Raw genomic sequence first — 57,671 nt, 5'->3', positions numbered from 1 at the left:
CCGCTGCCGCTGTTCCTTGGAGGGTCCGGCTCCGAAAGCCGGATACTGCAGCACCAAATATACAATAACCACACATAAAGCGATAATACCGATTGTTATTAGCATTCTGTTCGACCTCTTCCATCCTAGCTTATAGACGCAGAAAAAACCGCTATTGAAGTATACGTTACTACTTCAACAACGGTTTTATCAAGTTTTGGCAAAATCATACTTACGCTCTTCTTGCGCCGCGCATAATCGCACTTAGAATCAACACGACTACAATCGCTCCGATAATGGCTGGAATCAATGCGAATCCGCCAACCGAAGGACCCCAACCGCCCAGCAGGAGCGTACCTAGCCAAGCTCCGACAAGTCCAGCTACGATATTCCCGATGATGCCACCTGGAACGTCACGCCCTACGATCAAGCCACCTAACCAACCAATAACGCCGCCTACAATCAATGTCCATAATAAACCCATATTTATCTTCCCCTCTCTGTGCTTGCGATATAGCTAAGATTAACCTCAATCGCGTACTTTGAAACAAATGAGAGGGAACTAAAATATGGATATTGAAAATCATGTTTCTCGGGGGCACCTCATTCAACGCGGCTCTCCCTTTATGGAAGAGGAAGCGTCACCTCAAAGGTGGAGCCCTTATTCAGCTGGCTATCCACCTTTATTGCCCCGTGATGAAGCTCAACGATTTTGTGGACAATCGACAAGCCGAGCCCGCTTCCGTCTGCCGTTCTCGTCCGCTGCTTATCCCCTTTATAGAAGCGTTCGAATATCCGAAGCTGATCTTCCTTGGATATACCGATGCCGCTATCGGCAATCATAACTTTAACTTCACTCGGAGAATGGCGAATTGCGATCTTTATGCTCCCGCCGTCTTGCGTGAATTTAATGGCATTATGGAGCAGGTTTACAAAAACCTGGCTTATCATTTCTTCGTTCGCTTCGACCGTCGTTTCTTCAAGCTCCAGCTCCAGCTCAAGCTCCTTCTCCAGCCACTGCGGCTCGCAAGCGAGGACAATGTTCTCAAGCTGTGTGTCAAGGCGGTAACGCTTCAGATCGAGCTGCTGATGCTCCGATTCAAGCGTAGTCAGCTTGAGCAGGTTATCGCTAATTTTGGAGAGTCGCGTCGTTTCCTTCTCAATGATGGACAAATAATGCCGCTGCTCCTCCGGGCTGAGTCCTTCCCGCTGCAGCGTGCTGGCGAAGCCCCGAATCGAAGTCAAAGGAGACTGTATCTCATGGGATACATTCGATATAAATTCCTGACGCAGCAGCTCGACCTGCTTCAGCTCATGCGCCATGTCATTAATGGATTGTACGAACTCGCCGAACTGGCCATGGTATTTCTTTTCGCGGTCAATCATAATGTTGAAATTGCCTTTTGCCATCAGCTTGAGCGCATCCATCATCTCAGTCCATACTTTCCTTTGCCTCGGTACCGTCACCAAATTCACCATGCCTGCAAGCAGAACGAGAATGAGGATCCCAAGCGCCCAGTTGATGAGCTGGAGAAGATATTCAGGAAGAGCGACCTCATGATGCGAGTAAAACCATCTCGTCAACCAATACGCGAGCGAAAAAGCTAGGCCGCTGAGTAAGAAGAGCATGGTAATTGCTCCCGCGAAACGGAGCACAATGCCGGCTATGGAATGGCGCCGCTTCATTTCAGAGCCTCCAGCCGGTAGCCTAATCCGCGAATCGTACTGATCTTGATGGATATGTTCCATGAAACAAACCGTTCCCGCAGACGGTTGATATGAACGTCAAGCGTACGCTCGTTGCCATCAAAGTCATAACCCCAAATGCCCTCAATAAGCTGATTGCGCGTCAGCGTTCTGCCCAGATGACTGACCAGCATGAACAGCAGCTCAAACTCCTTCGGTGGGAGCGTGAAGTAATCAGCGCCAACTCGGACCTCATATGTTTGCCGGTCCAGCATCAGCTCAGCTACGGATACCTGCTGCGACACGGCAATCCGGTAGCGCTTCAGGAGCGCCTTAACCCGGACCGTCAGCTCCGCTGGATCAAACGGCTTCACCAAGTAGTCGTCCGTTCCCAGATTGAAGCCTTTTACCTTATCGCCCATCTCCCCTTTGGCTGTAAGCATAAGCAGCGGAATATCATAATGCTTGCGCAGCTCTCTGCACAGCTCCCAGCCGTCCATATTCGGCATCATAATATCCAGAATGACCATGTCTGCGGGCGCTTGCTCCATCTGCGCAAGCGCTGCTTGCCCGTCCGGAGCTTCCTGCACGAGCAGTCCCTCCTTCTGAAGAATGACGCGAATAAGCTCCCGTATGTGCGGATCATCGTCTACTACAAGCAAATACCCCATTTCAATCCCTCACCTCTCCCTTAGGAAGCCGTTTTGTTCATGCGCAGCTGGCCGTTCGCGAATTCGCGGTACATCGCGTGGCTCGCATAGAGCTGCTCATGTGTTCCGACACCGGTAATGGCGCCTTTCTCCAGGAACACGATCGAATCTGCATCGACAACCGTCGACAATCGATGCGCGATGACAACCGTTGTCCTGCCAATCATCAGGTTTTTGAGCGCATCCTGCACGACTTCCTCTGATTTGCTATCCAGATTCGAGGTCGCCTCATCAAGCATAAGGATGCGTGGATCGCGAAGCAGTGCTCTAGCTATTGCTATCCGCTGACGCTGGCCGCCCGACAGCTTGATGCCCCGTTCTCCAACCTCTGTATCATAGCCGCCTGGCAATGCTTCGATAAAACCGTCTGCATAGGCCATTCGTGCTGCCTGCTCGATCTCCTCCTGCGTAACGTCCCGTGAGAGTCCGTAGCATAGGTTATCCTTTATGGTGCCTGCTATAATCGGGCTTTCCTGAGATACGTAGCCGATCTGACTGCGCCATGATCGCAGGGATGCATCCCGAATGTCCTTCCCGCCAAGCCGAATCGAACCTGAGGTCGGATCATAGAACCGCTCCAATAGTGAGAAAAGCGTTGTCTTGCCGCTGCCGCTTGGTCCCACGAGCGCCGTCACCTTGCCCGCTTCAATCGTCAGGCTCACATCCCGCAGGATCGGCTCCTCTGGCTTATAGGCAAAAGAAACATGATCGACCTGAAGCGTTTGATTCATTTCTGTAACCGCTTTGCCGCTCTCTTGATCTTCCTCTTCTGATTCAATAATACCAATAATGCTCTCCGTCGCGCCCATTGCCTTCTGGAACTGCGTGAAAAACTGTGAAATCTGCGTAATCGGCAGCATGATTTGGAACAAATACATAATGAATGCGACCAGCTCCCCGGCAGTCATAGCACCGGAGGAAACCTGCACGCCGCCAAAGCCAATCAAGCATACGAGCAGCAGCAGGATGATGAATGAGACCATCGGTGAGATAAGCGCCTGCATACGGGCTTCCTTCAAGCCGAAGCCAAAAAGGTTCTGAATGCCGCTGCGCCCCTGTTCGTACTCTGCAGGCTCGGACCCCGATGCCTTTACTAGACGAATCTCCGACACAACGCGGTTCACAACCGAAGTGAATTTTGCGTTCTCGGCTTGCGTCGCTTTCGAGATCGTGTACATTTTGCGGCCGATCGGTACCATGATGAGTGCCGCTACCGGGAAAACGGTAAGCATGATGAGTGTCATCTGCCAGTTCATGTAGAATAGGATCGACAAGGCGCCGATAATGGATAGAATACCGGTGAAAAAGCCGGTCACATGATCGGTTATAAGGCCTTTTAGCAGCGCCGTATCGTTGGTTAGACGGCTAATGGTATCACCCGAGGCTTTGTTATCATAATACTGAACAGGCAGGCGAAGCATCTTGCTCCACAGCCGCTCGCGGATGGACGATACGATCTTGTTGCCGCTATAATGCAGCAAATATACCGACAAGCCGCCCGATACGACCTGCGCAATAAATGCGGCCGCCATCAAGACGATTTGTGTCGTGCTCAAGGAGCCGAGCGAGAAGCCATTGACCATGTTTTTCGTGAACAAGGGAATCGTCAAACTTACAAGCGTCGTGATCACGCTTAATATAACCGCTATGGACAGCATCATTTTCGGAGGATTCGTCTCCATGATTAGTCCAATAAACCGCCTAACATTGCTCTTTTTATCTTTCATAACTACCACTCCTCTATATCTCTTCTCTCTGCTACGCTATTTACTTTACCTTGCCTGTTTAAACGGAATATAAACACGCGGCATGAAACCGATAGATGATGAATACCTCTTAATACCGTTTTCTGAAAAAAGGGTTGCACCTGTTGTTGCATGAGGAATGATAGCCTAATAAGCGGCCCTTGCAACAGGAGCAGTCAAGCAGCCACAGAACATTCACTGGCTTCTGGCCCAATCGCATATCTGGTCTGTGCATGAAAAAAGCTGTCTCCTCCGCAAAGGAACAGCTTCTTTTTTATGGAAAACGGAGGTAAACTAACAAAGCGGCTCGCACTTATCCGGGCTGATCTGAGCCAGGCAAATTCAACGAAAAAGATGGAGGCATCCTTTGGACAACAACCAAGTAGTTATCGGTATAGATGGCGGCGGAACGAATACCCGTGTAATGGTAAGCGACAAGCATGGGCATGTATTGGCTTATTTGGAACGAGGCTCAGCTTCCATTTATAAGGACAAGCAAGCTGCGTCAAACGTGCGAGGAGCCATTGGGGAAGCGCTGCAGCAAGCAGGCCGAACAGCCGCTGACGTGCAAGCACTGGTTGCCGGGATCGCAGGTTATGATGCACCCTCCGATCTCGAATGGATAACGCCATTAACGGAATTAGATGGCCTTATCTGCCCGAGAATTCATGTAAATGACGCTGTATCCGCCCATTCTGGTGCATTAATGGGCAAACCCGGCATTGTTGTGATTGCCGGAACCGGCTCCATTATTGTAGGCGTGACGGAGGACGGACAATTCATTCGCAATTATGATTTTCATCATTACGCCGCAACGGCTGCCCGCTCCATCGCTTACGATGCCGTATATGAAGTGCTTGCTGGCGAATACGACGAATCGGACCAAGAGTTTCTGAAGGTGATGCTCGCCCACTGGGGCGTTGCTGCCTTAAGTGAGCTTGCCGAAACAGCCAAACAGGGCTTCACTGCGGATCGCCGTGAACGCGATAAGCAGTTTGGCGACTTTGCCCCTGTGGTCACAAATTCAGCTGAGCAAGGAAGCTCTGTCGCTATCCGTGTATGCGAGCGAGCGATTGGTCAAATCAAGATCGGCATCGAACTCATTGCCGCCTCCTTCGCAAGCGAAGAAGTCGCAGTCACCTTCATTGGAAGCGTCGCGAACAGTAGATATTTCTTGCATGCACTAAGAAGCAAGCTTGCTCAAGGAAATCATAAACGTTATCTCATCACACATCCGCAGTTCCCGCCCGCCATCGGATCCGTTTTACTAGCGCTCAAGAAGGCAGGCATCGCTATTGATGACAGCGTGATTCATCAGCTGCAAAGATTTGAGTTTAGCAATAAATAGACTTCTCTGTAGGATCTGCGTCAGCATGTGCGCTCTACTCATTTCCCTGTATCTCCTCACGAAAACCGAGCCTCTGAGCTCTCCATAATCTAAAAAACAGCCATGCTGCAACGATGGAGCATAGCTGCTCCATCTTCTTTTTCCACATTCAGTGATTGACTTTAACGTTACGTATACCTTTATTCTTGGGAAGTGAGTTATTCATACCATAGAAGGAGGAGTTGCCGATGCCTGATCATGAGGCAATCTACGCGCAGCAAGCGGAGCGCTATCACGAGTTAATCGCAAAGCAGCCAAGCTTAAAATCAATCATAGAGGAAATTCGGCCCGTGGCAGGGCTCGACGTAGTCGATCTTGGGGCTGGCTCAGGCAGGCTGGCTGCCGTATTGGCAGGCCAAGCGAGGTCGATTATCGCGCTTGACGCACAGGCAGCGATGCTGGAACTAGCAGCGAAGAGGCTGTCGCAAGGGGGATATACGAATTGGAGTACAAGCGTGGCTGATCACCGAAGCCTCCCCTTGGAGAATGACAGCGCAGATCTAGTCGTGTCCGGCTGGAGCATTGGGTATCTAGGCAGCGACACACTTCCGGACTGGGAAGACAATATCAGGCTGGTCATCAGCGAGATCAAGCGGGTGCTCCGCCCTGGCGGGACGGCAATCATAGTGGAGACGATGGGAACCGGGTTCGAGAAGCCGAATCCCCCTCGTTTCTTAGAGCCTTATTTCAACGCACTGGAAAATCTTTATGGCTTCTCGTCCCGATGGGTGCGAATGGATTACGCTTTCGACAGCGTGGATCAAGCCGAACAGCTGGCCCGCTTCTTCTTCAGTGACGAGCTTGCCGACCGAATAGCCGAGCAGCAGCTTATTCATCTGCCGGAATGCGCGGGCATTTGGTGGCTGCAGCTTTAAAGCTGCGTTAGTTGCGGCTGTGCCGGCTTTTGGACGCACAAGGTCGTCATGCAGCGCTTGCCCGCTACGATGACGGTTTTGAGCGGCTCAAACAGCAGCCCGCCTGTTCTCTCCGCAAGCCCCTGAAGTCGCGCTTCATTCACAAGATAACGCCTGCTTCCATCAGGAAGCAGGTATTGTCCGTTTCCAAGGGGCTGCATGCTGGATTCCATCCCAATCGAGGAAGCCAGCCGTGCGAATAGCTTGCCTCCAGGCGCAAGCACCCGCCAAAGCTCATCCCACATTTGATCGAAATGAGCTTCATTGTCTGCGAAATGCAGCACTGCGCTGCTAATAATGAAGTCAAAGCTATGATCCTTGAAGCTCAGCCGCTCGACAGTCTCCACGCGGGCTTGCTGCTCCGACCAATTAGACGAGCATGCCGCTCCCAGCCTTTGAACATCCTCGATTGCCGCTTCCGAACGATCAACTGCCATGACCGAATAGCCGTTTCTAAGCAAATACACAAGATTACGCCCCGAGCCGCAGCCCGCATCAAGTATGCGCATATCCTTTGTTATTCGCCCCTTCAACAGCTGGTCGAATAAATAAATATCGATATCGCCAAAAAGCGACTTCAGGTCCGTTTCCATGCAATCGACCCGCTTCCTTATGTGTGATTAAATCTCATAAAGATATATCTTCGTGCGGTACAAGTCTTTGCATTGGATGATACGCTCCGGCTTCCGATACGGCAAAGCGAAGCAAATGCTGATGACATACGTGCCTGGTTTTAGCTGCTCGCCAAATATCGCATCAAGCCGCCGCATCGCCCCCGGATACAAGTAACACACAACCCTATCCACATCCCTGTACGAATATGTGTATAAATCCTGCTTTATAAACGAAACATTCGTCCGATTCTCAAGCTTTGCTGTCAAAAAAGATATCCACATGGGGATAACTGAATTCTCAATCCCGATAATGCGCCAGCGCCTGTCGCTTCTTGCGAGCTGAAGCGCCAGCGTTCCCCAGCCAGACCCGGCATCCACCATAACGCCCTGCCCAGGCAGGCTTCTCAGCAATTGCAACACCTCTCGCCGTACCACGGCCGAGGAAGGCATCGGCGATATGCCATTGCGCCAACTGACGAACACAATGGACAGCAAGGCAAGCAGCATCGCTGCTGCCACCGTCAGCATAACAACCTGGTATACAAAGCTTTCCATCCGATTCTCCTGAACTTTAATCTGCCTTTTAACCGTGTTCCGATGCGCAAGCAGGCAAGGCAACCTTCAGCTTACTTCCTGCTAGGACTTATTGCCTCTGCGAACCTTCAGCTGCTTGCCTTTGACCGTCGTGTTTCTCATTACCTCCAGCACGAGCGAGCCCTTGCCGTTCAGAATTTCCACGTCCGTTACATTGTCCAGAATCGTAATAATCCCGATATCGTCGGCGGAAACGCCTTCGATCTTCGCAATCGTTCCCACGAAATCCACCGCGCGCAGCTTCTTTTTCTTGCCGCCGTTGAAATTGAGCTTCATAATCTGCTTGTTCAACTGCTCCCGCTTGTCCTTCTTCAGCTCAGGTCCGATATTAAGCTTCTCTTCAAAGGCTTCCCTGCGAAGATCGACGGATTCCTCAGACGGCGCCTTTGCTTTATGAATAGCGAACCCGATATAGCTCTCGATTTCCGCAAGGCGCCTTGCATCCTTGGAAGCAGCGAAGGTGATGGCTTTGCCCGTCTTGCCAGCCCGACCTGTTCTGCCCGTCCGATGCACGTAGCTCTCCTTTTCAAGCGGAATATCAAAGTTGATGACATGTGTAATATTGGTAATATCAATACCTCTCGCAGCCACATCAGTTGCAATTAAATAGCGGAATTGTCCTCTGCGGAACGCGTTCATAACCTCAAAGCGCTCATCCTGCTCCATGCCTCCGTGAATGCGGTCACAAGGGTAATCAAGCTCAGCCATCTGCCGGAATACTTGATCAACGTTTTCCTGCGTGCGGCAAAAAATAATGCAGCTGTCCGGATTTTCGACGATCATGACATCCTTTAACAGATCAAACTTATCCGATTCCTTCACCTCGATGACCGAATGCTCAATCGTAGCGGTTGTTAGACCTGCTGCTTTGATCTCAACCTGCGCAGGCTCATTCATGTATTTGTGCGACAGCTTTGCAATGTCTGCCGGGAACGTCGCCGAGAACAGCATCGTCACCCGATCATTCGGCAGCTGTTCAATGATCGCTTGCACCTGCTCGATAAAGCCCATATTCAGCATCTCATCTGCTTCATCGATGACCAAATATTGAATGCGCTCAATCGGGAGAGTGCCCCGCTCGATATGATCATGCACACGTCCGGGCGTTCCTACAACCATATGTGTCCGCTGCTTCAGCTCCGCTCTCTGAATGTGAAAAGGAGCCTTTCCGTAAACGGCCATGGATTTAATCCGCTTGAAGCGGCCAATGTTCGTTATGTCTTCATTTACTTGAAGAGCTAACTCTCTGGTTGGCGTCAGCACAAGCACCTGCGGTTTATTTTCGTTCCAATCCACAAGCTCGCATAACGGGATGCCGTATGCCGCAGTTTTGCCGCTGCCCGTTTGGGACTTGACGACCAAATCCTGCTTGCCGAGTGCTACCGGTATAACCTCGCGCTGCACCTCTGTAGGCGTCTCATAGCCTAGGCTCCCGAGCGCCCGTACAATTTCTTCACTTAACGCGTAATCCGCAAATTTCATTTCACTCATCTATATACCTCTTCCGCACATTTTTAGTTATTTCGTAACTTCAAGCATAGCATATTAACTGTTCTTTTGATCCATAAACCTTCCTTATCTCATTCGGCATGCTGAATAAGACTTATTTTACAGGACTTATGGCTCATCTGCGATTAAGCCCTTCGTCTTATTATTGGTCCAATATTGGAAATAAAACACAAAAGAATAGTAAACTAAGGCAGATACCTACCAGCATTCGTGTAATTTGGTTACTACTTACTTAAGGGAGAGTGTCTGATGAGCGAACAACAGGAATATCGGTTTCAAGTTAATTTAAGCGGAATGATTAATATATTATCCAATCACTTATATAGCAGTCCAAAGGTGTTTTTGCGGGAGCTGCTGCAGAATGCGACCGATGCCATTACGGCGCGAAGCGGCATGGACCCTGCCTACAAAGGAAAGGTGTCCGTTGAAATCGCCGGAAGCGGCGAGCATGTCACGATGACCGTGGAGGATACGGGCATCGGCCTTACCGAGGAGGATATCCATCAATTTCTGGCGATGATCGGCCATTCCTCAAAGGTGGGCAAAGATTTTCTCGCCAATGAAACCTCCTTCATCGGCCGCTTTGGCATCGGCCTCTTATCCTGCTTTATGGTCAGCGACGAGATTGTCGTACTAACCCAGTCGGCCAAAGGCGGACCTTCCATGGAATGGCGCGGCAAGCCGGACGGCACCTACACGATCCGCAAGCTCGATACGCAGCTTGCAATCGGTACGAAAGTGTATCTTCGCTGCAAAGCCGATAGCGCTGACTACTTCGAGCCTGCCGCTGTTGAAGAGCTCCTCTTCTATTACGGCGCCTTGCTGCCGTATCCGGTCACGCTGGTCGCAGGCGGACAACAGAAGTCCATCAATGCTGCTCAGCCTGCCTGGTTCGCTGAGCCTGAGCTTGCCCGCGGCAAACGACGGGAGGTGCTCGAATTCGGAAGCCGGCTTCTCGCGGAGCCCTTCGAGGATTTCATTCCGCTGCGCACGGCGAACGGACGTACCGGCGGCATTGCCTATATTCTGCCGCATTCCGTCAATCTAAACGCGAGGCGCTCGCACAAGGTTTATTTGAAACAGATGCTGGTATCGGACAAAGCGGAAAATATTTTGCCGGAATGGGCGTTTTTCGTCAAATGCCTGATCTGGACAGATGAGCTGCAACCAACCGCCTCGCGAGAGCATTTCTATGAGGATGACCGGCTGCAATCCGTGCGCGATGAGCTGGGAGAAGCCATTCGGGACGAGCTGGTTCGCATGGGGAGCCATGAGCCGGAACGTCTTCAACGCATCATTGCCCTGCATGCTCTGCCTATGAAGGCGCTGGCTGCGGAGGATGCCGCATTCCTGAATACCATATACAAGTGGCTTACGTTCGAGAGCACTTACGGTGAGCGCACCCTTGGCGAGCTGATGAATGAGAAGCAAAAGATATACTATACCGCTACCGTAGATGAATACCGCCAAATCACGCATGTGGCGGCTGCACAATCGCTGCTCGTGCTGAACGGCGGCTATATTTACAACAATCAGCTTCTTGACGGCATCGCTTATTTGAACCCGGAGCTGGAGCTGGAGCGGCTGATGCCCGAGGATGTTTCCCTCTCCTTCACCGATCTTACGATGGAGGAAAAGAACAGTTATTACGATATGATAAGGCTTGCCGATGTTACGCTGCAGCGGTTCCGCTGCCATATTCAGCTGAAACGGTTCAAGCCCGCTGAGCTTCCGGCGCTTTACACGCTATCGAAGGAGTCATCTGCACTCCGTTCTTTGGAGAAAGCGAAGGAATCGAGTACCGATCTGCTGTCGTCCGTGCTGGGCAATCTAGGAGCCAGCTTCGGCGAGTCTGCCTATTCAACCTTATACTTCAACCTAAACAACCCGCTGATCAGCCGACTGTTCGCTGCAAGCAGCAAAGAAATGCTGCCGGCCGCAGTTGAGATGCTTTATACAAATGCGCTGATGATGGGGCATTACCCGATGAGCCGGCAAGAGCTGGCTGTGCTGAATCAGGGCATCGTACGATTTATTGACTGGGGCTTGTCCGCGAATGCGGGGAATGGAGGGACATCCATATGAATTACGATTTCGAAACATTGATGGACGAGGCTTACGATTTGCCGGATGGCCTTGCAAAGCTGGAGGTTCTGGAAGCAGCTGCGCGTTACGCCGATGCTGAAGGGAATATCGAGCAGGGCTATGAGGCTCGGGGCGAGATCGTTCAAACGGCTATTTTCCATGGCTACCCGCTCAAAGCGCTTATCGCGTTCTCCTGGCAGCTCGGCCAATACGACCGCAATCCTGAAGCGTTCGCAAGCTTTAACCTCATGTGGTCCTACAAATGGATTGTCGGGCAAATCTCGCATTTCCCGGAAATCCCGCTTCATAAGATCGAAGAGCTTGTCGATGATCTGGGCAAGCGATATAAGGAGCATGGCTACAACGACCGGACTTATTTGTACTATCGTTTCCGCACCGCCATGGACTTAGGCCATATGGAGAAGGCACAAGACTACATGGAGAATTTCCAGAAGGCCGACCGCGATCACATGAGTGACTGCGAGGCTTGTGAGCAAAACCAGATCGTGCAATTCTACTCTCTGATCGGTGAGCATGAGAAGGCGCTTGATGCCGCGAAGCCGATTCTGTCCGGCGACATGAGCTGTGCGGAGGTACCGCATATTACGCTCGCCTACCTGCTCCTTCCGATGCTTCATCAACAATCTGAGCAGGATGCGCGCAAGGCGCACATCAGGGGCTATCGTCTGATCAAGGGCAAACGAGACTTCATCGAGACGATTGGCAGGCATATCGCTTTTCTATCGTCAACGGATCTTAAGAAGGGCATCGAATTATTCGAGCATCACTTGGCGATGGCCTACGACCACGAGGATCCGTTTCACAAAATGGTCTTCCATCTATACAGCGCTCAGCTGCTGCAGAAGCTTGCGGCAAGCGGCTCGAAATATCGGCCGCGGCTGCCTGTCTCCTTCATTGGAACGGAAGAGGACACAAGCCTGGAACGGCTAGCTGACCACTTTGCCCAGCTGGCTTTGTCGTCTGCGCAGCAATACGACACTCGCAACGGCAATTCGTATTATATGGAATGGGCGGAGGAAGCTCTTCGTCCTTAAGCATCAAGGCTTTTCCCTAGGGTCTGTCATAGACCGCGGGGAGAAGCCTTTTTTTGACTCGCACATAAAAAGCTGGAACAGCCGCCTAGTTCTTGTCCCCCCTATCTTCCTCTTTGATTACAGCCTTGTTCCATGCGCAAACTCAGCTCCAAAAAACTTTTTTCGCAAATGGTGATCCAACTCTTCCATCTCAGCGTGAGCCTTAGTAAGAAAGTAAAACAACCACATACGAGGAGAGTGAATGTACCATGAAAATGAAAAAATGGCTTGCCCCCGTACTTAGCTTGTCTCTGCTGCTTCCCGCACTGGCAGGTACGCAAAGTGTTCAAGCAGAATCAATGAAGCCGAGCGTAGATACGCCTGCAGTTGAGCTTCGAGCAGGACTCGATTACTTGCTATCCGAGCATTTCACGCTGGCGGTCGTCTCCATGACCAAAGCATATGATGGCGCATCGGACGCAGCCTCGGCTCAGGCTGCGCTGAATCAAAACGCGAAAGACATGGTGCCCGCAATCGCGTCCATCTATGGCGATGCTGGTGCCAAGGAATTTGACCGCATCTTCGCAGCTCATAATGGCTACACCGACAAGTATGTGACCGCCGTGAAAAGCAAGGACATGACGGGCCAAACGGCAGCACGGAACGAGCTGGAAGCCTTCGCGAAGGAATTCGGAAGCTTCCTTGGCTCCGCGACGGAAGGCAACCTGCCAGCTGCTGCCGCTCAAGATGTCGTCCGAACGCATGAGAAGCAGGTGCTCGAAGTATTCGATTTCTATGCCGCAGGCAATTACAAAGCAGCATATACCGAGTTTCGCGAAGGCTTAGGCTTCATGTTCGGTGTCAGCGATGCATTAGCAGGCGCGATCACTGCGCAGCTGCCGGCCAAATTCAATCAAACCCGCTCCGATACGCCTGCCGGAGATTTGCGATCCGCACTGAACCACTTGGCGGCTGAGCATTACGCATTAGCCGTGCTCAGCATGCAGAAGGGTTTTGACAAATCCCCAGCCTATGCCGCTCTCTTGGAGGCCCAAGATGGCAACACCAATGATTTCACGGCTGCCATTGCATCGATCTATGGGGCTGAGGGCGGTGCGGCATTCAAGAAAGTATGGACAGGCGATCATATCTTCGCACAGGATGAAATCATCACAGCCGTGCTTGCGGGCGATACCGCTGCCATTGGCAAAGCGAGAGCCAAGCTGGTTGCTTTCTCCGTAGCGTTCGGCAAATTCCTTGGCAGCGCAACAGGCGAGAACCTGCCAACCGCAGGCGCTACTGCTGCAATTGCGGAGCATGAGAAGCTTGTGCTTGCTGCCTTTGATATTTATCAATCGGGCAATAAAACGGGTCTGTACGACAGCTTCCGCAAAGGCTACAGCTTCATGTTCGGCGTAGGCAAGGCGCTTGGCGGTGCCATCGTTACCCAAAAACCGGAGCTCTTTCAAGTAAAACCGCCGGTTACACAGCCGGAGAATCCGAATAATGTTACAACGATTTGGTTCCAGCTTGGTAACAAAAATGCGCAAATTAATGGCAAAAACGCCATGATGGATGTTGCTCCTTACGTCAAGAACGGTACGACCTTCGTCTCTCTTCGCACATTGACGGATACGCTTGGCGCAAACGTTCAATATGTACCGGCAAACAAAACGGTTGAGCTTAGAGTTGGCGAGGATAAGGTCGTATTCTGGCTAGGCAAAAATGTCATTCAAGTCAACGGTGCTAAAGTGACCCTTGATGCCGTCGTTCATATCAAAGACGGACGTACGCAAGTTCCTCTTCGTTTCATTGCAGAATGGCTAGGCTGGAACGTCAATTGGAAACAGTCGAATCAATCCGCAACGTTGACGAAAGCCATGTAATCGGCAGTTAGAAACAAGTAGAAAACTCCTGATAGCTGCTGTCAGGAGTTTTTTGCTTGCCATAGAATTGAAGCTGGCAGTTGGCATCATTTAAGCCTAACGTAGTCGTCCATTTATCCATGCCCAAAAGGATTCGAGCGATTAACAGGTGGATAACGAGGGTAATCATATTGCAGCGAGACGAATGGCAACTTGGAATAGTACTACAAAAAGTGAGTACTATCTCGCCAAGGATTGGGTCATTATAATACAAGACATACCACCAAGAAAGGCATGTGAGTACAATGCTGCGATTGAATGTTACCCGCGTCGGTTTCCTGATGGGCGTGTCCCTGCTGCTTGCTGCCATCATCTACTTTTTCGCTGCCAACTGGGGCGGCTTAGACCGTGCCGATAAAATTCTTGCCTCCGCTGGCATCATGGTGCTGTTCTACGGAGCATCTGTCTTTTTTGCCAAAATGAAAATCATGCTCGGACATCACTCTTTCCTGTCCGCTCTATTCCTAGTGGGCGGCTGTATTTCATTCGGCGCCGCCGTTGCGCTGCTCAACCAAATTTACAATTCCCATGCGGACACGTACGAGCTGTTTCTGGTATGGTCGATTCCCGCACTGCTGTTCTCTTTTATTACGCGCTTCAACCCGTTTTATTTGTTGTCCTATGTCCTTATACATTTGACGCTGTGGCAATATTTTTTCCCAAGCTCCATGTACATGGAACGCACAGATAACGAGCTTTGGCTGATCGGCTGCATGTTTGCGCTCATCAACCTTATTCTGCTCCTGCTCACACAGTCCAAGCTTCTGCCTTCAGCTCCGCTGAAATTCGTTAGCTTTATCGTCTTCCATATTGCCTTGCTTTTTCTAAGCAATTCGACGCAGTTCGAGCATTTTGGCTTTTGGATGAACATCGCTTGCATCGCTGCAATAGCGACCGGGTTCTACTACTTCATCCGGGTTCGCCTGGACAAGGTGATGCTTACGCTTAATGCGCTAGCCGCGTCCGCATTTGCCGTATTTAAATTTCTAGAGCTGCTCTCAGAGCATGCTTCTACAACATTTTTTGTTTTCGGCTTGCTGTTCGTCGCCTTGCTGCTGACCGCAAATTTCTTTTTCTTCCGCTTCCTCAACAAGCTCGGAGCTGACGAAGCAACTGATGAACCGCATGCGGAGCCCAAGCTGAAGGAAGAGCATCAAAGCGTCCTTGTTGGCAAAATCGTATCCACAATCGTGACGGTAATCGGTGTGTTGATCGGGAGCATCTCACTGGTGGGATTAGTCTTGCTTGCATCGAACAATGCGGATCCGGAGCAGGTTTTACTCATCCTCTCCTTCCTGTTCGTGCTTCCTATGCTGCTGCTTCGGCGCCTTAATCCGGTCATCCGGTACACGGTTCTCACGATTGGATACGCGGCAGGGATCGTCGCCATCATATGGATTGACGCCGCAGCCTTAACGCTTCTGTATCTTGCTCTAACGGCTGCTGGCTGGTTTAGACTTCACGGAAGGACGCAGCACTTATTCAGCTATTCGCTCATTAACCTGAACATCGCCATTCTGCTGTTCCAGCTGTTTGAATACATTCAGCATGCTTCATCCTTTATTGTACTCATTATGGCTGCGCTGAACGCCGTCGTCTTTGCGAGCCACTATCTTCTAAGCGAAGGGGCCATGCGACAGCATGTAAGGGAATGCGGACTGCTATTTACGCTGCTGCTGATGTTTTGGCTCACGTTTATGCCTGATATTTTCCCGTATTCCTATGAGCTTTTTAATGTAATCAACTTCCTTGTCGTGACCGTTCTTTCATTCCTATTCGTTCGCCGGAAGCAGACGCTCGAAGCAGCGGCGAGCTTAGTGTTTTGGTTCATCTTTGTTGGCTTCAAATACTATGACTTGTTCTGGACGCTGCTTCATAAATCAATAACCCTTGCTCTCCTAGGCATGATCGCCATCGCCGTTACTTATTTATTTGCCTATCGATCACGCGCTGGCGTTCCTGAGGATTCGGATGCTTACAGCCGAATTCTGCATAAGAGTCCTGTTCTAATGGCCATAGTCATTGTGCTTCAGCTTGGCTATGTCGGGTATCACGCTGCGACGAGCGAGATCCTGCTCTCTGGCGGGACTCCCGTAAAGCTTGCCATTGAACCGCTTGATCCGAGATCGCTGCTGCAAGGAGATTACGTTACGCTCAATTACAGCATTTCCACTCCGCCGTCCATCGTAAATAAGGAACTTGAGGCCCGCGGAGGCTCGCGCCGCATCAAGGCCGTACTCCAGGAAGATGCGAATGGCATCTATCAATTTAGCCGGTTATATTCGCAAGGAGAGCCGTTAAGCGCCAAAGAAATCGTCATTAATGGCGTCTATAATGGCTGGGACGGCATCTACTATGGCATTGAAACCTACTTTGTTCCGGAAGGCACCGGAATGGAGACTGAGCGGCAAGCGAAGTTTGCGCATATTGTGGTTGGAAAAAACGGAGACTCTCTTCTGAAACGATTAAGCAAAGAATAAGCATATGCTTCTGCGATTGAAAAAAGCAGGACGTACGCGGCACATTTGGCCGGATACGTCCTGCTTTTTCTTATGAAGTCAGCCTGCTCAGCTCCGGAAACTCCTCCAGGTAGCCATTGCGTTCGAGCTCCATCAGCGCTTTCCGAATGCTTTGCTCGTCTTCCCCAGACTGATCCGAGAGCGTCAGCAGCTCCGATAACGTAATTTCCTTATGCTCTTTACAATACGTAAGCAGGCCTTTGGCCGCCCAAGACAAACGGTCATCCTGGAATTCCCCGATCATTTTACGGAACAATTTATGTGGTATTAACTGCTCATCTACTAAGGACTGCATCGCTTTAATGGCTAGTTTTGTCGTCATGCGTCCCTTTTTGGCAACCTCATCTAAGGTGAGCGACGCCGTATCCGCCGTGCTTGAACTCAATACGATATAAATCATTTGCGAATAAATATCCAAGCTCGGATTGTAAAAGATTTCGGTCGAAACAGTGAAGTTTCGTACATTTCCAGGTGTTATTTCAGTAGTCATATTCTTTCTCTCCCTTCCGATTGGTCTATACCATAATAAAGGTTCGGATACGGGGTTTCAAATCAGCCTTTATTAGAAAATGTTAATTATAGTCATACCTGTATTTTTCTAAATCGATTCGTCCCTCTGCACTTACTTCAATGCCTTCCTCTCCAAGAAATCGAATCTGCGAATAACGCGCCTCCTCGTCGGTTATGGCAATTTCTCCTTTTGCATTAATGACTCTGTGCCAGGGAAGGTTATGAATACCGCTAAGCGAATGCAGAATGCGAACGACCTGCCTTGCGCCTCTTCGGCTGCCGGCTTGCTCTGCTATTTGACCATAAGTCATGACAGCACCCGCCGGTATCGACTGGATAATCAAGATTACCTTCTGAGTAAATGGCTTCATGTCAATCGTTCTCCTTCTCTTCAATAGGCCTGTTAAGGGCGAATATTACCCGTTTCTTAGCCTAAAGCGACAAATCGCAATATTTTTTTACAGAAAGTAATAAATTTCTTTTTAACTTTTGGCAAAAACGATGTAGAATAGAATCAAAGGGTTCAATCCGATTACGTCATACTCGCTAATGCTTCCTTGTCCGATAGCCGGGATAAGGCTGTTACTAACGCACACACATTTTTTTGCGAAACTATGTGAAAAGTGTAACAAACTTCAAGGATGTTAAGCTTCACTTAGCGACTGGCACAATTGAGACCACAACTTACTTTCAAATTTACGCAAAGGAGGACATTCTATTATGTCACAACCAACTGCTGGACAAGAGGTCGCAGCAAGCCTCGTGGAAGAAAAGCAAACTTTGGATGTACTTGATCAGTTATTGAAGCCGGAGGTTCAACAGTCTCTGACTGTACTTGTAGACAACCTTCCTAAACTAGCTGAAATGGTTACACTGATGACTAAAGCTTATGACTTCGCGCAAGGCATTGCAACAGACAAAGTGTTGATCAACGATTTCGCTCAAGGTATCGGTGAATTCGTCAAACCGGTTCAAGAAAAAGCAAAAGGTATCGCTACTGCAGCTATGGAAGCTGGCGAGCGCTCGCAAGAGGCTGCTGGATCATCCGTTGGCCTATTCGCTATGCTGAAAATGCTGAAGGATCCAGAAGTTCAAAAAACGCTTCGCTTTGCACAAGCATTCCTTAGCGTATTGTCGGAACGGAAAAACGAAAAAGCATAATACACTGATTACGTATAGAACGAACGGAGGATGAACATGTCGAAGCAAATTCTAATTCTTGGTGGCGGTTACGGCGGTCTTCTAACTGCGCTAACAGCTCGCAAGCACCTAAGCGCAGCAGAAGCAAGCATCACAATCGTAAACCGTTTCCCTACTCACCAAATCATCACTGAGCTGCACAGACTTGCCGGCGATACGACTGCTGAGCAAGCCGTTGCTCTGCCGCTAAGCAAGCTTCTTGGCGACAAACAAGTCAATATCGTTGTTGACACTGTAAAAGAAATTAAACCGAACGAGAAGCAAGTGGTTCTCTCTAGCGGCCAAGTGCAAAAGTACGACACGCTTGTCGTTGCCCTAGGCAGCGAAACGAACTACTTCGGAATTCCTGGACTCGAAGAGAACAGCCTTGTTCTTAAGTCCGTTTCCGATGCTAACAAAATTCGCAAGCATGTGGAAGACCGTCTTGACGCTTACAAAAAATCAGGCAACAAAGCTGACGCAACAATCGTTGTTGGCGGCGGCGGCTTGACAGGCGTTGAGCTTGTTGGCGAATTCGCAGACAGACTTCCTGAAGTATGCCGCAGCAAAGGCATCGACTTCAATGATATTTCCCTATATTGCGTAGAAGCCGGCCCTGCCGTTCTGCCAATCTTCCCTAAAGTATTGATCGATCGTGCAGTGACAAGCCTAGAGAAGCGCGGCGTGAACTTCATTACGAGCGTAGCGATTACCGAAGCAACCAAAAGCTCCGTATCTTTGAAAGACGGACGCACAATCGAATCCAGCACAATCATCTGGACTGGCGGCGTTAAAGGCAACCCTGTTGTCGGCAGCAGCGGCCTTGCAGAGGACCGTGGCCGTTCGACGGTTACACCAACGCTTCAATCGACTTCGCACGCTGACGTATTCCTAGCAGGCGACTGCGCGGTAGTATTCCCTGAGGGCGGCGACCGTCCTTACCCTCCTACAGCTCAGCTTGCTTGGCAAATGGGCGAAACGGTAGGCTACAACCTAGCGGTTCAAATCAAGGGCGGCGTTATGGATAAGTTCGTTCCGGTATTCTCTGGTACGCTTGGCAGCCTTGGCCGCAAAGACGGCGTGGGCACAATCGGCGGAAATGCAACGCAGCTGAAAGGCTTGCCTGCATCGTTGATGAAGGAAGCGAGCAACATTCGTTATCTTTCGCACATCCACGGCCTATTCGCACTTGCACACTAATACACAAAAAAGAAGGAGAGCATCGCGCTCTCCTTCTTTTTTGTCCACATTTCCCATTGAATAGCTCATTTCTGCTGCTAGGCCAACACTGTCTGGATTTTCCCCTTGAATGAAAACCTCGTTATTCAGCCCTTTTACCTTCAAGCAAAAACCGCGCATGAGTCGCTTAGTGATATTAAATTATATTAAGTAATCCTAAGTAATACTAAGTATCTCTAAGAAACACCTCGGACTGGCTTATCCAATAAAATAAAGGCATTCTAAGTAATACAAAACATTACTTGGTATGCCTTTATGCTTAATTATCATTACCTAATGTTGCTTTCAGTTAGCTCCAAGCTTCAATATCATCGTCATCGAACTCTTCTTCAGCAGCAGGCTCAGGCGGCTTTGGAGGTGTAATAACCTCTTCTACTGCCGCTGCGAACTGTCCAAGTCCAGCAGCCAAATGCGCGCGAAGATCCATTTCTTGCGTTGCAGGCTCACCCGCTTGCAGGGTGCTTCGCTCCATCGGAACGAATGCTTGCAAATTGCGCACACCATTGCTAGCGATTTCTTTCTCGACCAAATAACGCAGCGAATCCATAAGATTCGATTGAGTATTCAACCACTGCATAACCAGCGGGTCCTCTGTTTTTTTGGTTTTCAAGCTAATATTGTCACCGGGCAGTTTTGTTTTCTTCATATCAATCACCTACCAGAATCCGTTAGAATATGCCGATGTTTGCGTGATGCTCCTTATACGGGCTGAACCGCTTTGCTTTTGAGCGCTTCATAGATTTTCCCGCGTACGAAGGCATCAAGTCCCATTGCGTTAAGCTGTACGGCATATTCAGCCGGAATATAAAGCAGCTGCATTTCCCGTTCCTCACACAGCTCCTTCAGCTGTGCGTACAGGACGGAGCGCATAAGAATACTGCCCCCGCCGTAAACGCAGATCAAGTCAATTTCATTGCGCGCTTTGGTCAGCTGCTTCTTCACATGCTGAACGATTTGTCTAACTTGGCTCTCAAGCGGACGCTTCAATGTCTTAAGTGCACGTGCATGATATTTATGCCCGGGGTTTTTAATGACATCGCTGAAAAATTGGCGAGGGCTGTCCGGCAAATGGATGAGGCGATTAAATTCCTGCAGCGCTTCTTCGATGGCATAACCAGCGCCATGATGGCTGCCATGAACGAACTGACGCAGAAACTTATTGCCCTCCGTAATCGGATACTCTGTCGAGCCATCGCCAATATCTACGTGAAGGATACGCTTGTCCTTGAAATAGCTGCCGTTGAATTTCTTCTCGATACCGTAGGATTCCAGGAAATCGCCGAATATTTCTCCTTCTCTCCAGCTGCCCGCGGCGTCCTTCTGCAAAGTGAATATTACCGGTGTTGCTTCCGGCACGACCTTAGCGAATGGGAATACGATCTTCACGGCCACACGCTGCATACCCAGATGCACCGTTACGTGATGCGTGCCCGAGGTGAAACGCTTCTCGAATTTTGTCGAAGTTTCATCCGTGTGCTGAGTTACCGGCAGTGCAGTTGCCATATCCGCCTCCACGTCGATTTGCGCTGGGATCTTCTTTTCTTCCTCGTAAGCCTTCTGTACAGCCATTGCTGCGATTTGGGCAAGCGTATTAATGACCGGAAGGTCCATATCACTTTTCAAATCAATTCCGATCTGAAGGTTATCTAGAATTTCTCCGCTTTCAAGCGCGAATTTGCCGACATAATACATCCCCGGCCTTGCCGCTGGCGAATCAATCGTAACGACGAGCTGATCCTGCAAGTTTTTAATAAAGCTTTCCGGCGTTTGCTCCTCACTCCACGGCAGCTCGTCCACCGTACAATTCACATTGGGCTGCTGGACCAATTTTCCGTCGATGATCAAATCATGCTCACTGTTTCCGTTATCGTTGCCTACAAAGAAATGATAGTTCATAAATGCTTTCCTCCTTGAAAAGTTTTGGGGAAACATATCTAGCTTCCAAAAGGTAATAGTCAGTGTATTGCATTCCTAAGTATTACTTTGCCATACTAAGTGTTAGTTTACATCATGCTAGAGTCCCATAGCTCATTAATCTTTTCTCATCTGATTTTGTCGATCCTTGTTTTTTACGCTCAATAGACGAGTAATGCTGTCGTTTCCGCAAGTTTTCGCTAATATACTTTCCTATATTTTGAAAAAAGCTAATTCGACAATGTCGAATTAGCCGGCCGCGCTGCGCTATTACTTATAAAGAACACTCAAAGTGGTTGGCATGCCATCAATGCTCTTCATGTTTTTTTCTTTCCGGTATTGTATCAGCTCGTCTTCACCCTTCTGAGCCGCCCAGCGCTGGAGCGTATCCCGCTCGCCTGTGTAAGACATAAACGGAATCGAATACCCGCAAGAGGTTTGCACCTTGTGCACCTCAATATCCATGATCTGTCTAGCGCCCGGCAGCGGCGTAAACAACGGATAGAGCGTATCCCATTCCGGTGAATCAGGAAGCACGACCTTCCCAGTGCCGTAAAGCCTAAGGATATTGGGTGCTCCGTCAAACGCGCAGAACATCACCGTAATCCTTCCGTTCTCTTCCAGATGCGCGCTCGTTTCATTGCCGCTGCCTGTTAAGTCCAAGTAGGCGACGCGGCTCGCAGACAGAATCCGCAAGGAATCATGTCCTTTAGGTGATACACTGACATGCCCTTCCTCCGATAACGGAGCCGATCCGATAAAATAGATATGCTGCTGCCGAATAAACGCTTCATGCTGAGGTAACATGGCATCGAATTGCTTTCCCATTTTCGCCCCATCCTTTGCTTTAGGAATGAATGATTAGGTCGATTTGATTTCAAGAAGCTCGTATTGAATAACTCCCATTGGTGCGTTAACGCTAATAATGCTGCCTACGGTCTTCCCTAGCAGCTCCTTGCCCAGCGGGCTTTCGTAAGAAATTTTATTTTCCGCTACGTCCGCTTCCTCCGTGCCTACGATCTTATAAGAGATTTTCTCGGAAAATTCGATATCGTTAAGAATAACGGTCAACCCGATATTGACCTTGGAGAGATCGAGGGAATCGGCTTCGATTACGCGTGCTTTTTTGAGCATCTTAGTTAATATTATGATTCTCGTTTCCATAAATGACTGATCGTTCTTAGCGGAATGGTATTCGCTGTTTTCCTTCAAATCGCCGTAGCTGATCGCCAGCTTAATCCGAGCGGCCAGTTCCTTTCGCTTAACGTACTTCAGATCGTCCAACTCGGCTTGCAATTGCTCTAAGCCCTCTTGGGTTAATATCACTTCTTCGTTCGACATTTGAACAGCTCCCATTTGCATTCTTCCTCTAATCTTACCCTATATTGCAAAAATAAGCGAAAAGCGATGACTTCCAGCTGACGGTATAGCGCTATAATGAGTGAAATGCAAAGAATACAGCATATACAAATCCTTTTCTCCTGTGATAGATCTGCCGTTCCGGCTTCGTATTACCTAATAGGAACACTAATTAACGGCAAGGAGGGCTGAACACTTGAAGATCACTGAACACAATGTCGTCGAACAGCTGCTGAATAAAAATGAAAAAGCGATCGCCTTTATGATCAATCAATATGGCGGCTTGCTTGCCGCTATTATTAAACGCCATTTAAATGACCAGCAGCAGGATTATGAGGAGTGTCTCGATGATGTGTTGCTGTCGGTATGGCACCATATCCATTCCTTTGATCCGGCCAAAAACTCGTTTAAGCAATGGGTCGCAGCGATAGCCAAATACAAAGCGATCGATTATCAAAGGAAACAAATCACGATGCGAAGCCGGCAATTCTCCGTTCCGGACATAAAAGAGAGCATGATTCATTCGGTCACGGTGCCGGAGAGCATAATCGACGAAGCGCTTGAGCAGCTGACACCGAGCGAAAGGCATATTTTCGAAAAATATTATTTGGAGGGTACGCCATCAAGCGAAATCGCCCAAGCGTTTCAAGCAAAGGAATCGTGGGTGCATAACAAGCTCTCCAGAGGACGAAAGAAGCTAAAGCGTATTTTGATCAAAAGCACTGAAATTTAAGGGGTGAGAGTATGTCAATCTATACGGAGCTCAATGATGTAACAATAGATGTAAGCGAGTATGAGGAAATGCAGCTAACCGATTACCAGAAGAAGAAATGGAGAAATCGTGTCATTAAGAAGATAAGAAGCCGTCAACTGAAATTAAGGAAATACGCAGGAATTGCAGCGCTTTTTATCCTTGCAGCGGGAATCTCTTTGAGTATGGGCAGGGTAACCTTTGCTGATATCCCCTTTGTCGGCGCGAAAATTGAAGGATTCCTAGCAAGGAATGAGCATACAGATTATACGCCGTTCAAAACACAGGTCGGCCAGGCTGCCGAGAATGCTTTTGGCAAATGGACGTTAAACGAGGTGCTGGTGGATAACGGCCAATTACTAATCAGCTCAACGTTCGAGCCTGCTAGAGGAGTTAAGTTTCATTATAAAATGCATCCTCAGCCCACCATTCTCATGAATGGGCATGCATTGAAGCATGGCAGCCTGCAGCAATCCATCAAAGTAAACGAAGCGATGTTTACCATTTATAATAAACTGGAGCTGCAAGAACTCCCGGTAGGAGAAACGATTCAATTCCATATTACGTTCGATAATCTGGACAATAATATCATTTCGGAAGGCGTACCGGTTGATCAGCCATGGGTGTTTGACATTCAAGTACCAACGGAACAGCTGGCAGCAACGAGAGAAACCATTTACCTCAATCAAGAGCTTTCTCTTGGGAATAGCAACTTCGTAAGGTTAACGCAAATGGAGCTGTCCCCTATTTCGACGATCCTTTATTATGACTGGCCTGAGCAAGCGAATCATATCGCCTTCAAGCTTGTAACCGAGTCGGGTACGGAGATCCTTCCAAGCGAAGCGACCATCTCTCCTGACGGTTCCTATAACCGCTATTCGCCTATTGATCTCAAGAAAGAGCGCTATTATTTGGTTCCGTTCGAGAGCTCGGATAACCCTCATGCTAAGAATCCGGGCAAGATCCCGGAACAGCGCATCAAGGTTAATCCATAAAGCGCTGTCTGCTTACGCAAAAGAGTTCATCAAGGTAGCCTATGACAATGTTTGAGCTGTGGCTGTGACCCATAAGAAGGACACTTTGAAAAAAAGTGACCCTCTCGTGGGTCACAGTTCAGTTCCAAGTCATGGGCTGCCTTTATGATTTATTTCGAAATATCAATAAAGCCTTCCCCGAACACATCGCGTACGTCATGAATCGTAATAAACGCGTTTTTGTCAGCGGCCTTCACGATTTTTTTGAGTATGCTCAGCTCTTGCTTGCTGATGACGATATAAAGGATCTCCTGCGGCGTTTTCGTGTAATAACCGCGGCCGTACATAACCGTAACCCCTCGGTCCATCACCACATTGACTTGTTCGGCGATCTTGTCCTGCTCCTTCGAAATAATCGTAACGGCTTTCTTCGGATTGACGCCCTCAATGATGAAGTCCATCACCTTCGTCCCAATATAAAGCATGACTATCGTCAGCATAAGCGCCTCTGCACCGATAATGAAATAAGACGAGAAGGCGACTATTAAATCGAAAAACAGCAGCGCGTAGCTGATATTCCAGTCCAAATACTTATTGGCGATGCGGGCGAGAATAGTCGTCCCAGCAGTTGTGCCGCCAACTCGAATGATGAGGCCAATTCCGATCCCGCCAAACAAACCGCCGAATACCGCATTAACGGTAATCTCATCCGAAGCAATACTCCAATTTTCCGTCAGATGCAGGAAAAGCGAGTGGAACAACACCGCTGCGATCGTATAGATGACCGTTCTCCGGTCAAGAAAGCGGTAGCCGACAACCAACAGAAAGGAGTTGAATAGTAAACTGATTAAGCTTGGCGACCATTCGAACAAATAATATAAAATAATCGTTATTCCCGTAACTCCGCCCTCTCCGAGCTCATTCGGAATAACGAATAAATTGATGGCTAATGCGAATATAAACGCTCCCGCCATAATGATAAGCAAATCCATTGCTTTTTTCTTCATGTTTTTACACCCTTCTTAGCCAATATCATGCTGTGCAGCAAATTCATCTTAACAGATAAAGGATGGAAGCAGAAGACTGTCACGTTAACGCAAAAAAGAACATTCCCTGGAATGGAAATGCCCTATGCAAACGGCAGTTATTTAGCCAAGCTGAAGCTCCTTGGATTTCTTGATTTGCTTGCTTCTAAGCTGTCCGCAGGCTGCATCGATATCGGTACCGTGCTCCAGACGAACGCTGACGCTAACTCCTTGCTTCTTCAAGGTATCATAGAAGGCGCGTATGGTCTCTCTATCCGTCCGCTGATACTGGCTATGCTCATCGACCGGGTTATAGGGAATGAGATTCACATTCGCCAAGCTTCGGCGATTGCCGATCAGCTCCGCAAGCTCGAGCGCATGCTCCTTCTGATCATTCACATCCTTGAGCAATATATACTCCAGCGTAATTCTGCGATTGGTCTTCTCCAAATAATAATCGATGGACTCCATCAGCTTCTCGATTGGAATCGCTTTGTTAATCTTCATAATCCGTGTCCGCAGCTCATTGTTTGGCGCATGAAGGGATACGGCAAGATTAACCTGCAGATCGGAATCAGCGAACTCCACGATTTTGCCTGCGAGGCCGCTTGTTGATACAGTAATGTGCCTAGCTGCGATCGCAAGCCCCTTCTGACTCTTAATGACGCCGATAAAATCAGTCATGTTAGTGAAATTGTCGAACGGCTCGCCGATACCCATAACGACGACATGGCTCACATGCTCATCCTGCTGCATCCGATCCAGGTGAAGCTGGGCTTGCACAATTTGCTCAACAATCTCAGCGCTGGACAGGTCGCGGCTCTTGGCTAGCAGTCCGCTCGCGCAGAAGCTGCAGCCGATGTTGCAGCCTACCTGCGTCGTTACGCATACCGACAAACCGAATTTATGCCGCATTAATACCGTCTCGATCAGGTTCCCGTCATGCAGCTTAAACAGAAACTTGTTCGTTCCGTCCGCCGACTCCTGCCGCGTATGCTCCGTAAGGGTCAGAAGGACAAAGTGCTCAGAGAGCAGCTTGATGCATTCCTCCTTGACGTCAATCATATCGGTGAAAGCCGTAACCCGTTTCCGGTACAGCCATTCCCATACCTGCGCTGCCCGGAACTTCGTATAGCCATGCTCCTTAAAAAAGTCCGTGAGCTGCTCAAAAGTTAATCCATATATGGATGGTTTATTCATCTATAATCCTCTTTTCAAAACTGCAAGTTCCAGTCTATTCCCGCCTATATAACCGAAGCGCGTATTCTGCTTATTATTGTCCCAAAATTAGCTCCTGAAAACAAGGGGGCTTTCGCGTCTGTTCACGAATATATTCGCACCGCTGAAAGGCACATGCGGCCTCGACCTGCTCCAAGCTCATTTCCAATTATATTCAGTCGCTGTTCATCCAGCTTCCATGCGGCAGCTCTGTTGCTGCAGCAGAAAATAAATAAACGGAAAAACTCTCTAAAACACCTTACAAATTAACAAATACGAATGACACATTAAACCATCCTTCTTACTGCCAATATTGCCTATAATAATGAGTAAGAAGGAGCTGAATCGATGAAAAAACCAAATATTCTATTGATTACGAGTGACCAGCAGCATTGGAATACGATAGGGGCATTTAATAAAGAAATCCATACACCAAATCTGGACCGGCTGGTTCGCGAAGGAACAACGTACAATCGTGCTTACTGTCCCAATCCTACGTGTACACCAAGCCGCGCATCCATAATTACCGGCATGTATCCAAGCCAACATGGAGCTTGGACGCTTGGAACGAAGCTGCTTGAGGACCGACATACCGTTGGCGAGGACTTTCAGAAGGCAGGTTATCAAACGGCATTGGTTGGCAAAGCACATTTTCAGCCTTTGCGGTCAACAGAACAATATCCATCGCTTGAGTCATACCCTTTGCTTCAGGATTTGGATTACTGGAGAACGAATAAAGACTCTTTTTACGGCTTCTCTCATGTTGAGTTAGCACGAAATCACACCAATGAAGCGCATGTTGGACAGCATTATGCCGCATGGCTGGAGGATAACGGATGTACCAATTGGAGAGATTATTTCTTGCCTCCGACAGGCACTATGGATCCAAATCAGACTTACAAATGGCCAATACCTGAGAAATACCACTATAATACCTGGATCGCCGAACGAACCAATAGCTTATTGGAACAATATAAACAGAATGATGACAGCTTTTTCTTATGGTCCAGTTTCTTCGACCCGCATCCTGAATATTTAGCGCCAGAACCATGGGATATGATGTACAACCCCGATAAGCTTACCATCCCCAGCATGGTTCCGGGTGAACACGATAATAACCCGCCTCATTTTCGGATGACTCAGGAAGAGGCACCTGACTTCTCGTCCTTACGAGAGAGTGGATTTGACATTCACGGTTACCGCTCGCACCATTACTACGAGTACGGCAGCAAATTCAGACTAACGGAAAAGGACAAGAAAAAGCTCGTCGCTGTATATTATGGCATGATCAGTATGATGGATAAGTATATCGGTACTATTCTGGATAAATTAGACCAGCTCGGCTTGACAGAAAATACCCTGCTTGTCTTCACGACGGACCACGGCCATTTCTTTGGACAGCACGGCTTGCAAGCTAAAGGCGGCTTCCACTATGAGGATTTGATAAAGCTGCCGTTCATCGTAAGATACCCGGGGCACGTCGCAGCCGGCAAAACCTCTGCGTCATTTCAATCACTCGTCGATCTTGCGCCTACCTTCCTGTCTTTCTCAGATCTGCCTATCCCACATGCAATGACAGGAGTAGACCAGAAGGAAGTATGGCTTGGCATGTCAGATCAAGCAAGAGACCATGCTATTTGTGAATTCCGGCATGAGGCAACCACCATTCATCAGAAAACGTACGTGGATGAACGCTATAAAATTACGGTTTATTATAACCAGACATACGGTGAGATTTTTGATCTGCAGGAGGATCCGGACGAAGTTCATAACTTGTGGAATAACCCTGATTTCTCTAGGTTAAAAACGGAACTCCTACTGAAATATGCATGGGCTGAACTTGGTAAAGAACCTATGCCCATGCCTAGAGTTTGTCACGCTTAACCTGTCCAATTCAAAGCCTGAAGTCTGTAGCGAAGCTGCTGGCATTGGAATCATGCCGCACGTTGCAGGCTTGAGGGCCTTTTGCCCGAATGACGTGTAACTATCCACCTGTCCCTGACGATGTTAAAATAATAGTGACATTCATCAACCTTTAACATCGGAAGAGGTCATTTGCATGATAGAATTTACCCATGAATATGCGGAACATTTTTATCACACGCCAAATGCATTGGAAAAGCATAGCGGTGCAATACCCATTCGCATAGGTTATAACGAGGCAAAGCCTAATTATCATATTGGACCGCGTTTTATTGCTTATTATAGCTTGCATTTTGTTCATGCTGGCCAGGTTACATTGCGTATAGATCAAGAAGAGATCGTACTTAAGCAAGGCGGTCTGTTCGCTCTATTCCCTAATAGCATTCATGAATATTACATTACACCTTGTGAAAAGCCCGCTCTTCGGATGTTTTGGATTGCTGCCGAAGGAAAACAAATGCCATCCATTACAAGCCGTCTTGGACTTACGCTCAAGCACCCCTATATCGAGAACTTTTTTAATCAAGATCTTGAACAGTCGTTTTTTCAGTTTGCGCATGAATGGAAGCACCTCGTGAAACAGGATGACCTCTCCTTAACTCAAGCGTTTTACTCTTTATTGAATCAAATCGTTCGTTTATCTAAGCCGATTAAAGCTTCCTCTCAAACCGATGATTGGCTAACTACAAGCCTCGACTATATTCATTTATATTATAAAGAGGGCATAACTATAACAGACATTGCAGATCATGTCGGGATTCATCGCTCGCATTTTTCAAACGTTTTTCATCAGAAAGTCGGCATCCGTCCACATCGATATCTGACGAATCTGATCATGCAGGAGGCTTTGAGAATAGTAAATACGACCTTACTGCCGATTTCCCATATTGCCCTTTCTCTCGGGTATTCCGACATATACTCATTTACTCATGCTTTTAAAAGCTACCATGGACAGCCACCTAGCTCTTATCGAAAATCTTAGAACATCATCGTTCTTGAAAATTTCCTATCAATAAAACAAACATTTTTTGCAGCTGCACAAATATCCAACTCCAGCAGCAGTGAAATCAGAATAATAAATGAAAGATGCAGCCGCTTCGGCTGCATCTTGTTCATTGATGACGTTCAAAAGAGGCCTCCAGGTATCCGGAAGCCTCAGAATTTGCGTATGTGTGATAGCTGCAGCCTGCTTGCTATCATAAATGTATATCTTCCCATGCCCTTCGCCTTTCGGATACCAAAACTTGTTCCAATGTTCCGCTTCCGCTTGCCGAATATCAAATGAATGAAATCATCTCTTATGATGGCATGAGAATCTATGAAAGCTCTTTCAAGCTAAATTAATGGCTTTAATCAAATCCAAAGGTATTTTCGGCTTGCGTTCCTCAGTCAGAAGGCCATTGATTTCCTGCTGGACGTCGGTAAGCTGCGTGTAGCAGTATCCACTAATATACTCGACGTCCTTAATGGCTTGGGTGATGCTGCGGAACCTGTTAATGAATTCCTCTTCTGAAACAACTTGATCGCCATAGCCCCAGCCTTGGTCAGACTGGAACGCGATACCGCCGAATTCACTAATAATAACCGGCTGTCCCCGGTATGCGTATCCTTCGGCAAACGCGTACTTCCATTGATTACAAGTCTTTTCGTTCGTCACGATCGCTTCCTTGTTCGCGTAACGCTTCAGGAAATCGTCGCCGGAAGCGACATAGTTATGCAGCGTTAGAATATCGGACACAGTATGCTCCCAGCCGTCGTTCGCAATGACCGGACGGTAAGGGTCGATTGATTTGGTTAGATGATAAATGCCCTCGGTAAACTTCTGCTGTCGTGTATCGCGCAGAATAGAAGGGACGCCCCATGATTCGTTAAATGGCACCCAAGTAATAATACTTGGATGGTTATATTGCTGCCTCACAATCTCCAGCCATTCCTTTGTAAACGCATTAACCGCACGATCATGAAACTCAAAGGTGGCTGCCATCTCGGACCAAACAAGCAGACCTTTCACGTCGCACCAGTAGAGAAACCGCGCATCCTCGATCTTCATATGCTTACGCACGCCGTTGTAGCCCATCGCTAGGATGTGATCGATATCTTCGATTAAAGCTTCCTCGCTTGGCGGAGTTAGATGGCTTTCTGTCCAATATCCCTGATCCAAAATTAATCGCTGATAGATAGGCACATTGTTCAGCAGAACCTCGCCGTTCTTAATGGAAATCTTCCGCATGCCAAAATAAGAGAACACCTTGTCCACAACCTTATCTTTTGCATACAGCACAAATTCCACGTCGTATAAGTTAGGATTCTGAGGAGACCAGAAGCTTCTTTTCCATGGTCCGTTCGCTTCATGCAGCAGATCAACCTCAACGGAGAGGCACGAGCGGTCGATTGCTAGACTAACCCTTTTCACAAATTTGCCTTTGAGCGTAACGATTGCCTCCAGCGTTAAGTCGCCGGCTCCGGCTTGCTCCACCCCGTGCACCTCGTAATCGAATCGGACGATTGAACGGTCGAAATCCGGCGTGATCTTGACGGCGTCAAGACGCTGTTCCTCCACGTATTCCATCCAAACCGTCTGCCATATCCCGGTGGTCTGAACATAGAAGCATTCGAAATTGTCTTCTACCCAGCGCTGTTTGCCTCGTGGCTGATAGCAGCTATTGCTATCTTCCACCTTCACTGTGATTTGATTGTCGGCTCCAAATACGAGATAAGGAGTAATGTCGAACGAGAACGCCGCGTAGCCCCCCTGGTGTCCACCTGCCAACGTTCCATTCACCCATACTTTAGCTTCATAATCCACCGCTTGGAAATGAAGAATAACCCGTTTCCCTTCCGCCTCTTTCGCGATATGAACAGCTTTGCTGTACCATATTTGCGGATGGAATTCTTCGATGCCAATTCCGCTTGCTTTGGTTTCGTAAGTAAAGGGCACGTTTATTTTGTGGGTTTCTTCGAATTTCTCATGCCATTTCTCTTTCTCTCCCATGCCTCGGTCATCGAAGCGGAAGCTCCATTCGCCATTCAAGCATTTCCAATTGTCGCGTACAAATTGTGGTCTGGGATAGTCCTTGCTATATGCCTTTGTTGTCATTCTGTGCCTCCTAGTTCATGTGCTTTGCCAAAATCTCCAGTACATATACGGATGTAGGGCGCAGCGAATACCCAAGCTTCCATTCTTCCGCAGGTACGACTGCTTTCTTGCTTATCAGCCGTTCTGGCTCAAACACGGAATTGATATCGTCGTAGGAATCTCCCGTAATTTCATATAAAATCGTTTCTTCCGAAGCCTCGAAGTGTTGAAGGTCAAGCGTAGCTTTCACCTCATTCAAGCTGCGGTTTACGATAAATGCGGTGACGGAGTTGCGAGCACTGTTCGTGCCTGCCACAACATCAAGATCAGGCAGCGCGTCCAGCGAGATAGGCGTTTCCCTAAGCGACGGAACAGCAAACTTTCCGCATTCAGCTGTGACGGGAAGAAGATGCCGAACATCCCGATTCGCGTACAGCTTCATCACTTCATAAGTTGGCGTCCCGTATACGGTAAGGGGTAAGCCGCTCCAGCCTGGTTCCTTGCCGCAATATTGATCAGCATAATAATCGCCTACGCGAATGCATCCGCCGAGCCAGCCGTTCACCAGATCGGAGAAGCTGCCGATATGAACCATATCGCTGCAGCGTATCATTTCGTTCAGGTTGGCAGCATTGGCTACTGCCGCGCCTAAGGTATGCTCGTTCGGCAGCCCTTTTCGAATCGTGTTCGGATAATACATCGTGTTGTATTCGGTAATCGCCAGCTTCACATGGCTATGCTTCGCATTCGCAAGAATATGCTCTTTCGTTTGTGCAATGTGGTGACGGGTAAACTCAGGAAAAGCAGCAATCGCTTTGTACCGATCCTCAGACGGCGTATTCTGGTTCATGCCGAACGGTCCGTAGCCGTGATACAGATGCAAGGTAAGATAATCAAAATACTCACCAGCTAGATCGAGGACGGTCTTGTTCCACTCCTGCTCGAAGTGCCCGCAAACCAGAAGTACGATAGAGGGATCAGCCGCTTTCATGGCTTCGGCGAAGGAGAGCGTACGCCTAGCGAACTGATCCGCAGAACACGTACCTACCTGCCACTGTCCCCACACCTCGTTGCCAATCTCCCAATAGCGGACATTGTAAGGCTCGGGATTTCCGTTTGCTGCACGCCTCGCACCCATTGGCGTATCGATATCGCCATTACAGTATTCAATCCACTGAGCCGCTTCTTCGGGCGTGCCAGAGCCGTCATTTATGCAGATGAGCGGCTCCACTTGAAGTTCTCGGCAGAACCGAATAAATTCATCCGTGCCAAAATATTTGCTGGTCCAGCCACCCCACGCTTCGTTGTACATGACTGGTCTTTCAAGAACAGGACCAATTCCGTGCTCCCAATGGTAGGCGCTGATATAATTCCCGGCAAGCCTCATCATACCCGCGTTCAGATCCCGCGTCATGTCGATGACTTCACGCTTCACCATAGCGATGGAATCTACCGGTAATACAGACAAATGATCGATCCACAGCATGCCTGTGGACACGTGATCGACCCATCTAGGATGACCGGCCGGCACGTATGCACGAAGCTCAGCGTCAACGCATGCGGAGGAAATAGACAGCAAAGCCTCATACTCACGCCAGTTATGGCTTTCTAGCTCAATCCGAACTTGTCCGAGGAGCTCTTGCGAGCGCCGATTCACCGCTTCGACGATAATAAACTTCAACTCGACGGAAGATCGGGCGACTAGCTTGACCCCGAAATCCGCTGGCCCCTTGAGCACAATTTTTTGCGCAATTCCCGCGTAGGCCTCGTCATCACTCCGAAGACGGACGCGCTGGGCGCGACCCGAATGCTTCGGTGCAGACGCCTCCAGCGCGTATGCGGTGTTCCGCCCGTTCGTATAGGCGTACCAGCTTCCGGAAATTTCCTTCTTCGTCTCGGCTTCACTTTCGAAATCCATATCCTTAAGCGGGAACGCGAGCATCGCATCCATGTGATCCCGGATATCTTCAACGAAATGGCCGAACAAGTAAGGATTAACCGTATGCTGGCTCGCTTGGCTGCAATCAATCGTAATTTTCGCGTTAGTTTTCAATAGGAACCTCCAACTGATTTGTCATAAGCGTTGCGGAGCTAACCTTTAATCGATCCGATCATGACGCCCTTGACGAAATGCCGCTGCACGAATGGATACATGATCAATACCGGCAAAGTCGAGACGATAATGACTGCGAACTTAATGCTCTCAGCAAGCAGAATCTGATCTTCCAGCCCTACGCTGCCGCCCTCAATGCCTGCCGATTGACTAATCATGAGAATTTCGCGCAATACAAGCTGAAGTGGATGCAGAGCCTCGTCTCGAATATAGATCAGCGCAGAGAAGAACGAATTCCAATGGCCAACCGCGTAAAATAAAACCATGACAGCCAGTATTGGTTTGGAAAGCGGCAAAATAATGCTAATCAGCAGCCTCCAATTGGAGCAGCCGTCCATATGGGCGGCCTCCTGCAGCTCCCATGGTATGCTTGACTGGAAGTACGTGCGCATCACGATTAGATTGTACGTGGCGATCGCCCCGGGAACAATCAGTGCCCACATGGTGTTGACCATCCCCAGTTCTTTGACAAGCAAATAGGTTGGAATCAATCCTCCGCCTAAAAACATAGTTAGCGTAATCAGGACCATGATGGCCCCCCGCCCGGGAAGATCCGGGCGAGATAATGGATAAGCTGCAAGTATTGTCATAATGATATTTATGATTGTTCCGACCACGGTATAGACGATGGTATTGCGGTACCCTATCCAGATTTTATCGTTGTGCAAAATGTTTGTGTATGCGTCCAATGATACGCCTTTCGGCAGCAGCCACACTTCTCCATTCAACACCCTAGCCGGATCACTGAACGAAGCGCTTATGATAAAGAGCAGCGGATACAACACAACAATGATGATAACAGCTGCAACAGCGTATACAATGGCGTCAAATAACCGATCATCCGACGTTTTTTTTATGGTCATCTGCCTCGACATGCCTGTGTTCCCTCCTTTACCATAAGCTCGTCTCTGACGTCTTGCGCGCAAACCGGTTTACCAACAGCAGCAAGATGAGATTAATGACTGAATTAAATAGCCCAATAGCCGCAGTGTAGCTGTATTCTCCCTTCAATATGCCTGTCGTATAGACAAACGTGGAGATGACATCACTGGACTCCAAGTTTAAGTTATTTTGCATGAGCAAAATTTTCTCAAAACCGACGTTCATGAAATGGCCGACATCCAAAATAAGCAGGATAACGATGACCGGGGCTATGCCAGGCAAAGAGACATGCCATATGCGCCTCAGCCTTGACGCACCATCCATCTTGGCCGCTTCGTATAGCTGCGGATTTACGCCGCTGAGCGCCGCAATGTAAATAATAGATTGCCAGCCCATGTTCTGCCATACGTTTGAACTGATGAATATCGTCTTGAACCAGCCTGCTGCCTCCAGAAAGCGGATCGAAGTACCGCCAAATGCCTCGATTAACATGTTGATCGGTCCTGTCGGCGAGAGGAATACGTTTAATATGCCTACGATAACAACAACCGAAATGAAATGGGGAACATACGTAATATTTTGCAGCCATTTGCTAAAGGTTTTGCTTTGGATTTCGTTAACAAGCAGAGCCAGCATAATCGGGACTGGGAATGCAATGAGCAGCGAAAATAGGTTAATGGACACCGTGTTCCATAACAGCCTCCAAAAATAATATGAATTGAAAAACCGTTCGAAATGTTCGAAGCCCTCCCAAGGACTACCGAAAATGCCTTTGGCCGGATTGAAATTTTTAAATGCAATTTGCAGCCCGTACAGTGGACCGTAGTGAAAGATCAAGTACCAGGCTATCGGCAGGAGCAGCATGAGATACAGATCATACCGTTTAGCCATACTCCTGAGTAGGCTGGAGCCGCGCTTGGGTTGGATAGAGGACAGAGCGGCTGCACCTTCTTGCGCGCTCTTCATGAGCATTCACTCCTTGTCTATGCTGTCTCGGTATTATTTCTCCATCTTGTCATACGCTTCTTGGTAGATCTTCTCCAGCTCTTCGATATTCATTTTTTTCAAAGTATCCTGGAATGCGTCCCACTTATCGAAGCTGAGCGCGCCGACGATAAACTTCGTGCTTTGCTCGTCAATATATTTGTCGATGTCGTTGCGCAGAATGTTAACTTTCTGAGCGGTTTCTTCATCGAACATCGGAGCAGCATAACGAATCTTCGGCATGTACGGCTCCAGCTTTGCGTATGCCTCTTGAACCTGCGGCGGATTAATGAAAGATGCTACTTTGTCGCTGATCAAGTGAGGGGCGCCGCCGCCTGCGTACGGTGTCATTTTTCCTTGTGCGCCTGTTATTGCCAGGAAATCCTCCTTGTAATACGGCATGCCGTCCTTCAGTTCGTAATGTTCGCCTTCTCTGCCAAAGCGCAGTAGAGTAGAGCCTTCGTCACTGTAGAAATAGTCTATCCAACGCATCGTTGCTTCCGGAAATTTGTTCACGGATGTAATAGCGAAAGCTCCGAAGTCGCGTGGCACCGGCGCTACCGGGCTTTGCATTTGGTCGCCATTCGGGCCGACTGGAGGAGCGGTGCCGACATATTGATCCTGAATCGGCAAGAAATTGTTGTTCGTCTGGTCGAAGAATAGACCCGTATTGCCCGATCCTTGCTTAGCAAGATATTGTGCTTCCGTATGTGTGAAGATTTCCGGGTCCAGAAGCTTCTCCTTATACAGCTTGTTCAAGTACATCAGAAGCTCTTTGTGCTTCTCATCGCTGCTCCAAATATTTATCTTGCCGTCTTCAATGTTAATGTTATAGCCGAGCTGCAAATCCAGGCCAAACGATCCGGCCATCATGTTTAAGATCGGTATCCCCGCAGCCGCCTTACGCGCGGTCATAGGAATTTCATCCGGTTTGCCGTTGCCGTTCGGATCTCCATCCCGGAAAGCGAGGAGCACTTTATATAGCTCATCCGTCGTCTTAGGCTCTTCCAGGTTCAGCTTCTCGAGCCACGCTTTGTTGATCCAGCGTTTATCTGTACGCGCCGAGCCTGTCGTTACGATGCCGGGGATCGAATAAATATGTCCTTCCGGAGTCGTAATGCCTGAGCGGATCTCCGGATATTGCTCCATTAGGGCTTTTAGATTAGGCGCATACTGCTCAATTAAACTCTCCAGCGGAATCAGTTGGCCGGCCGTCCCGTATCGAATAGTCTCAAGCGGATTGAGCTCCGATCGGTACAACGCATCAGGAAGCTCATTGGACGCGAACAATAGATTTTTTTTCTCCGTGAAGCCGTCTGTCGGAGCCTCTGTAAATGCAACCTGAATGTTACTTAATTTCTCATAATCTTGGAATACCGGCATATCTTTGAACGGCCCGTTAGCGGGCGCGATTCGCGTGAACATCTTGAGCTTGATCGGTTGTTCCACAATCGGGAATCCTTCCACTTTTACAGCGCTTTCAGATGCAGGCGAAGGCTGGTCCTCTGTCTTTGAGCCTCCGTTACTGTTGTTGCTGCAGCCGGTCAGGATTAGACCGGAAACGATCATCGTAGTAATTGCGTTTCTTCCCCAGTGTCTACGCATGAATCTGTGACCTCCAATGTTCTATTCACCGAATTTTGTAACCGTTTTCCAGCGGTGTCCACTCATTATAATTCACCCGTTTCGCCATAAAGTTATAATAATATGACTATTTACTCCACATATTTTACAACTTCGCTTCCGCTCCCCCCGCCTCCTAATCCGTACATATACGTTTGGGGCGTCATGCCGGTCATTTCCTTGAACACTCTAAAAAAATAGTTATAGGAAGAAAAACCCGCTTGGCTGCTAATTTGCTTGAGCGAGTATTGACCGTTCTCCAGCAGCTTGCGCGCCGCATCGATGCGGATTCTGTTCAAATATTCCGAGAATGTCGACTTTGTCTCCACTTTAAATATTCTACTCAAGTATGATGGATTCAGGCCTATGGCGCCTGCTGCCAGCTCAAGCGTAACGCTGCCCGCATATCTCTCCAGAATAAATCCTATCGCTTGCGACACATGCCGAGAATAAGGTCCCACCGCATGCCTCTCCTTAAGTAGGCTCAACAAGGCGGCATAGAAGGCTTGCAGCCATTGCTCCATTTCACCGACGCTTCCTAGCCTGCCTAGCTCGCTACGCGGAGGAAGCCTGTCCATCGCAGAGTCGAGCTGAGGCAGCCATTTCTTCAGCACTTTATCCGCAATATGCAGCAGCTCGCTGATGATCATTTGCACGGAATGAGAGTGAACGGGCTGCCCCTTGATCGAATCGAATACGGATAAAATCAAACCCTGCATGCCGTCCTTATCGAGCGTTTCTATTGTGAGCAGCAGCTGTTTCTGCTCCTCGATGGTTAAGGATACGCGCTGGCCGTATAAGCTGCTTCCCCTTCTCGCCGGATTGGCCGATTCTGCAGCGGGAGATGAGTCGAGAGACCGCTCTGCTGAACCATAGCTCGCTCCAAGTTGTAATAGACTGCTGCATAAATGTCCGAGCGCATACTCGCACTTTAAATTCAGGAATAGCTCCAGCGCATGGCGAAGCTTGTCCATCATCCGACCTGCCTCGCTTGCAGCGGCATGCTCGCTTCGTTCCTTGAACGCAAATACGACAACTAATCGTCCGTTCTCAAGGTAAGCGGCCGTTCGTTCTTGAATATCGCCCAAACTCTGCTGCATAATCTCAACGGCCTGCTGAACGAGCCGATTCATCTGTACGTCGCTGCAGGATTGCGTAAGCAGCAGGAAAGGGACAATCTGAAGCGATGCTGCAGCGTAGCTTACCGTTTGAGGATATAAGTCATGCTTTCGTATAAAAGCTTCGACATCTTGGGCGGACTGCGGTTTACCGCTTACCAGATCGGCAATATAACTGCGAATAAGAGCAGGATTCATGCGTTCACTCATCGCCTTTTGGTCGTTCCGGTCCTCCAGAATTTGATCCTCCTGGCGCAGTTCCCAGACCGCTTTGTTCAGCATACTGATAAGGGTTGCGCTATCGAGCCGGTGCTTCAGCAAATAATCGATGGAGCCGTTCTTCAAGCAATCACGCACGTAATCGTAATCATCAAAGCTGCTAAGCATGATCGTCTTAATGGAGGGATACCGTTCTTTGATCGTTCGATTAAGCTCCACGCCATTCATTTCGGGCATATTTACGTCAATAATGGCAATATGTGGCGGAGATTGCTCGATCATCGCCAAAGCCATAACCCCGTTGTGTGCTTCACCACATATTTCAAAGCCGTGTTTTCGGAAATCTAACAGCGTCGATAAGTTGTTACGGACTAGCGGCTCGTCATCAACCAGCAGCACTTGAAACATAACCTATATCACCTCATGATCTAATTTTCCCGTGTCCCGCAGAACGGGCAATGTAATTACGACCTTCGTATACAGTCCCAGCTCACTGTACAGCTTTACACCGTAAGGTTCTCCACTCATGCGAACAATTCGTTCATGCACATTGCGCACCCCCATACCACTAAATCGTGAAGGAGCCTCTCCTTTGCTTTTCTCGCCTAGCAATACGTCCATCTTCTCCTGAGTCATGCCTTTGCCGTTGTCCGTCACTTCGATTCTGAGGTTATGTTTCTCTCCGCAAACGCGAATGATGACCGCCCCCCCTTCCTCCAGCGAACCGATCCCGTGCATGATGGCATTCTCTACGATAGGCTGCAACATGAGTTTGGGTACCCGGCATTCCAGCAAGGATTCATCCTCAATCTCCTCATACACCGGAATCGGCTGCATGTACTTATATTTCACGATGGAGATATAACTTTGGACGTAGTCCAGCTCCTCTCGAACCGAAAGATATTCGCTCGAATTTCCTAAAACCCCACGCATCAGCTCAATTAACGAGCCGGATACCTCCTCAATATTGGGAACTCCATTCAACTTGGCCAAATACTTGATCGTATTCAGAGAGTTATATAGGAAATGAGGACGTATTTGCGCCTGAAGCGCAGTCAACTCCGCCTCGCGCTTCTCCTTCTCGCTGATTCGAATCCCTTCGAGAAGCCGCTTCAATTCATCTACCATGCTAATAAAGACGTAGTACAGCTCACCTACCTCGTCTTTTGTTTTGATTTCCTTCATTGGAAATGTCAAATTCCCGTCCTTCACCCGCATCATCATCGACTTTAGACGGCGAATATTAATGGTGATCCGAGAAGACACCTGCAGTGAGCAGATTAACACAACGACCAAGACAAACACCGAAACTTCAACCATTAGCTTGCGGAGATTCGCAGACTCGCTAAGCAGTGAATCCATAGGAATAAGTGCTAGCGTTGTCCAGCCCGTATAATCGGATGAGCGGCTGACGACGGTATAGGATCTTCCGTCGATGATCATCTCCGCCGCATCTCCGGGTCCCGTGAATCCTTGCTTGATGCTTACGATCTTCTCGATGGAAGGTGCGAAGGACGGCGCTGATTCAGACTGATAAACGAACCCTCCTTCCTTATCGAGCACATACAGCATGCTATCGGCGGTCGGTTTCACTCCATACGTTTTCTTAATAAAATCATAGTTTAAATCCACCATAACTACGCCAATCGTCTCGCGGTTAAACCGAATTTCTCTACCTACTGTAATAGCATCCGACACACCCGTCTGCTTCAAATAGGCATGGCGCGATCCATTTGCCAGTATGTAATCCATCATCTGTGATCCAAGGATCGTCCTGTCTAGCCAAGGACCACCGGAGAAAAACACCTTTCCGTTCAGCCCAACGACGGAAATCCGGGAAATATATGGCTTATAATCGATCAGTACCGATAGAAACTCTTCAATCCGCTTCTGCTCTAGAAACCATTCGTAGCTAATCTCTTCTGTCGGGCTGAGCAGTGTGTCGATCACCGTAGTTTTATTGATCACCACTACAGTGTTCAGCCGATCAATCTCTTCCAGCATGATATTGAGAGATTCATCTGCTTGGCGAATACTATCTGACACCGAGGTAACCGCGTTATCCTTAATTGTCCCGCGCATGTTTAAATAGACAATGCCAGAAATTGAAAAAATGGAAAGTAGTGCGACTAAACTGAATGAGATGAATATTTTTCCTTGGATGCTTAAACTGGGCGATATCCATCTTTGAAGAGTAGACAGCTTCATATCGAGAAATCTCCTTTGCAAACTTCAGGAAACATTTTGTAATCGTTTTCAATTGTATTATGCTTACTCGAGACTAAACGCTCGTCTTCCTCAGAGTAAGAGGGGATTCATTAAAATAACTCTTGAAGGCTCTGGTGAACGTGTAGAGATTTGGATAACCAATGGACAGACCGATTTCCGTAATCGTCGCATCCGTGTCGATCAGCATCTGCTTTGCCTTCTCCATTCGAACCTTCTGGATGTATTTCATTGGGGGCATGCCCGTCTGACTCGTAAACACTTGGGTAAAGTAGGAACGGTGCACACCTGCGAAATCCGCTACCTGCTGGACGGATATTCCCTCCAAAGCGTGTAGATCTATGTATTTCATGCATTCCTGAATCCAACTGGCTAGCTCAGGTTCATGAGCAGGCACCGACTCCAGAATTAAACCGGCAAATAAGGAATAAATAAGGCTTTGCAGCTCTAACGCCCCTGCAGGGTTCCACCGCTCAACGCCTGCCAGCGTATGAATAACTCGATCTGCCGCTGTCCTGACACGCAAGGTGAGTGCCTTCTTGCGGAACGGATTCTCATGCGTTAAGCCTGCAAGCTCAAGCAACGGCTTAACCCTATCGCCATCCATAGCCAACCAGCTCATCTGAAGCGGCCGATCGGAGAGAATCATGTCGTAACCATATTTGCGGCCGGGAAACAAGCAAAACACGTCGTCCTTCTGCAGCTCCACCTCTTTCCCTTCATACTGTATTCGAACCTTTCCTTCCAGCACGAAATGCAGACTGAAGCACTCAATCCTTTTAGGACCTACTTTGTAGTTGGGTTTAGCCAAACAGCGACCCGCCCGGACCGGCCATATACGTCCATCTTTATCCAGATCCCCAGGCGTATAAAAAATGAAATCGGCAAACTCGTAATCGTATTCCTGCATTGCGAACTTCACTCCCCCTATGTTAATATCCAGCCAATTACAACATAATGACAACTACATCCGTCATAGCTCTTATATATAAATCGCTTAATTATAGGTATTATAATAATCTGAGTGAATTGATTTTGTCTAGCATACCTAACATTTTGCTAATATCTTTCTTTCAGTAAGCGGAGAGCTCGTGGTCGATGCTAATCATTTGATCGGATTGTACCCTCTAGCTCCATCTGAATGCGGAATTTCTTTAGCGATGTGCCTGCGGATGTTCTCTTCTCTCTTTAAACAATGGAAGCTCACGCCGATAAACATAATATGCGACATAATTCGACATATTCATTGCTTACTTGGAGGATTTTCAAATGATCGATAACCTTTCTGAAAAACGCCTGAAGGACTTACTAAAAACCTGCGGTCACCAATCGCATTCACATTTATATTATCTTTGCGACAAAGAATGGCTTTGGGATTCTCGTTATGAGGCACTTCTCGTTTATCGATCTATCGGAAACCGTAGAATTGTACTGGGAGACCCGATTGGCAAGCCAGCCGCCGTTGAGCGGCTTATTATGCAGTTTATAGAAGAATGCTCCCAGAACAAGCGTGTCCCTGTCTTTTATCAAACCAACGCGACATACCTCTCTTTGTATAAACGGCTAGGCATGTTCAGCTCCAAAATTGGAGAAGAGGCGCAGGTTGATTTGGCCGGTTTCAGCCTAAAGGGAAAGCAATGGCTAAAGCTGCGCAACCGCATGAATAAGTCTCAGCGCAGCGGCTTTACCTTTGAAGTTATGCAGCCCCCTTATTCGGACTCGCTGCTGAACCGGCTTGAAGCGATCTCGGATGAATGGCTCGCCAACCGGAAGGAAAAAGGATTCTCCGTCGGCTCTTTCTCGCGAGCTTATGTCAACCAGTATCCGATTGCCGTACTGATTGGTCCGAGCGGACAGTATGAAGCCTTTGTTTCTATTGCCGGCGGGCACTCCCAAAGCACAAGAAAAAAGGAAGATGCGGCTCTCGGACGTATAACCATCGACCTGATGCGCTATACGAAAGCTTGCCCGCATGGGACGATGGATGTGCTGTTCGCATCCTTATTTCTATGGGCACAGGAGCAAGGTTATCCGATGTGCAGCCTCGGTATGGCTCCGCTCGCTAATTCGAATCTATTCCCGGCAGCTGGACTGCTGTATCGATACGGAAATAAAATGTACAACTTCAAGGGGCTTTATGAGTATAAAAACAAGTTTGCTCCCATGTGGAAGGATGTTTATTTCGTCTATCCCCCAGGCACCTTGCCCCTAAACTTGGCGCTGCTCTCGCTAATTATTCATCGACCTAAAGCCCAAAAGCATACGCAAAAGCATATCGCCATATCCCAGGTGTCCGAGAAAGTATCCCCATTCAAAAAACGTGCTTAAAAAGCTCGGTGGATAAGGTAGATCAGACCCCGATAAGGCCTTATATATCAAGCATTAATCGAGCACGAGACGGCATCATTTGGGATGCCGTCTTATTTGTATTATAATTTGCTACATAATCTATTGTATGGGAGATGTTGAATAAACCATGAAAACGGAGATCATAAACCGCTTTATTGCTTACGCACAAACCGAAACACAGTCCGATGAGAGCAGTGAGAGCTGCCCCTCAACATCTGGCCAGCTAGTCCTAGCCCGTAAGCTTGTAGAAGAGCTGGCAAGCATAGGTATGGAGGACATCACGCTGGATGAGAACGGTTATGTAATGGCCACGCTGCCTGCCAACACAGACAAGCAGATTCCCACCATCGGATTCCTTGCTCATATTGATACGGCCACCGATTTTACAGGAACGAACGTAAAGCCGCAACTTGTAGAGTCATATGATGGGAATGATATTATTCTTAATCAAGAGCAGAGCATCGTGCTGTCTCCAAAGGACTTTCCTGAGCTCTCCGGCTATAAGGGCCATACCTTAATGACGACCGACGGAACGACGCTGCTGGGCGCTGACGATAAGGCCGGCATTGCCGAGATTATGACAGCTATGGCTTACCTCCTCCAGCATCCTGAGATCGAACACGGCAGAATCCGGGTCGCTTTTACACCGGATGAGGAAATCGGCAGAGGACCGCACCGCTTTGACGTGGCAGCCTTTGACGCTGTTTATGCCTATACGATGGATGGGGGTCCATTAGGAGAACTGCAATACGAGAGCTTCAATGCGGCAGGCGCTCATATTACGATCAAAGGTAAAAACGTCCACCCCGGCACAGCCAAAGACAAGATGATTAATTCCGCAAAGATCGCCATAGAGCTGCAAGGAAAGCTTCCAGCTGAAGAAGCTCCCGAGCACACGGCAGGTTATGAAGGCTTTTACCATCTTTCCTCTATCGAAGGCGACGTTGAGGAGACACAGCTCCGGTATTTAATACGCGACCACGATCGCAAGCGGTTTGACGAGCGAAAAGTACAATTGACCCAAATCGTGGAGGGGCTGCAAGCCCGCTATGGCAAGGATCGTATTGTACTGGAGATTAAAGACCAATATTTCAATATGCGTGAGAAGATTGAACCGGTCATTGAGATTGTAGAGATCGCAAAACAGGCGATGGAAAATCTCGGCATTAAGCCTATCATTGAACCGATTCGCGGCGGCACAGACGGCTCTCAGCTGTCCTATATGGGACTGCCTACACCCAATATCTTCACAGGCGGGGAAAACTATCACGGCAGGTATGAATACGTTTCAGTAGACAACATGGTGAAGGCCGTACATACCATCATTGAAATCATTAAGCTTTATGAGCAAAAGGCATAACGTCGTTCGCGTCATCAGCCCGTTCGGCGGCCAGCTAGAAATAGCTTGATTACACGAACAGAAAACGAAATAATAGGTAACAGGTCTTATAGGCTTGTTGCCTATTATTCTATGTAAGCTTTCACGAGCACACAGAAAGGTTGACAACGACATCATGGAACTAGCAGAACGCTTGACCAAAAAGCAAACAGCCAAGGAACCTTTCCCCATCTCTATACTGTCCCTTACCGTCGGCGCCTTCGCCATTGGAATGACCGAGTTCGTCATTATGGGTCTGCTCCCCAACGTGGCGCAGGATCTAGACGTAAGCATATCTGCCGCAGGACAGCTCATTACGATGTATGCACTCGGTGTAGCCGTCGGTGCCCCCATATTAACGCTCCTTACCCACCGTATTCCGCAAAAAAAGCTATTATTGCTTCTAATGGTTTTATTCATTGTTGGCAATGCCGTATCCGTAGTCGCTCCGAGCTACGCCGTTCTAATGGGAGCGCGAATGTTAACCGCTTTGACACACGGTACTTTCTTCGGCGTCGGTGCCGTTATCGCGTCTAACCTCGTACGCCCCGACAAACGTGCAGGAGCTGTGTCCATTATGATGGCTGGGCTCACGATTGCGAATATCATAGGTGTCCCATTAGGTACCTTTATCGGTCAAAATATGGGGTGGCGAGCCTCATTTGGTGCCATTGCCATCATGGGCATACTGGCGTTGATTGGCATTCTAATGTTCATCCCGAAGCTTAAGCCCGAGAAGCCCGCCAGTATCGTTCAACAAATCAGCTCGCTCGCAAGCCCTAAGCTGCTGCTATTCCTATTGATCGCAGCGCTTGGCAATGCCGGCTTATTCGCTGTGTTCACCTACATTGCTCCGCTGCTAATGGAGGTGTCCGGCTTCGCCGAGCATAGCGTAACATGGATTCTTGTCCTGTTCGGCTGCGGCGTAACAATCGGCAACATCGTCGGCGGCAAGCTGGCAGACTGGAAGCTGCTTCCCTCTATTCTCGGGCTTTATTTGGCGATATGCCTCATTCTGGCGCTGCTTACTTTCACCATCCACAGCCCATTTGCAGCCGTTCTGACTATCTTCTTCTGGGGCATGGCGTCCTTTGCCGTGATGCCGGGGCTTCAGGTCCGTATTATGAGCCTAGCGAAGGCAGCGCCAGCGCTTGCTTCTACCTCGAGCCATTCAGCAGGCAACTTAGGCAACGCGGCAGGCGCTTTTATCGGCGGCTTTGTCATTACACATATGTCCCTAACGGCGCTGCCATGGGTCGGCGCACTGCTTGTGGGAGCCGCACTTATGCTGGGAATAGCCTGCTATATTTCCGAGCGTAGAGCGTAAGCAATAAAAAGAGGTTATTCCAGTAACGACCGGGATAACCTCTATTCATCTACAGATGCTGATAAACAGCACAGCCTTCATCGTTACGCTTTTTTAACAAACTCCGATTTCAACTTCATTGCTCCAAAACCGTCAATTTTACAATCGATATCATGGTCTCCGTCAACTAATCGTATATTTCTGACCTTGGTGCCGATTTTCAGTACGGACGAGCTTCCCTTCACTTTCAAATCCTTAATGACCGTCACGGTATCACCGTCAGTCAAAACATTGCCATTAGCGTCTTTTACGATTTTTTGGTCATCGCTGGCTGCAGAATCGGACAAAAGCGTCCATTCATGGCCACATTCCGGACAAATGAGCATATTTCCGTCCTCGTAGGTGTATTCGGATTGGCATTTCGGACAATTCGGCAATTCCGTCATCGTTTACGTTCCCCATTCATTCTCTATTGTGAAGCGTGATGGTGATGCAGTGCCGCAATCGGGCACTTGATTTTCTTTTACAAGTATAGGGGATTTCCAAAAGGGATGCCACTAAGGCACTGGCACTTTGCTGGCTATAGCAAAATACGATTTTCCATCATATTTTTCATGCTGATCAGCGTTTTGGAAGGACCCAGCCGGACTAGTGAGTCTTGGAATGCAGCGATTTCCTCAACGGAGGAGGTTTGAACTTGAATCAGATAATTAAATTCGCCGCTGATGCGATGCAGGTCGGTTACCTCCTTAGCTGCTGTACAGAAGTCAACGAGCTCCTGACAATGCTCCGTCTTGACCATGATGAACGATGTGGTTCCCCGGTCTAGATGACGTAAATTAAAGGTGGCTGAATAGCCGGTAATAATATTTTTATCCTCTAGCTTCAGAATCCTCTCCTTCACTGAAGGCTGTGACATCGCAATCTGTTTGCTTATTTGCGAAATCGAAATTCGTCCTTGGTCCCGAAGCAGCTGCATAATCTTTTTATCAATTTCGTCTATATGCGAATCCATAACAGCCCGCCTTTCATTCTCTATTCATAATAAGCTTTTATCTCCAAAATAACTTTTATTATATAACCTATATTAAATTATAACCTTTTATTTATTATGCGTTTTAATTATTTCATTTACTATAATATATATACACTAATCTAAAGGAGAGATTCGAATGAGCGTAAAAGGACTCGCGCATATTGCCATACAAGCCAAGGATTATCAGGCTACAATTGCATTTTACACACAGGTTTTAGGGTTTAAAGTCGGCCATCATTGGAGCTTGCCCGCTTTTCGAATCAAAGAGGCTTCGATGCTTATTTCGCCTGACCTAAAAACATGCATTGAAATTTTTGATAATGAGGCTGTCATTCCTGCTCAAGGTAAAAAAGCCGCCTCAGATGAGGAAATCGCTCATGGAGCACTGCTGCATGTTGCATTTTATGTTGAGGATGTAGACACCCTATACCAGAAGGCAATCGCTCACGGAGCGACGTCATATGTAGAACCAGGACTGCTCACCCTTGGAGATCCTCCGCTCACCATCAAAAACGCTGTCGTTCAAAGCCCGAACGGCGAGGTTATTGAGTTTTTAGAAGAGGTTAATTTTGATACCAGAGCCGCTCGTAAAAACAATTGACAGCCAACCTAAAATGAATTATCTTTGTTGTACATACAAAACAAAACTGGCAAGTCCAGCATTCATCCTTAAGGAGGGTCTCTCATATGACAAAAGAACAGACTGAATCTGCTTTGCGAGATCCTAACCCTGACGAATCGTTTCTGCACACCTGTTTATATTTCACTGCCAACCGATTAAGCCGCGCTATCACACGAATGGCAGATGATGCTTTTGCTACGACTGGACTTACGCCAGCCTACGGTTATTTGATCCGGCTCGTTATCGGCAAGCCCGGTATTACGCAGAAGGAGCTTTCCGAGAAACTCCATATCACGCCATCTACCCTCACGCGCTTCATTGATAAGCTCGAGGGCAAACAGCTTGTCGAGCGTAAGGTGCAAGGAAAGACTGTCCTCGTTTATCCAACGCCAAGAGGAGCCGAGATGGAACAGTCGCTGCGCCAAGCCTCCAAACAGCTCAAAGCCAATTATGAAGCATTGCTAGGCAAAGAGCTGGCTGAACAATTGACACGTGACGTGGAAACAAGCAGCGCTTTACTGGAATAAGTAAAGTGCTTGACTGCTTTTATTGTTGTATGTACAAACAATATATAAAGGATGGATAGGCATGAGTAAAACCAAATGGACAGGCGAGCCTAAAGCCAAGTCCCGCTTCTACTATGGCTGGATTATCGTATCGCTAACCTTCGCTACATTGCTCGTATCCGCGGGAATTCGCTCACTGCCAAGCATTCTGCTCGTTCCCTTTCAGGATGAATTCGGGTGGAGCAGAGGTGGAATTTCCAGCGTCATCTCTATTGGTATCTTTCTTTATGGACTTGTAGGCCCTTTCTCTGCTGCTCTGCTGCTGCGCTTCGGAATCCGCAAGGTCGTTATTAGCGCACTTGTCGTGCTGGCTGCCAGCCTTGCAGCTACTCCGTTCATCAGTTCCTTGTGGCAGTTCGAGCTGCTATGGGGGGTTGTATCTGGGCTTGCGACGGGTATGATGGCTAACGTGCTCGGCGTAACTGTCAGCAATATGTGGTTCGTCAAGCGGAAAGGCTTGATCATCGGCTTGTTAACGGCAAGCGCCGCGACCGGCCAGCTGCTGTTTCTGCCGCTGTTCGCCAAGGTCACCGCCGATTGGGGCTGGAGATACGCCGTTTATGCCGCTGTGGCCGGCGTTCTGATTGTTCTGGTAGCCGTAACGATCTGGATGCGCAATCATCCCTATGATGTAGGAGCAGCGCCTTACGGCTCGGATGAAATCGTTAAGCCTGCTGTCTTCAAAGGCAATCTCTTCCTAACCCCCTTGCAGAATTTGCGGTTCGCCATGAAGAATGCCACCTTCTGGCTGCTTGCTGGCACCTTCTTTTTCTGCGGGTTCTCAACAAACGGCCTAATCGGCACGCATCTGATTGCGGCATGCGGCGATCATGGCATGCTGGAAGTTACAGCAGCTGGTCTACTAGCCATGATGGGGCTATTCGATTTGTTCGGCACTACGATTTCCGGCTGGCTGTCCGACCGGTTCGACAGCCGCTGGCTGCTCTTCTGGTATTACGGCTTACGTGGACTATCCCTGTTGTTCCTGCCCTATGCGCTTGACGCAACACCTGCCATGCTTGTCGTTTTCTCCGTATTCTATGGTCTCGACTGGATTGCCACCGTGCCGCCAACCGCCAAACTTGCGGGTGAGACATTCGGCAAAGAGAAATCTGGCATGATCTTCGGTTGGATCGTGGTTGCCCACCAGATCGGCGCATCAACTGCCGCTTATGGAGCTGGCGTCATGCGCGATTGGTTCGGCAGCTACTCACAAGCCTTTGTTATCGCCGGCTTCGTCTGCTTTTTCGCAGCGTTAATGGCCGTGCGAATAAGGAAAAACCATGCAGAGAAGCCGCAGGCTGCATGAATGTTTTAGAAAAATGAATAAGCCCTACTAAAAAACTCGGGATCCGATCATCCCGAGTTTTTTCTTATTTGTATGAACGGAAATCAGCACAATGCTAGCTGTTCCACGCCTCTGTAAGCAGCTCGCCATTTATAACGGCTCCTGCGAGCGAACCCATGGCGGCAGCCGCAATGGCCTGGTACATTTGGGTTGCCGCGTCTCCAGCGCTAAATACACCAGCTATATTCGTCTTGCCAAAGGTATCTACAACAACGGTCCCTTCGTCTGTTACCTCGCAGCCAAGTGATTGTGGCAAATCAGACCCGGCTGCCAGCTTAGGCGCAAAGAAAATGCCTGTGCACGGAATAACGGTTCCGTCCTGCAACACTACCTGCTCCACCATACCCTCTTGGGAGACAATGCGTTCGATCGGTGACGTATAGGTCGGAACATTGTGGCGACCGAGCTCCTCTCTCTCTTCATTCGTCCATTCGTCCGGCCCATTCGTACATATCGTAAATTGACTGGTCCAGCCTGATAGCATCTTAGCGAGGTGCATTGCTTTGGCGCCCTTCACGATCAGAACCAACGGTTGATCCCTAAGTTCCCATCCATCGCAATAGGGGCACACAAAAGCGCTTTTGCCATACACTTCGGCCAATCCGTTCACGTTCACGGGCAGATCCTTCATGCCGACGGCAAAAAGCAGCTTTCGGGTCCGGTATATCGTCCCCTGAGCGGTAGTCACGACGAAATCACCATCGGCTCCTGCTACTTTTACAGCCGAGTCCTCTGCGAATTGAACGCCAGGATAAACACTAATTTGTTCCTTCGCAATACGACGGAACTCACCTGGACTGATGCCGTCACGGGTTAAGAAGCCATGTGTCTCACGGGTTACCCGGTTACGCGGCCGACCTTCGTCAATGACAACTACGTTTTTTCTCGCTCTACCCAATACCAACGCTGCATTTAAGCCCGCCGGACCACCGCCAATAATAACGACATCACTATGCTTCTCCACTATAATCACTCTCCTAGATCTTTAATGTCCATAATTTAAACGCAAGAAGCCCGCGGCTTCTCGTTCCATACTTATTTGTTATGACAGGATGCGGAATCTACTACCCACTGAATCGTATGCTTGCGTAGATAATCATACATTTGCCTTTCGGCTCCATCCATGACTTTCTTCACCAAGCAGTCCTTGCCGAATGCAAATGCAGGCTCTGAGCTATCCACATCTTCAAACTCCGCCTTCTCTGCCTCAAAGAACATCGGATGATGCTGTTCGTCGATGCTAAAGCAATCGTACAAGTGCTGACGCCCTTCCACAACTTGAATGACCTCAAGAAACGTAATCTGACTGGCATCCCTTGCAAGCTCGTAACCTCCACTTACGCCCGTCACGGCGCGAACGATGCCATCTTGGCGAAGCTTGGACATGATCTTGGACAGATAGCTCTCCGAAACGCTCAGCGATTTGGCTAACTCCTTGATGCCTACGTTTTGCCCCCGCTCACCATGCGCCAGATGGATTAATGCATGCAAGGCATAACCCGTACTTTTTGAAAACTGCATGAGAAGCTCCTTTCTATCTGGGTTTCATCTTAATTACCGACTTCTAATGTCCATTATAGATAAGTTGAGTCCATTATACAACAAAAAATAACCGCCAAGCTAAAACGGCCTTGGCGGTTAGCATAAACTAATTAATAAAGTGCGTATATTGCATCAAACGCTTGAGCATAACAACGGCTTGCGCACGCGTAGCTTTTGCGGAAGGTACAAATGTTTCCTCCGTCATGCCCGTAATGATTTCGGCCTTAACCGCTTGTGCAACTGCGGATTTCGCCCAACTGCTGATGGATGCCTGATCCGTGAATACAGCTAATGAACCATCCGACTCACCCGCAGCATTCGTACTTACACCTGACGCCGTAATCGCTCTTGCGATCATAACAGCCATTTGTTCACGAGTAATGGTGTCATTAGGCTTAAAGCTATTGTCACTGAAACCATCCACAAGCTTCGCTTTCACAGCCGTGCCAATTGCGCCGGCATACCAGTCACCTGATTTAACGTCGGTGAAATTCGCTCCGGCTGCATCTAACGATAGCCCTAAGGAGCGAACGAGCAAAGCCGCGAACTCTGCTCTTGTAATCTGATTATTAGGAGCAAAGCTGCTGTCCGCCACGCCATTGGCGACCAGCTTGGAGGCAAGCAGCTCGATATCTGCTTTGGCCCAGTGCGTACTTACATCATTAAAAGATTTTGTTGAGGAAAGAACGGCATATATACTGTTGCCGTTGCGTTTAAAGGTCACTTTTGTAGAGCCGTCGGCTTGCTTCTCAAACAGGGCTGGAACGAATGAGAACTTTCCTGTTTGCGGATCATAAAGGACCACTGTCGTGTGCGCACCATCCACTGCATCTGTTAAAACCATGCTTCGCTCCACATAGATGGAACCGAATTGATTAAGCTCAATCGTCTTACCGTTTCCTGTTGCAGTCACCGTAAACGTAATGGCTTTGCTAAGCTGGGTTGTGGATATATCGAGCGCGCTTTTCTTGATTTGGGCATCAAGATCTGCAGCTGCTGCCGAGATGGTTACTTGAATGCTTACATCTTTACTTTCAACACCCAGGCTTTGCGCGATAGCAGCAAAATCAATAATGCTCAGCGGCAATGAATACTCACCGTCATTCGTCTGCAGCGAAATAATGGTATTCGGAGCGCCTGCTGCTGCGGCTGCTAATACGGCTGATGACAGACTAAACTGAACGGAGTCACCGGCAGGATTATTGTAAGCGATAAAAACAATAGGTGCATCTCCGCGGTTATCTTGTTTTGCCGCTTTAGCAAGGGCATCTGCCAAAGCTGCGTCATTTTGTTTAACAACCGTTATTGCATTTCCAGCGGCATCCTTAGAAGGTACGGCTTCGTTCTTGCTTGTATCCACCGTTACGGGATCTGCATTCGATTTAGGTGGCGTTACGGGCTTGCCGACCGCTCCAGGCGTCTCTATCGTTCCGATAGGCGTACCGCCACCTGGATTGTTTCCACCGCCTGTGCTTGAAGGATTAACTTTGAAATCCAGTGTTGCTACTTGTTCCGCTTGTCCTGCGACAACCTTATAGGTGCCCGACGCTTCTCTGCTTGCCAAAGTAAAGGAGCTGGTAAACTTCCCCTCGCTTACCGGAGCAATCGTGTAGTACAYGACGCTGTTTCCCGGACGCAATACTTTAATAATTACCTCATCCAGAGTGGATGTTCCGTTAATAACAACATTACCGCCTTGTTCTACAGGCTCTATTGCGTTTATTGCAACCGCTGCAGTGCTTGCGAAAGCCGTGACGGGTACAAGCATGAAACAAAGCATCATGACCAGCATCATATTAAGCTGTCGTAATTTCACTTTTAAATTCCTCACCTTCATATTAATTCCTTGATTTACTGCTATTCCGGACTATTATTGTTATTGTTTTCACTTAAAAGCAGAGCTTGATCGAATTCGCTTTGCGTCTTTACGGTAGCTAGATTCAATCCTACATCGGCCGGGTCATTGCTGTATTTGCTAACAATATACGCTTTGACGGTGTAGTTAGCATTTGTCGCTGCATCGCTAACATTGAAGTTCGCCGAATAGGTGCCTGTTCCTACCTTCAGATCAGCGGCAACGATGCTTACTGGCGTTGTTCCATCAAACAACTGGAATACAACCGTTTGATTGCCTCTTTGATTGGTATTGTTATTACTATCGCGTGAGAATGGATTTGAATGGTTGCTTTGATTAGCATCATCGCGTGCGAGCACATTAATCTTCGCAGTAATTCCATTTACGGGAGTAACAACTGGTGCAGTCATGTAAAATAGTTCGGTGGATTTCATTGCATAGCCCTCAATATACTTACTGCTGTATCCGTTCGCATTGATATAGATTTCATAGCTATATCCTTCTAGAAAAACACCTTTCTGAATTGTTAACTTTCCATTCGTCAGTGTGAATTCAGAGCTTGTAAGTTCTCTAGTAATTTCATTGTAATCATCATACACTTCGATGCTTGTCACTCGATCTCGCCATTCTGCATTATCTTCGAATAGAAATTCACTTACTGTATTACTTAGCAATGATCCTCTGAAATCTGGCGTATTATATGCGATTTTTTCGTTAACCTCATTGTTTTTCCGATAGCCATTCTCGTCTCCGACAATATTTGCCTCTACCTTAACCTGAATCGCACCCGCTTTGATAGCATCATGGAATATAATCTTTATCTCACTATTTTGTAGCGAAACAATATCGTTAGGGTCGAGATCTACAAAGGTAACGCCTTGATCCAAAGAGATTTGAATCGACTCTTTAAGATGTGATCCCATTTCGTCTATTGTTAAATCCATTAGATTTTCACTATAGTTATTGAATTGCAAACTTAAGAGGCGGCCATCATGAGATAGATATCTGCTATTTAAGTACATATTTGACAGGTCACTTACACTAATCCAATTGGTACTGATGCTGGAATGATCGAACTTGTTTCCACTCATATCGCTAATTCGGTTTACTCCATTAAATTGGAAATAGCTATAATTCCCCGGTGGCAATGACACGAAATGAAGATTAATGGTATTACCCGCTACGGTTACATCAACATCATTAGCAAGGCCCGAGTAATACCCGGTTGCACTATTATACATTTGCGTGTTCTGTTTAAATGTTGCTATAGCTTCTGCATCCATTTGAATATCCTCATCAAAATGCAGGGCCAAATCTTTAAGACCATTAGAGAAATAATAGCTCACAAATTTAGGAGGCGTTGTATCTGCTGGATTAGGATCTTCTACGTCCGCGTTTGCCTTAATATAAGCAGTCGTTCTTGTATCAGTCTGTACATTGCCATCAGCATCTCTTAGAGCATCGCCTGAAATGATAATTTGGTTGGACTCTCCTTTGATCGCTTCCGCCAAATGAATATGCAGCTTTCCAGAAACAAGCGTTGCCGTATCCTGCCCTGTTAACGGGATCGGTTTTCTTTGGGGATCCCTTGAGATTTCAATATATTCTTTGAGATAGCTTTCATTCTCAGTATTATCGAAAACTTCTTCGTTAAAAGTAATCACGATATCATGATTATCGGCACTAACTTCAGCGCTCTGTATGACTGGCGGGCCTACTTGAAGATTCATCTCTTCGTTCAGGTTCCCAGCCTCGTCCCTTATCGTACCCGCTGCAATCTTAATGACTGTATTAGCACCAAATATAATTTTCATATCTTGATTGTAGGACAAATATAACCTTTGATCGTCCGATTTATAAGCTTCACTCTCTTGCATTTGGAAAGGCGCGAAATTTACGCCATCACTCGATATGCTGATGTTATTTTTCAGAAATGCTGCAATCTCTTCAGAAGTAGATTCCTCTGGTGCATTAATAGAAAAATACTCATTAAAATTTAAATACACTTCATTTCCATACGAGGATCTCGCCCCAACAAAAGCCGGAGGTGTCGTATCCGGCACTGTTAGCGGCACAAAGCTAACCTCTCCTCCAGCCGGTGCCGCATAACCTGCTACGGGTGCTGCGCTTAGAACCGCCGCCGCTGTCAATGTAACAGCCATCCATTGCGAAACCTTTCTTTTCAATTGCGTATTGCCTTTTTTGTTTCTTTTAATCATTTGAATTTTTCACTCCCACTTCAATAATTTAACCTACTAAAGTCCAGTATATATGGGTCCAATGACGGGAAAATGACAAACATCGACAGAAAAAAAAGAATTCCGCATGAGCGAAACTCTTTTTCTTTACAAATTTTTTATGAATTTAGTCCCGACAACAACTGAAAGTATAAGTCCGAAGCCTCAGATGAAGGTTTTATGCCAATTTCTCTATGTAGAACCTCCACAAATTGGGCATAATTTTTCACGATTGCCTCTTTATTGTCTTGCAACGCCCACGCCTTCATCAGCAGCATGAATGATTCTTCATCTATTTCGTTTTGTGTCATTAGCTTTAACAATAATCGAATCGACGTGTTGATTTCTCCCACTTGCATCAGCGCAATGGATAGCCGCTGAGTAAAAGCGTTGTACATCAGCGTTAACCGCTCCACCTCATTCCATGCCCATGGAAAGGCACGTTCTCCGAACAAATGACCGGTGTATTGCTGCTCCAGCTCAATAGCCTGCTGAATATTGGATTCATTAATAATTGCCAGCCGCCTGCAGCCTTCTTCAAAGCTTAAGAAATCAACATGAACCTGACTAAGGCTGAAAGCATAATGGTTGCTCTCGGAATGCAGGTTTTCCTTCAAGCCGTAAGCCTCCAAAACTTTTCGAAGCTGATAAACTGTCGTATTCAAATAGGTTTCTGCGTTTTTTTGGGCCATGCCGCCGAACAAATCTTCAATGATTTTGGACCGGGACACCAGCCTGCCTTTATGTAATAGCAAATAACCCATAAGCTCCGCGCTTTTGCTCGATTTCCATTTGACCCTAACGCCATTGGCGCTCTTAATATCAATGCCGCCCAAACAGAGCAGAGTGGCCACCTCTTCATCCGGTTTCCGAATCGACTGTAATAAACGCTCCGAACGTTTCTCTGCGAGCGCTTTTTGAACCGTTTTTTGCAGCCTCTCCTGCACAACGGGCTTTACAATATAATCAAATGCGTCCACATCGAAGGCAAATACAGCATATTCCTTATGTGATGTGATGAATACGATTTTCGTTTGTCGTCCACTCTCCCGTACTCGCTCCGCGAACTCCATTCCGTTCTCCCTCGGCATACTGATATCCAAAAATACCAAATCTACTTCATAGAGGTTGAGGTAAGAGAAAGCAGATTCCGTTTCTCGGAATACACCGACGATCTCCACCTCCGCAATTTTGCCGAGCATTCGTTTCATGATTAAGTGCATCGCCTTCTCGTCATCAATGAGCAAGACTTTCATGGTACTCCCCCTTTATGCCAGGTAGCGGCTTGGTAGATTCAGATGGAGGAATAGGAATGGTGAAATAAAAGGTGCTTCCCTGCGACGGCTTGCTTTCAAACCAAATTTCCCCGCCATTTAACTGAACGAATTCCTTGCATAAGGTGAGCCCGAGCCCTACGCCGCGCTCTCCAGCCGTTCCTGCCAATGAGCTCGGATAAGCTTCTTGCAGAAGCGTATCGGCTTGGTCATTGGGTATGCCTAAGCCTGTGTCATTGACGGATACCATTACTTTATTGCTGCTGATTTCCGCTTTTATGCGAATACTCCCATCGAAGTCTGTGAATTTAATCGCATTGGATAGCAAATTACGAATAATAAGATCGAGCATTTCCTTGTCCGCATAGACAAATACGCCTTTCGGTATGTCTGTATAGAGGTGAATCCGCTTCGCCTCGCTCCTAACGCTAAGCAAACGCATATTGCTCTGAATCGCATGCAGCAGGTCCCGCTCCACAGGACGGAATACCATGCCTCCTCTTTGGCTTCGAAACCAATCAAGCAGGCTTTCCACAAGGTCAAAGGTGTTCTTGATTTGCTGGCCCATTTCATTCAGCAGCTCATCGTGACTTTCTCCGTGGTCGTGCATTTCCTCTTCCATTAACTCCATGAGGTTAATGAGTACGGCTAGCGGATCACGTATATCATGGGCGACAACGTTGAACATCTTATCTTTGAACGTATTCAGCTCGCTAAGCTGTCTGGCATTCTCAAGCAGCATCTGCTCCGACCGCACGGATTCCGTCACATCGCTTAGCAGAATCATTTTGCCAACAGGCTTCCTGCGGCTATTGTGGACATATGACATATGAATATTAAAAAACAGCTTATCCAAGTTCCCGGAAATCTGCATTTGGTTTGCATGAAAAGGCTGATGGACTACCCTCTCAAGCAATACGGGATATTCCGAAAAAATGGCTGCAGCCGGCTGCCCAATCTTTTTTTTGCTCAAGCTTTGGATTGTTTCAGCTGCGGATTCGTTAAAGCTCATTAGGCTGTTATCCATATCGAGGACGATAACGGCATCCTGCATGGATTCGAACATTTTCTGATGCGCGAGCGGCGCCAGCCTGAGCATATTGAATTGATAGATTCCCCACATA

50 protein-coding genes (2 of these 50 running past the window's edge) are annotated in these 57,671 nt (G+C 48.0%); 18 read left to right on the top strand and 32 right to left on the bottom strand.

The window, feature by feature from the left end; genetic code table 11:
• The 5 genes from AB4Z29_RS10280 to AB4Z29_RS10260 form a co-directional block, all read right to left on the bottom strand.
• Positions 1-105: the start of an MBL fold metallo-hydrolase gene (locus AB4Z29_RS10280; protein WP_441942963.1), read on the bottom strand. 990 nt of this gene lie to the left of the window's left edge; 105 of the gene's 1,095 nt are visible here — the first part of the coding sequence; the start codon lies at positions 103-105; its stop codon lies beyond the left edge, outside the window.
• 106 nt (positions 106-211) lie between these two features.
• Complete coding sequence (locus AB4Z29_RS10275) at positions 212-463, bottom strand: GlsB/YeaQ/YmgE family stress response membrane protein (RefSeq protein ID WP_183563074.1); 252 nt, start codon at positions 461-463, stop codon at positions 212-214.
• Between the two features lie 140 nt (positions 464-603).
• The gene (locus tag AB4Z29_RS10270; protein ID WP_441942962.1) at positions 604-1,665 is read right to left on the bottom strand and encodes a sensor histidine kinase; all 1,062 of its coding nucleotides are present in this window, start codon (positions 1,663-1,665) and stop codon (positions 604-606) included.
• The gene (locus AB4Z29_RS10265) at positions 1,662-2,336 is read right to left on the bottom strand and encodes a response regulator transcription factor (RefSeq protein WP_441942961.1); all 675 of its coding nucleotides are present in this window, start codon (positions 2,334-2,336) and stop codon (positions 1,662-1,664) included. The genes AB4Z29_RS10270 and AB4Z29_RS10265 overlap by 4 nt, the downstream gene beginning before the upstream one ends.
• Positions 2,337-2,356: 20 nt before the next feature.
• Positions 2,357-4,102, bottom strand: coding sequence for an ABC transporter ATP-binding protein (locus AB4Z29_RS10260; RefSeq protein WP_441942960.1), 1,746 nt, complete (start codon positions 4,100-4,102; stop codon positions 2,357-2,359).
• A 385-nt stretch (positions 4,103-4,487) separates the two neighbouring features.
• On the opposite strand from AB4Z29_RS10260, the gene AB4Z29_RS10255 reads away from it, so the two are divergent.
• Positions 4,488-5,468, top strand: a complete 981-nt coding sequence (locus AB4Z29_RS10255; RefSeq protein ID WP_441942959.1) for an N-acetylglucosamine kinase — start codon at positions 4,488-4,490, stop codon at positions 5,466-5,468.
• A gap of 227 nt (positions 5,469-5,695) precedes the next feature.
• The gene (locus tag AB4Z29_RS10250) at positions 5,696-6,382 is read left to right on the top strand and encodes a class I SAM-dependent methyltransferase (protein WP_441942958.1); all 687 of its coding nucleotides are present in this window, start codon (positions 5,696-5,698) and stop codon (positions 6,380-6,382) included.
• Here the strand turns inward: AB4Z29_RS10250 and AB4Z29_RS10245 are convergent.
• The 3 genes from AB4Z29_RS10245 to AB4Z29_RS10235 all read right to left on the bottom strand — a co-directional run bounded on the left by AB4Z29_RS10245 (position 6,379) and on the right by AB4Z29_RS10235 (position 9,120).
• The gene (locus AB4Z29_RS10245) at positions 6,379-7,014 is read right to left on the bottom strand and encodes a class I SAM-dependent methyltransferase (RefSeq protein ID WP_441942957.1); all 636 of its coding nucleotides are present in this window, start codon (positions 7,012-7,014) and stop codon (positions 6,379-6,381) included. The genes AB4Z29_RS10250 and AB4Z29_RS10245 overlap by 4 nt on opposite strands.
• Positions 7,015-7,041: 27 nt before the next feature.
• Positions 7,042-7,590: a class I SAM-dependent methyltransferase gene (locus AB4Z29_RS10240; RefSeq protein ID WP_441942956.1), complete on the bottom strand. Its 549-nt coding sequence runs from the start codon at positions 7,588-7,590 to the stop codon at positions 7,042-7,044.
• A gap of 81 nt (positions 7,591-7,671) precedes the next feature.
• Complete coding sequence (locus tag AB4Z29_RS10235) at positions 7,672-9,120, bottom strand: DEAD/DEAH box helicase (protein WP_441942955.1); 1,449 nt, start codon at positions 9,118-9,120, stop codon at positions 7,672-7,674.
• 267 nt (positions 9,121-9,387) lie between these two features.
• Between AB4Z29_RS10235 and AB4Z29_RS10230 the strand changes: the two genes are divergently transcribed.
• From AB4Z29_RS10230 to AB4Z29_RS10215, 4 genes are all read left to right on the top strand, one after another.
• Positions 9,388-11,223 carry an HSP90 family protein gene (locus AB4Z29_RS10230; RefSeq protein WP_441942954.1) on the top strand — a complete coding sequence of 612 codons (1,836 nt, stop codon included), beginning with the start codon at positions 9,388-9,390 and terminating at the stop codon, positions 11,221-11,223.
• Entirely contained in the window at positions 11,220-12,278 is a 1,059-nt protein-coding gene (locus AB4Z29_RS10225; protein WP_441942953.1) for a hypothetical protein, read from the top strand. Before AB4Z29_RS10230 ends, AB4Z29_RS10225 begins: the two co-directional genes overlap by 4 nt.
• A gap of 248 nt (positions 12,279-12,526) precedes the next feature.
• Positions 12,527-14,143: a copper amine oxidase N-terminal domain-containing protein gene (locus tag AB4Z29_RS10220; protein WP_441942952.1), complete on the top strand. Its 1,617-nt coding sequence runs from the start codon at positions 12,527-12,529 to the stop codon at positions 14,141-14,143.
• A gap of 284 nt (positions 14,144-14,427) precedes the next feature.
• Positions 14,428-16,662 (top strand): GDYXXLXY domain-containing protein, encoded by a 2,235-nt coding sequence (locus AB4Z29_RS10215; protein ID WP_441942951.1) that lies wholly within the window; start codon positions 14,428-14,430, stop codon positions 16,660-16,662.
• A 70-nt stretch (positions 16,663-16,732) separates the two neighbouring features.
• On the opposite strand, the gene AB4Z29_RS10210 is transcribed toward AB4Z29_RS10215, so the two are convergent.
• Together AB4Z29_RS10210 and AB4Z29_RS10205 are read right to left on the bottom strand one after the other, a co-directional pair.
• Positions 16,733-17,191: a hypothetical protein gene (locus AB4Z29_RS10210; protein ID WP_441942950.1), complete on the bottom strand. Its 459-nt coding sequence runs from the start codon at positions 17,189-17,191 to the stop codon at positions 16,733-16,735.
• Between the two features lie 82 nt (positions 17,192-17,273).
• Positions 17,274-17,582, bottom strand: coding sequence for an MGMT family protein (locus AB4Z29_RS10205; RefSeq protein ID WP_441942949.1), 309 nt, complete (start codon positions 17,580-17,582; stop codon positions 17,274-17,276).
• A 349-nt stretch (positions 17,583-17,931) separates the two neighbouring features.
• Between AB4Z29_RS10205 and AB4Z29_RS10200 the strand changes: the two genes are divergently transcribed.
• Both AB4Z29_RS10200 and AB4Z29_RS10195 read left to right on the top strand, forming a co-directional pair.
• On the top strand, positions 17,932-18,372 hold the full coding sequence (locus tag AB4Z29_RS10200) for a DUF1641 domain-containing protein (RefSeq protein ID WP_183563124.1): 441 nt from the start codon (positions 17,932-17,934) through the stop codon (positions 18,370-18,372).
• 36 nt (positions 18,373-18,408) lie between these two features.
• Complete coding sequence (locus tag AB4Z29_RS10195) at positions 18,409-19,590, top strand: NAD(P)/FAD-dependent oxidoreductase (RefSeq protein ID WP_441942948.1); 1,182 nt, start codon at positions 18,409-18,411, stop codon at positions 19,588-19,590.
• Positions 19,591-19,918: 328 nt separating this feature from the next.
• Here AB4Z29_RS10195 and AB4Z29_RS10190 read toward each other — a convergent pair whose 3' ends face one another.
• The 4 genes from AB4Z29_RS10190 to greA form a co-directional block, all read right to left on the bottom strand.
• The gene (locus AB4Z29_RS10190) at positions 19,919-20,275 is read right to left on the bottom strand and encodes a hypothetical protein (protein WP_441942946.1); all 357 of its coding nucleotides are present in this window, start codon (positions 20,273-20,275) and stop codon (positions 19,919-19,921) included.
• 53 nt (positions 20,276-20,328) lie between these two features.
• Positions 20,329-21,525, bottom strand: coding sequence for a ParM/StbA family protein (locus tag AB4Z29_RS10185; protein ID WP_183563137.1), 1,197 nt, complete (start codon positions 21,523-21,525; stop codon positions 20,329-20,331).
• 288 nt (positions 21,526-21,813) lie between these two features.
• The gene (locus AB4Z29_RS10180; protein ID WP_441942945.1) at positions 21,814-22,371 is read right to left on the bottom strand and encodes a pyridoxamine 5'-phosphate oxidase family protein; all 558 of its coding nucleotides are present in this window, start codon (positions 22,369-22,371) and stop codon (positions 21,814-21,816) included.
• Between the two features lie 33 nt (positions 22,372-22,404).
• Positions 22,405-22,884: a transcription elongation factor GreA gene (gene greA / locus AB4Z29_RS10175; protein ID WP_441943079.1), complete on the bottom strand. Its 480-nt coding sequence runs from the start codon at positions 22,882-22,884 to the stop codon at positions 22,405-22,407.
• A gap of 214 nt (positions 22,885-23,098) precedes the next feature.
• Between greA and AB4Z29_RS10170 the strand changes: the two genes are divergently transcribed.
• Together AB4Z29_RS10170 and AB4Z29_RS10165 are read left to right on the top strand one after the other, a co-directional pair.
• Positions 23,099-23,635: a sigma-70 family RNA polymerase sigma factor gene (locus tag AB4Z29_RS10170; RefSeq protein WP_441942944.1), complete on the top strand. Its 537-nt coding sequence runs from the start codon at positions 23,099-23,101 to the stop codon at positions 23,633-23,635.
• Positions 23,636-23,646: 11 nt separating this feature from the next.
• Positions 23,647-24,648, top strand: a complete 1,002-nt coding sequence (locus tag AB4Z29_RS10165) for a DUF4179 domain-containing protein (protein ID WP_441942943.1) — start codon at positions 23,647-23,649, stop codon at positions 24,646-24,648.
• A gap of 149 nt (positions 24,649-24,797) precedes the next feature.
• Here the strand turns inward: AB4Z29_RS10165 and AB4Z29_RS10160 are convergent, their stop codons facing one another.
• Both AB4Z29_RS10160 and rlmN read right to left on the bottom strand, forming a co-directional pair.
• Positions 24,798-25,634 (bottom strand): YitT family protein, encoded by an 837-nt coding sequence (locus AB4Z29_RS10160; RefSeq protein WP_183563149.1) that lies wholly within the window; start codon positions 25,632-25,634, stop codon positions 24,798-24,800.
• Between the two features lie 141 nt (positions 25,635-25,775).
• Positions 25,776-26,852 carry a 23S rRNA (adenine(2503)-C(2))-methyltransferase RlmN gene (gene rlmN, locus AB4Z29_RS10155; RefSeq protein WP_441942942.1) on the bottom strand — a complete coding sequence of 359 codons (1,077 nt, stop codon included), beginning with the start codon at positions 26,850-26,852 and terminating at the stop codon, positions 25,776-25,778.
• A gap of 366 nt (positions 26,853-27,218) precedes the next feature.
• On the opposite strand from rlmN, the gene AB4Z29_RS10150 reads away from it, so the two are divergent.
• Positions 27,219-28,754: a sulfatase family protein gene (locus AB4Z29_RS10150; protein ID WP_441942941.1), complete on the top strand. Its 1,536-nt coding sequence runs from the start codon at positions 27,219-27,221 to the stop codon at positions 28,752-28,754.
• A gap of 175 nt (positions 28,755-28,929) precedes the next feature.
• The gene (locus AB4Z29_RS10145; protein WP_441942940.1) at positions 28,930-29,775 is read left to right on the top strand and encodes an AraC family transcriptional regulator; all 846 of its coding nucleotides are present in this window, start codon (positions 28,930-28,932) and stop codon (positions 29,773-29,775) included.
• Between the two features lie 348 nt (positions 29,776-30,123).
• Here the strand turns inward: AB4Z29_RS10145 and AB4Z29_RS10140 are convergent, their stop codons facing one another.
• From AB4Z29_RS10140 to AB4Z29_RS10105, 8 genes are all read right to left on the bottom strand, one after another.
• Positions 30,124-31,890: a glycoside hydrolase family 2 protein gene (locus AB4Z29_RS10140; RefSeq protein ID WP_441942939.1), complete on the bottom strand. Its 1,767-nt coding sequence runs from the start codon at positions 31,888-31,890 to the stop codon at positions 30,124-30,126.
• Positions 31,891-31,900: 10 nt separating this feature from the next.
• Complete coding sequence (locus AB4Z29_RS10135) at positions 31,901-33,922, bottom strand: alpha-L-arabinofuranosidase C-terminal domain-containing protein (RefSeq protein ID WP_441942938.1); 2,022 nt, start codon at positions 33,920-33,922, stop codon at positions 31,901-31,903.
• A gap of 38 nt (positions 33,923-33,960) precedes the next feature.
• Entirely contained in the window at positions 33,961-34,857 is an 897-nt protein-coding gene (locus AB4Z29_RS10130; protein ID WP_441942937.1) for a carbohydrate ABC transporter permease, read from the bottom strand.
• Between the two features lie 16 nt (positions 34,858-34,873).
• Positions 34,874-35,830 carry an ABC transporter permease gene (locus tag AB4Z29_RS10125; RefSeq protein ID WP_441942936.1) on the bottom strand — a complete coding sequence of 319 codons (957 nt, stop codon included), beginning with the start codon at positions 35,828-35,830 and terminating at the stop codon, positions 34,874-34,876.
• A gap of 33 nt (positions 35,831-35,863) precedes the next feature.
• Positions 35,864-37,453, bottom strand: a complete 1,590-nt coding sequence (locus AB4Z29_RS10120; protein ID WP_441942935.1) for an extracellular solute-binding protein — start codon at positions 37,451-37,453, stop codon at positions 35,864-35,866.
• Between the two features lie 110 nt (positions 37,454-37,563).
• Positions 37,564-39,216 (bottom strand): response regulator transcription factor, encoded by a 1,653-nt coding sequence (locus tag AB4Z29_RS10115; protein WP_441942934.1) that lies wholly within the window; start codon positions 39,214-39,216, stop codon positions 37,564-37,566.
• A 3-nt stretch (positions 39,217-39,219) separates the two neighbouring features.
• Entirely contained in the window at positions 39,220-41,016 is a 1,797-nt protein-coding gene (locus tag AB4Z29_RS10110) for a sensor histidine kinase (protein WP_441942933.1), read from the bottom strand.
• Between the two features lie 73 nt (positions 41,017-41,089).
• Positions 41,090-41,944, bottom strand: coding sequence for an AraC family transcriptional regulator (locus tag AB4Z29_RS10105; RefSeq protein WP_441942932.1), 855 nt, complete (start codon positions 41,942-41,944; stop codon positions 41,090-41,092).
• Positions 41,945-42,303: 359 nt separating this feature from the next.
• Here AB4Z29_RS10105 and AB4Z29_RS10100 point away from each other — a divergent pair, with 359 nt between their 5' ends.
• The 3 genes from AB4Z29_RS10100 to AB4Z29_RS10090 all read left to right on the top strand — a co-directional run bounded on the left by AB4Z29_RS10100 (position 42,304) and on the right by AB4Z29_RS10090 (position 46,088).
• Positions 42,304-43,362 (top strand): phosphatidylglycerol lysyltransferase domain-containing protein, encoded by a 1,059-nt coding sequence (locus tag AB4Z29_RS10100; protein ID WP_441942931.1) that lies wholly within the window; start codon positions 42,304-42,306, stop codon positions 43,360-43,362.
• A gap of 148 nt (positions 43,363-43,510) precedes the next feature.
• Positions 43,511-44,743 (top strand): peptidase T, encoded by a 1,233-nt coding sequence (gene pepT / locus AB4Z29_RS10095; protein WP_441942930.1) that lies wholly within the window; start codon positions 43,511-43,513, stop codon positions 44,741-44,743.
• 154 nt (positions 44,744-44,897) lie between these two features.
• Entirely contained in the window at positions 44,898-46,088 is a 1,191-nt protein-coding gene (locus tag AB4Z29_RS10090; protein ID WP_441942928.1) for an MFS transporter, read from the top strand.
• An 83-nt stretch (positions 46,089-46,171) separates the two neighbouring features.
• On the opposite strand, the gene AB4Z29_RS10085 is transcribed toward AB4Z29_RS10090, so the two are convergent.
• Both AB4Z29_RS10085 and AB4Z29_RS10080 read right to left on the bottom strand, forming a co-directional pair.
• Positions 46,172-46,513, bottom strand: a complete 342-nt coding sequence (locus AB4Z29_RS10085) for a zinc ribbon domain-containing protein YjdM (RefSeq protein WP_441942927.1) — start codon at positions 46,511-46,513, stop codon at positions 46,172-46,174.
• Positions 46,514-46,647: 134 nt separating this feature from the next.
• A complete protein-coding gene (locus AB4Z29_RS10080) occupies positions 46,648-47,082 on the bottom strand; it encodes an Lrp/AsnC family transcriptional regulator (RefSeq protein WP_441942926.1) in 435 nt (144 codons plus the stop codon).
• A gap of 157 nt (positions 47,083-47,239) precedes the next feature.
• On the opposite strand from AB4Z29_RS10080, the gene AB4Z29_RS10075 reads away from it, so the two are divergent.
• The 3 genes from AB4Z29_RS10075 to AB4Z29_RS10065 all read left to right on the top strand — a co-directional run bounded on the left by AB4Z29_RS10075 (position 47,240) and on the right by AB4Z29_RS10065 (position 49,600).
• On the top strand, positions 47,240-47,704 hold the full coding sequence (locus AB4Z29_RS10075; RefSeq protein WP_441942925.1) for a VOC family protein: 465 nt from the start codon (positions 47,240-47,242) through the stop codon (positions 47,702-47,704).
• 86 nt (positions 47,705-47,790) lie between these two features.
• Entirely contained in the window at positions 47,791-48,252 is a 462-nt protein-coding gene (locus tag AB4Z29_RS10070) for a MarR family winged helix-turn-helix transcriptional regulator (RefSeq protein ID WP_441942924.1), read from the top strand.
• Positions 48,253-48,313: 61 nt separating this feature from the next.
• Positions 48,314-49,600: an MFS transporter gene (locus AB4Z29_RS10065; protein ID WP_441942923.1), complete on the top strand. Its 1,287-nt coding sequence runs from the start codon at positions 48,314-48,316 to the stop codon at positions 49,598-49,600.
• A gap of 94 nt (positions 49,601-49,694) precedes the next feature.
• Here the strand turns inward: AB4Z29_RS10065 and AB4Z29_RS10060 are convergent, their stop codons facing one another.
• The 6 genes from AB4Z29_RS10060 to AB4Z29_RS10035 form a co-directional block, all read right to left on the bottom strand.
• On the bottom strand, positions 49,695-50,603 hold the full coding sequence (locus AB4Z29_RS10060; RefSeq protein ID WP_441942922.1) for an NAD(P)/FAD-dependent oxidoreductase: 909 nt from the start codon (positions 50,601-50,603) through the stop codon (positions 49,695-49,697).
• 71 nt (positions 50,604-50,674) lie between these two features.
• On the bottom strand, positions 50,675-51,160 hold the full coding sequence (locus AB4Z29_RS10055; RefSeq protein WP_441942921.1) for an RrF2 family transcriptional regulator: 486 nt from the start codon (positions 51,158-51,160) through the stop codon (positions 50,675-50,677).
• Positions 51,161-51,287: 127 nt separating this feature from the next.
• Positions 51,288-52,997, bottom strand: coding sequence for an S-layer homology domain-containing protein (locus AB4Z29_RS10050; protein WP_441942920.1), 1,710 nt, complete (start codon positions 52,995-52,997; stop codon positions 51,288-51,290).
• A 41-nt stretch (positions 52,998-53,038) separates the two neighbouring features.
• A complete protein-coding gene (locus tag AB4Z29_RS10045) occupies positions 53,039-55,255 on the bottom strand; it encodes a hemoblobin-interacting domain-containing protein (protein WP_441942919.1) in 2,217 nt (738 codons plus the stop codon).
• Positions 55,256-55,392: 137 nt separating this feature from the next.
• On the bottom strand, positions 55,393-56,529 hold the full coding sequence (locus AB4Z29_RS10040) for a response regulator (RefSeq protein WP_441942918.1): 1,137 nt from the start codon (positions 56,527-56,529) through the stop codon (positions 55,393-55,395).
• Positions 56,510-57,671, bottom strand: the 3' portion of a protein-coding gene (locus AB4Z29_RS10035; protein WP_441942917.1) for a histidine kinase N-terminal 7TM domain-containing protein. 656 nt of this gene lie beyond the right edge of the window; 1,162 of the gene's 1,818 nt are visible here — the last part of the coding sequence; the start codon falls outside the window, past its right edge; the stop codon is at positions 56,510-56,512. The genes AB4Z29_RS10040 and AB4Z29_RS10035 overlap by 20 nt, the downstream gene beginning before the upstream one ends.

Source organism: Paenibacillus sp. 2TAB23, from assembly GCF_052115165.1.
GTDB lineage: Bacteria > Bacillota > Bacilli > Paenibacillales > Paenibacillaceae > Pristimantibacillus.
This window is presented reverse-complemented; position numbering and strand designations above follow the sequence as displayed.

Coding starts and splice junctions, on each gene's coding strand:
- AB4Z29_RS10220 (WP_441942952.1), top strand. CDS start 12,527: ATGAAAATGAAAAAATGGCTTGCCCCCGTACTTAGCTTGTCTCTGCTG.
- AB4Z29_RS10270 (WP_441942962.1), bottom strand. CDS start 1,665: ATGAAGCGGCGCCATTCCATAGCCGGCATTGTGCTCCGTTTCGCGGGA.
- AB4Z29_RS10185 (WP_183563137.1), bottom strand. CDS start 21,525: ATGAACTATCATTTCTTTGTAGGCAACGATAACGGAAACAGTGAGCAT.
- AB4Z29_RS10075 (WP_441942925.1), top strand. CDS start 47,240: ATGAGCGTAAAAGGACTCGCGCATATTGCCATACAAGCCAAGGATTAT.
- AB4Z29_RS10040 (WP_441942918.1), bottom strand. CDS start 56,529: ATGAAAGTCTTGCTCATTGATGACGAGAAGGCGATGCACTTAATCATG.
- AB4Z29_RS10190 (WP_441942946.1), bottom strand. CDS start 20,275: ATGAAGAAAACAAAACTGCCCGGTGACAATATTAGCTTGAAAACCAAA.
- greA (WP_441943079.1), bottom strand. CDS start 22,884: ATGTCGAACGAAGAAGTGATATTAACCCAAGAGGGCTTAGAGCAATTG.
- AB4Z29_RS10245 (WP_441942957.1), bottom strand. CDS start 7,014: ATGGAAACGGACCTGAAGTCGCTTTTTGGCGATATCGATATTTATTTA.
- AB4Z29_RS10205 (WP_441942949.1), bottom strand. CDS start 17,582: ATGAAGCCATTTACTCAGAAGGTAATCTTGATTATCCAGTCGATACCG.
- AB4Z29_RS10215 (WP_441942951.1), top strand. CDS start 14,428: ATGCTGCGATTGAATGTTACCCGCGTCGGTTTCCTGATGGGCGTGTCC.
- AB4Z29_RS10100 (WP_441942931.1), top strand. CDS start 42,304: ATGATCGATAACCTTTCTGAAAAACGCCTGAAGGACTTACTAAAAACC.
- AB4Z29_RS10125 (WP_441942936.1), bottom strand. CDS start 35,830: ATGAAGAGCGCGCAAGAAGGTGCAGCCGCTCTGTCCTCTATCCAACCC.
- AB4Z29_RS10120 (WP_441942935.1), bottom strand. CDS start 37,453: ATGCGTAGACACTGGGGAAGAAACGCAATTACTACGATGATCGTTTCC.
- rlmN (WP_441942942.1), bottom strand. CDS start 26,852: ATGAATAAACCATCCATATATGGATTAACTTTTGAGCAGCTCACGGAC.
- AB4Z29_RS10230 (WP_441942954.1), top strand. CDS start 9,388: ATGAGCGAACAACAGGAATATCGGTTTCAAGTTAATTTAAGCGGAATG.
- AB4Z29_RS10140 (WP_441942939.1), bottom strand. CDS start 31,890: ATGACAACAAAGGCATATAGCAAGGACTATCCCAGACCACAATTTGTA.
- AB4Z29_RS10045 (WP_441942919.1), bottom strand. CDS start 55,255: ATGATTAAAAGAAACAAAAAAGGCAATACGCAATTGAAAAGAAAGGTT.
- AB4Z29_RS10110 (WP_441942933.1), bottom strand. CDS start 41,016: ATGAAGCTGTCTACTCTTCAAAGATGGATATCGCCCAGTTTAAGCATC.
- AB4Z29_RS10265 (WP_441942961.1), bottom strand. CDS start 2,336: ATGGGGTATTTGCTTGTAGTAGACGATGATCCGCACATACGGGAGCTT.
- AB4Z29_RS10200 (WP_183563124.1), top strand. CDS start 17,932: ATGTCACAACCAACTGCTGGACAAGAGGTCGCAGCAAGCCTCGTGGAA.
- AB4Z29_RS10145 (WP_441942940.1), top strand. CDS start 28,930: ATGATAGAATTTACCCATGAATATGCGGAACATTTTTATCACACGCCA.
- AB4Z29_RS10070 (WP_441942924.1), top strand. CDS start 47,791: ATGACAAAAGAACAGACTGAATCTGCTTTGCGAGATCCTAACCCTGAC.
- AB4Z29_RS10080 (WP_441942926.1), bottom strand. CDS start 47,082: ATGGATTCGCATATAGACGAAATTGATAAAAAGATTATGCAGCTGCTT.
- AB4Z29_RS10250 (WP_441942958.1), top strand. CDS start 5,696: ATGCCTGATCATGAGGCAATCTACGCGCAGCAAGCGGAGCGCTATCAC.
- AB4Z29_RS10065 (WP_441942923.1), top strand. CDS start 48,314: ATGAGTAAAACCAAATGGACAGGCGAGCCTAAAGCCAAGTCCCGCTTC.
- AB4Z29_RS10165 (WP_441942943.1), top strand. CDS start 23,647: ATGTCAATCTATACGGAGCTCAATGATGTAACAATAGATGTAAGCGAG.
- AB4Z29_RS10150 (WP_441942941.1), top strand. CDS start 27,219: ATGAAAAAACCAAATATTCTATTGATTACGAGTGACCAGCAGCATTGG.
- AB4Z29_RS10195 (WP_441942948.1), top strand. CDS start 18,409: ATGTCGAAGCAAATTCTAATTCTTGGTGGCGGTTACGGCGGTCTTCTA.
- AB4Z29_RS10240 (WP_441942956.1), bottom strand. CDS start 7,590: ATGGAAAGCTTTGTATACCAGGTTGTTATGCTGACGGTGGCAGCAGCG.
- AB4Z29_RS10160 (WP_183563149.1), bottom strand. CDS start 25,634: ATGAAGAAAAAAGCAATGGATTTGCTTATCATTATGGCGGGAGCGTTT.
- AB4Z29_RS10210 (WP_441942950.1), bottom strand. CDS start 17,191: ATGACTACTGAAATAACACCTGGAAATGTACGAAACTTCACTGTTTCG.
- AB4Z29_RS10115 (WP_441942934.1), bottom strand. CDS start 39,216: ATGTTTCAAGTGCTGCTGGTTGATGACGAGCCGCTAGTCCGTAACAAC.
- AB4Z29_RS10235 (WP_441942955.1), bottom strand. CDS start 9,120: ATGAGTGAAATGAAATTTGCGGATTACGCGTTAAGTGAAGAAATTGTA.
- AB4Z29_RS10180 (WP_441942945.1), bottom strand. CDS start 22,371: ATGGGAAAGCAATTCGATGCCATGTTACCTCAGCATGAAGCGTTTATT.
- pepT (WP_441942930.1), top strand. CDS start 43,511: ATGAAAACGGAGATCATAAACCGCTTTATTGCTTACGCACAAACCGAA.
- AB4Z29_RS10260 (WP_441942960.1), bottom strand. CDS start 4,102: ATGAAAGATAAAAAGAGCAATGTTAGGCGGTTTATTGGACTAATCATG.
- AB4Z29_RS10130 (WP_441942937.1), bottom strand. CDS start 34,857: ATGTCGAGGCAGATGACCATAAAAAAAACGTCGGATGATCGGTTATTT.
- AB4Z29_RS10090 (WP_441942928.1), top strand. CDS start 44,898: ATGGAACTAGCAGAACGCTTGACCAAAAAGCAAACAGCCAAGGAACCT.
- AB4Z29_RS10105 (WP_441942932.1), bottom strand. CDS start 41,944: ATGCAGGAATACGATTACGAGTTTGCCGATTTCATTTTTTATACGCCT.
- AB4Z29_RS10275 (WP_183563074.1), bottom strand. CDS start 463: ATGGGTTTATTATGGACATTGATTGTAGGCGGCGTTATTGGTTGGTTA.
- AB4Z29_RS10055 (WP_441942921.1), bottom strand. CDS start 51,160: ATGCAGTTTTCAAAAAGTACGGGTTATGCCTTGCATGCATTAATCCAT.
- AB4Z29_RS10225 (WP_441942953.1), top strand. CDS start 11,220: ATGAATTACGATTTCGAAACATTGATGGACGAGGCTTACGATTTGCCG.
- AB4Z29_RS10085 (WP_441942927.1), bottom strand. CDS start 46,513: ATGACGGAATTGCCGAATTGTCCGAAATGCCAATCCGAATACACCTAC.